At 69.4% G+C, this 54,348-nt stretch carries 58 protein-coding genes, 1 tRNA gene and 2 pseudogenes (1 of these 61 cut by a window edge); 26 read left to right on the plus strand and 35 right to left on the minus strand.

The genetic code is table 11. The features are described 5' to 3' along the window. A protein-coding gene (locus ACGFNU_RS46770; protein WP_392603189.1) for an SDR family oxidoreductase crosses the window boundary here: on the plus strand, positions 1-236 show its final stretch. 508 nt of this gene lie to the left of the window's left edge; only the last 236 of its 744 coding nucleotides appear in the window; its start codon lies beyond the left edge, outside the window; it ends in the stop codon at positions 234-236. Between the two features lie 73 nt (positions 237-309). On the opposite strand, the gene ACGFNU_RS46775 is transcribed toward ACGFNU_RS46770, so the two are convergent. Continuing rightward, complete coding sequence (locus tag ACGFNU_RS46775) at positions 310-678, minus strand: winged helix-turn-helix transcriptional regulator (protein ID WP_392603190.1); 369 nt, start codon at positions 676-678, stop codon at positions 310-312. A 133-nt stretch (positions 679-811) separates the two neighbouring features. On the opposite strand from ACGFNU_RS46775, the gene ACGFNU_RS46780 reads away from it, so the two are divergent. After that, complete coding sequence (locus ACGFNU_RS46780; RefSeq protein WP_392603191.1) at positions 812-1,549, plus strand: SDR family NAD(P)-dependent oxidoreductase; 738 nt, start codon at positions 812-814, stop codon at positions 1,547-1,549. 31 nt (positions 1,550-1,580) lie between these two features. Here the strand turns inward: ACGFNU_RS46780 and ACGFNU_RS46785 are convergent, their stop codons facing one another. Further along, entirely contained in the window at positions 1,581-3,863 is a 2,283-nt protein-coding gene (locus ACGFNU_RS46785; protein WP_392603192.1) for an ATP-binding cassette domain-containing protein, read from the minus strand. Positions 3,864-4,026: 163 nt separating this feature from the next. Here ACGFNU_RS46785 and ACGFNU_RS46790 point away from each other — a divergent pair, with 163 nt between their 5' ends. Together ACGFNU_RS46790 and ACGFNU_RS46795 are read left to right on the plus strand one after the other, a co-directional pair. Further along, the gene (locus ACGFNU_RS46790) at positions 4,027-4,665 is read left to right on the plus strand and encodes a TetR/AcrR family transcriptional regulator (protein WP_392603193.1); all 639 of its coding nucleotides are present in this window, start codon (positions 4,027-4,029) and stop codon (positions 4,663-4,665) included. Then, positions 4,655-5,779 carry a winged helix DNA-binding domain-containing protein gene (locus tag ACGFNU_RS46795; RefSeq protein WP_392603194.1) on the plus strand — a complete coding sequence of 375 codons (1,125 nt, stop codon included), beginning with the start codon at positions 4,655-4,657 and terminating at the stop codon, positions 5,777-5,779. Before ACGFNU_RS46790 ends, ACGFNU_RS46795 begins: the two co-directional genes overlap by 11 nt. Positions 5,780-5,792: 13 nt before the next feature. Here the strand turns inward: ACGFNU_RS46795 and ACGFNU_RS46800 are convergent, their stop codons facing one another. Continuing rightward, a complete protein-coding gene (locus ACGFNU_RS46800) occupies positions 5,793-6,266 on the minus strand; it encodes a MarR family winged helix-turn-helix transcriptional regulator (protein WP_392603195.1) in 474 nt (157 codons plus the stop codon). A gap of 97 nt (positions 6,267-6,363) precedes the next feature. Here ACGFNU_RS46800 and ACGFNU_RS46805 point away from each other — a divergent pair, with 97 nt between their 5' ends. Next, a complete protein-coding gene (locus ACGFNU_RS46805; RefSeq protein WP_392603196.1) occupies positions 6,364-7,116 on the plus strand; it encodes a dioxygenase in 753 nt (250 codons plus the stop codon). 106 nt (positions 7,117-7,222) lie between these two features. Then, positions 7,223-7,549: a nuclear transport factor 2 family protein gene (locus ACGFNU_RS46810; protein ID WP_392603197.1), complete on the plus strand. Its 327-nt coding sequence runs from the start codon at positions 7,223-7,225 to the stop codon at positions 7,547-7,549. Here ACGFNU_RS46810 and ACGFNU_RS46815 read toward each other — a convergent pair. From ACGFNU_RS46815 to ACGFNU_RS46825, 3 genes are all read right to left on the minus strand, one after another. Then, on the minus strand, positions 7,540-8,394 hold the full coding sequence (locus tag ACGFNU_RS46815; RefSeq protein WP_392603198.1) for an NAD-dependent epimerase/dehydratase family protein: 855 nt from the start codon (positions 8,392-8,394) through the stop codon (positions 7,540-7,542). The two genes, ACGFNU_RS46810 and ACGFNU_RS46815, sit on opposite strands and share 10 nt — an antisense overlap. Before the next feature lie 119 nt (positions 8,395-8,513). Further along, positions 8,514-9,923, minus strand: coding sequence for a sensor histidine kinase (locus ACGFNU_RS46820; RefSeq protein ID WP_392603199.1), 1,410 nt, complete (start codon positions 9,921-9,923; stop codon positions 8,514-8,516). A 1-nt stretch (position 9,924) separates the two neighbouring features. Then, a complete protein-coding gene (locus tag ACGFNU_RS46825; RefSeq protein WP_392603200.1) occupies positions 9,925-10,602 on the minus strand; it encodes a response regulator transcription factor in 678 nt (225 codons plus the stop codon). 114 nt (positions 10,603-10,716) lie between these two features. Here ACGFNU_RS46825 and ACGFNU_RS46830 point away from each other — a divergent pair, with 114 nt between their 5' ends. From ACGFNU_RS46830 to ACGFNU_RS46840, 3 genes are all read left to right on the plus strand, one after another. Next, entirely contained in the window at positions 10,717-11,091 is a 375-nt protein-coding gene (locus tag ACGFNU_RS46830; protein WP_392603201.1) for a PepSY domain-containing protein, read from the plus strand. A gap of 208 nt (positions 11,092-11,299) precedes the next feature. Further along, positions 11,300-12,952, plus strand: coding sequence for a ribosomal protection-like ABC-F family protein (abc-f, locus tag ACGFNU_RS46835; RefSeq protein WP_392603202.1), 1,653 nt, complete (start codon positions 11,300-11,302; stop codon positions 12,950-12,952). A 31-nt stretch (positions 12,953-12,983) separates the two neighbouring features. Continuing rightward, the gene (locus tag ACGFNU_RS46840) at positions 12,984-13,493 is read left to right on the plus strand and encodes an O-acetyl-ADP-ribose deacetylase (RefSeq protein ID WP_392603204.1); all 510 of its coding nucleotides are present in this window, start codon (positions 12,984-12,986) and stop codon (positions 13,491-13,493) included. Between the two features lie 15 nt (positions 13,494-13,508). Here ACGFNU_RS46840 and ACGFNU_RS46845 read toward each other — a convergent pair whose 3' ends face one another. The 3 genes from ACGFNU_RS46845 to ACGFNU_RS46855 all read right to left on the minus strand — a co-directional run bounded on the left by ACGFNU_RS46845 (position 13,509) and on the right by ACGFNU_RS46855 (position 16,583). Next, positions 13,509-13,979 carry a universal stress protein gene (locus tag ACGFNU_RS46845; protein WP_392603312.1) on the minus strand — a complete coding sequence of 157 codons (471 nt, stop codon included), beginning with the start codon at positions 13,977-13,979 and terminating at the stop codon, positions 13,509-13,511. Between the two features lie 126 nt (positions 13,980-14,105). Further along, positions 14,106-14,900 carry a TIGR03084 family metal-binding protein gene (locus tag ACGFNU_RS46850; protein ID WP_392603205.1) on the minus strand — a complete coding sequence of 265 codons (795 nt, stop codon included), beginning with the start codon at positions 14,898-14,900 and terminating at the stop codon, positions 14,106-14,108. Between the two features lie 51 nt (positions 14,901-14,951). Beyond that, the gene (locus ACGFNU_RS46855; protein WP_392603206.1) at positions 14,952-16,583 is read right to left on the minus strand and encodes an AMP-binding protein; all 1,632 of its coding nucleotides are present in this window, start codon (positions 16,581-16,583) and stop codon (positions 14,952-14,954) included. Positions 16,584-16,675: 92 nt separating this feature from the next. Here ACGFNU_RS46855 and ACGFNU_RS46860 point away from each other — a divergent pair, with 92 nt between their 5' ends. Beyond that, positions 16,676-17,491, plus strand: coding sequence for a class I SAM-dependent methyltransferase (locus ACGFNU_RS46860; RefSeq protein ID WP_392603207.1), 816 nt, complete (start codon positions 16,676-16,678; stop codon positions 17,489-17,491). 20 nt (positions 17,492-17,511) lie between these two features. Here ACGFNU_RS46860 and ACGFNU_RS46865 read toward each other — a convergent pair whose 3' ends face one another. Then, a complete protein-coding gene (locus ACGFNU_RS46865) occupies positions 17,512-18,270 on the minus strand; it encodes an SDR family NAD(P)-dependent oxidoreductase (protein WP_392603209.1) in 759 nt (252 codons plus the stop codon). Between the two features lie 214 nt (positions 18,271-18,484). On the opposite strand from ACGFNU_RS46865, the gene mshA reads away from it, so the two are divergent. From mshA to ACGFNU_RS46880, 3 genes are read left to right on the plus strand one after another with little or no spacing between them, the layout of a single operon-like run. Next, positions 18,485-19,840: a D-inositol-3-phosphate glycosyltransferase gene (gene mshA / locus ACGFNU_RS46870; RefSeq protein ID WP_392603210.1), complete on the plus strand. Its 1,356-nt coding sequence runs from the start codon at positions 18,485-18,487 to the stop codon at positions 19,838-19,840. Positions 19,841-19,870: 30 nt separating this feature from the next. Further along, entirely contained in the window at positions 19,871-20,368 is a 498-nt protein-coding gene (locus ACGFNU_RS46875) for a YbjN domain-containing protein (protein WP_392603211.1), read from the plus strand. A 36-nt stretch (positions 20,369-20,404) separates the two neighbouring features. After that, on the plus strand, positions 20,405-21,241 hold the full coding sequence (locus tag ACGFNU_RS46880) for a phosphoglyceromutase (protein WP_392603212.1): 837 nt from the start codon (positions 20,405-20,407) through the stop codon (positions 21,239-21,241). Positions 21,242-21,404: 163 nt separating this feature from the next. On the opposite strand, the gene phoU is transcribed toward ACGFNU_RS46880, so the two are convergent. Continuing rightward, positions 21,405-22,079, minus strand: a complete 675-nt coding sequence (phoU, locus tag ACGFNU_RS46885) for a phosphate signaling complex protein PhoU (protein WP_392603213.1) — start codon at positions 22,077-22,079, stop codon at positions 21,405-21,407. Between the two features lie 192 nt (positions 22,080-22,271). On the opposite strand from phoU, the gene ACGFNU_RS46890 reads away from it, so the two are divergent. Together ACGFNU_RS46890 and ACGFNU_RS46895 are read left to right on the plus strand one after the other, a co-directional pair. Further along, a complete protein-coding gene (locus ACGFNU_RS46890; RefSeq protein ID WP_392603214.1) occupies positions 22,272-23,510 on the plus strand; it encodes a sensor histidine kinase in 1,239 nt (412 codons plus the stop codon). A gap of 64 nt (positions 23,511-23,574) precedes the next feature. Then, positions 23,575-24,255 carry a response regulator gene (locus ACGFNU_RS46895; protein ID WP_392603215.1) on the plus strand — a complete coding sequence of 227 codons (681 nt, stop codon included), beginning with the start codon at positions 23,575-23,577 and terminating at the stop codon, positions 24,253-24,255. A gap of 103 nt (positions 24,256-24,358) precedes the next feature. Here ACGFNU_RS46895 and ACGFNU_RS46900 read toward each other — a convergent pair whose 3' ends face one another. Both ACGFNU_RS46900 and ACGFNU_RS46905 read right to left on the minus strand, forming a co-directional pair. Further along, on the minus strand, positions 24,359-25,345 hold the full coding sequence (locus ACGFNU_RS46900; RefSeq protein ID WP_392603216.1) for a hypothetical protein: 987 nt from the start codon (positions 25,343-25,345) through the stop codon (positions 24,359-24,361). A 133-nt stretch (positions 25,346-25,478) separates the two neighbouring features. After that, positions 25,479-26,303: a hypothetical protein gene (locus ACGFNU_RS46905; protein WP_392603217.1), complete on the minus strand. Its 825-nt coding sequence runs from the start codon at positions 26,301-26,303 to the stop codon at positions 25,479-25,481. Between the two features lie 367 nt (positions 26,304-26,670). On the opposite strand from ACGFNU_RS46905, the gene ACGFNU_RS46910 reads away from it, so the two are divergent. After that, positions 26,671-27,153 carry a CarD family transcriptional regulator gene (locus ACGFNU_RS46910; protein ID WP_151561586.1) on the plus strand — a complete coding sequence of 161 codons (483 nt, stop codon included), beginning with the start codon at positions 26,671-26,673 and terminating at the stop codon, positions 27,151-27,153. Positions 27,154-27,176: 23 nt separating this feature from the next. Further along, positions 27,177-27,650, plus strand: coding sequence for a 2-C-methyl-D-erythritol 2,4-cyclodiphosphate synthase (gene ispF, locus ACGFNU_RS46915; protein WP_392603218.1), 474 nt, complete (start codon positions 27,177-27,179; stop codon positions 27,648-27,650). Positions 27,651-27,669: 19 nt separating this feature from the next. On the opposite strand, the gene fahA is transcribed toward ispF, so the two are convergent. Both fahA and ACGFNU_RS46925 read right to left on the minus strand, forming a co-directional pair. After that, positions 27,670-28,887, minus strand: a complete 1,218-nt coding sequence (fahA, locus tag ACGFNU_RS46920) for a fumarylacetoacetase (RefSeq protein WP_392603219.1) — start codon at positions 28,885-28,887, stop codon at positions 27,670-27,672. 66 nt (positions 28,888-28,953) lie between these two features. Beyond that, positions 28,954-30,303 (minus strand): DUF2637 domain-containing protein, encoded by a 1,350-nt coding sequence (locus ACGFNU_RS46925; protein ID WP_392603220.1) that lies wholly within the window; start codon positions 30,301-30,303, stop codon positions 28,954-28,956. Positions 30,304-30,597: 294 nt separating this feature from the next. On the opposite strand from ACGFNU_RS46925, the gene ACGFNU_RS46930 reads away from it, so the two are divergent. From ACGFNU_RS46930 to ACGFNU_RS46950, 5 genes are all read left to right on the plus strand, one after another. Continuing rightward, positions 30,598-31,506, plus strand: a complete 909-nt coding sequence (locus ACGFNU_RS46930; RefSeq protein ID WP_392603221.1) for a DUF6585 family protein — start codon at positions 30,598-30,600, stop codon at positions 31,504-31,506. Between the two features lie 71 nt (positions 31,507-31,577). Beyond that, a complete protein-coding gene (locus tag ACGFNU_RS46935) occupies positions 31,578-31,958 on the plus strand; it encodes a PPOX class F420-dependent oxidoreductase (protein ID WP_392603222.1) in 381 nt (126 codons plus the stop codon). 62 nt (positions 31,959-32,020) lie between these two features. Beyond that, positions 32,021-33,418 carry a cysteine--tRNA ligase gene (gene cysS / locus ACGFNU_RS46940; protein WP_392603223.1) on the plus strand — a complete coding sequence of 466 codons (1,398 nt, stop codon included), beginning with the start codon at positions 32,021-32,023 and terminating at the stop codon, positions 33,416-33,418. An 87-nt stretch (positions 33,419-33,505) separates the two neighbouring features. Then, positions 33,506-34,405 (plus strand): 23S rRNA (guanosine(2251)-2'-O)-methyltransferase RlmB, encoded by a 900-nt coding sequence (rlmB, locus tag ACGFNU_RS46945; RefSeq protein ID WP_392603224.1) that lies wholly within the window; start codon positions 33,506-33,508, stop codon positions 34,403-34,405. 50 nt (positions 34,406-34,455) lie between these two features. After that, positions 34,456-34,531: transfer RNA gene (locus tag ACGFNU_RS46950), tRNA-Thr, on the plus strand. Here ACGFNU_RS46950 and ACGFNU_RS46955 read toward each other — a convergent pair. Then, on the minus strand, positions 34,510-34,842 hold the full coding sequence (locus ACGFNU_RS46955) for a tyrosine-type recombinase/integrase (protein WP_392603313.1): 333 nt from the start codon (positions 34,840-34,842) through the stop codon (positions 34,510-34,512). The two genes, ACGFNU_RS46950 and ACGFNU_RS46955, sit on opposite strands and share 22 nt — an antisense overlap. A gap of 175 nt (positions 34,843-35,017) precedes the next feature. Here ACGFNU_RS46955 and ACGFNU_RS46960 point away from each other — a divergent pair. Then, positions 35,018-35,107: pseudogene (locus ACGFNU_RS46960) on the plus strand (hypothetical protein); the annotation flags it as partial. A 179-nt stretch (positions 35,108-35,286) separates the two neighbouring features. Here ACGFNU_RS46960 and ACGFNU_RS46965 read toward each other — a convergent pair. Together ACGFNU_RS46965 and ACGFNU_RS46970 are read right to left on the minus strand one after the other, a co-directional pair. Continuing rightward, positions 35,287-35,580: a hypothetical protein gene (locus ACGFNU_RS46965; RefSeq protein ID WP_392603225.1), complete on the minus strand. Its 294-nt coding sequence runs from the start codon at positions 35,578-35,580 to the stop codon at positions 35,287-35,289. A 932-nt stretch (positions 35,581-36,512) separates the two neighbouring features. Next, positions 36,513-36,782 carry a hypothetical protein gene (locus ACGFNU_RS46970; protein ID WP_392603226.1) on the minus strand — a complete coding sequence of 90 codons (270 nt, stop codon included), beginning with the start codon at positions 36,780-36,782 and terminating at the stop codon, positions 36,513-36,515. A 1,242-nt stretch (positions 36,783-38,024) separates the two neighbouring features. On the opposite strand from ACGFNU_RS46970, the gene ACGFNU_RS46975 reads away from it, so the two are divergent. Beyond that, entirely contained in the window at positions 38,025-38,219 is a 195-nt protein-coding gene (locus ACGFNU_RS46975; protein ID WP_392603227.1) for a CsbD family protein, read from the plus strand. Between the two features lie 97 nt (positions 38,220-38,316). Here the strand turns inward: ACGFNU_RS46975 and ACGFNU_RS46980 are convergent, their stop codons facing one another. Together ACGFNU_RS46980 and ACGFNU_RS46985 are read right to left on the minus strand one after the other, a co-directional pair. Continuing rightward, positions 38,317-39,231 (minus strand): LysR family transcriptional regulator, encoded by a 915-nt coding sequence (locus ACGFNU_RS46980; protein WP_392603228.1) that lies wholly within the window; start codon positions 39,229-39,231, stop codon positions 38,317-38,319. Positions 39,232-39,428: 197 nt separating this feature from the next. Further along, complete coding sequence (locus ACGFNU_RS46985; protein ID WP_392603229.1) at positions 39,429-40,502, minus strand: YihY/virulence factor BrkB family protein; 1,074 nt, start codon at positions 40,500-40,502, stop codon at positions 39,429-39,431. Between the two features lie 771 nt (positions 40,503-41,273). Here ACGFNU_RS46985 and ACGFNU_RS46990 point away from each other — a divergent pair. Further along, entirely contained in the window at positions 41,274-41,711 is a 438-nt protein-coding gene (locus tag ACGFNU_RS46990) for a hypothetical protein (protein ID WP_392603230.1), read from the plus strand. A 188-nt stretch (positions 41,712-41,899) separates the two neighbouring features. Here ACGFNU_RS46990 and ACGFNU_RS46995 read toward each other — a convergent pair whose 3' ends face one another. From ACGFNU_RS46995 to ACGFNU_RS47055, 13 genes and pseudogenes are all read right to left on the minus strand, one after another. Beyond that, a complete protein-coding gene (locus ACGFNU_RS46995; RefSeq protein ID WP_392603231.1) occupies positions 41,900-43,000 on the minus strand; it encodes a fatty acid desaturase family protein in 1,101 nt (366 codons plus the stop codon). Between the two features lie 343 nt (positions 43,001-43,343). After that, complete coding sequence (locus ACGFNU_RS47000) at positions 43,344-43,832, minus strand: DUF6328 family protein (protein WP_392603232.1); 489 nt, start codon at positions 43,830-43,832, stop codon at positions 43,344-43,346. Further along, positions 43,822-44,895 (minus strand): YbhN family protein, encoded by a 1,074-nt coding sequence (locus tag ACGFNU_RS47005; protein WP_392603233.1) that lies wholly within the window; start codon positions 44,893-44,895, stop codon positions 43,822-43,824. Before ACGFNU_RS47005 ends, ACGFNU_RS47000 begins: the two co-directional genes overlap by 11 nt. A gap of 192 nt (positions 44,896-45,087) precedes the next feature. Continuing rightward, on the minus strand, positions 45,088-45,672 hold the full coding sequence (locus ACGFNU_RS47010) for a hypothetical protein (RefSeq protein ID WP_392603234.1): 585 nt from the start codon (positions 45,670-45,672) through the stop codon (positions 45,088-45,090). Between the two features lie 76 nt (positions 45,673-45,748). Then, complete coding sequence (locus ACGFNU_RS47015; protein WP_392603235.1) at positions 45,749-46,513, minus strand: acyl-CoA desaturase; 765 nt, start codon at positions 46,511-46,513, stop codon at positions 45,749-45,751. Positions 46,514-47,122: 609 nt separating this feature from the next. Then, on the minus strand, positions 47,123-47,449 hold the full coding sequence (locus tag ACGFNU_RS47020) for a UBP-type zinc finger domain-containing protein (RefSeq protein ID WP_392603236.1): 327 nt from the start codon (positions 47,447-47,449) through the stop codon (positions 47,123-47,125). 771 nt (positions 47,450-48,220) lie between these two features. Further along, positions 48,221-48,370, minus strand: a complete 150-nt coding sequence (locus tag ACGFNU_RS47025; protein ID WP_392603237.1) for a hypothetical protein — start codon at positions 48,368-48,370, stop codon at positions 48,221-48,223. Between the two features lie 22 nt (positions 48,371-48,392). Then, positions 48,393-48,476: pseudogene (locus tag ACGFNU_RS47030) on the minus strand (hypothetical protein); the annotation flags it as partial. After that, positions 48,466-48,780, minus strand: coding sequence for a hypothetical protein (locus tag ACGFNU_RS47035; RefSeq protein WP_392603238.1), 315 nt, complete (start codon positions 48,778-48,780; stop codon positions 48,466-48,468). The pseudogene ACGFNU_RS47030 and the gene ACGFNU_RS47035, both read right to left, overlap by 11 nt. 348 nt (positions 48,781-49,128) lie before the next feature. Beyond that, complete coding sequence (locus tag ACGFNU_RS47040; RefSeq protein ID WP_392603239.1) at positions 49,129-49,581, minus strand: STAS domain-containing protein; 453 nt, start codon at positions 49,579-49,581, stop codon at positions 49,129-49,131. Between the two features lie 193 nt (positions 49,582-49,774). Then, complete coding sequence (locus tag ACGFNU_RS47045) at positions 49,775-50,542, minus strand: GAF and ANTAR domain-containing protein (RefSeq protein WP_392603240.1); 768 nt, start codon at positions 50,540-50,542, stop codon at positions 49,775-49,777. Positions 50,543-50,662: 120 nt separating this feature from the next. Then, positions 50,663-51,502, minus strand: coding sequence for a GAF and ANTAR domain-containing protein (locus ACGFNU_RS47050; protein ID WP_392603241.1), 840 nt, complete (start codon positions 51,500-51,502; stop codon positions 50,663-50,665). 55 nt (positions 51,503-51,557) lie between these two features. Then, positions 51,558-52,415 carry an ATP-binding protein gene (locus ACGFNU_RS47055; RefSeq protein ID WP_392603242.1) on the minus strand — a complete coding sequence of 286 codons (858 nt, stop codon included), beginning with the start codon at positions 52,413-52,415 and terminating at the stop codon, positions 51,558-51,560. A gap of 316 nt (positions 52,416-52,731) precedes the next feature. On the opposite strand from ACGFNU_RS47055, the gene ACGFNU_RS47060 reads away from it, so the two are divergent. Beyond that, on the plus strand, positions 52,732-53,514 hold the full coding sequence (locus ACGFNU_RS47060; protein ID WP_392603243.1) for a TetR/AcrR family transcriptional regulator: 783 nt from the start codon (positions 52,732-52,734) through the stop codon (positions 53,512-53,514). Between the two features lie 119 nt (positions 53,515-53,633). Here the strand turns inward: ACGFNU_RS47060 and ACGFNU_RS47065 are convergent, their stop codons facing one another. Beyond that, the gene (locus ACGFNU_RS47065) at positions 53,634-53,804 is read right to left on the minus strand and encodes a hypothetical protein (RefSeq protein ID WP_392603244.1); all 171 of its coding nucleotides are present in this window, start codon (positions 53,802-53,804) and stop codon (positions 53,634-53,636) included. 346 nt (positions 53,805-54,150) lie between these two features. Beyond that, on the minus strand, positions 54,151-54,327 hold the full coding sequence (locus ACGFNU_RS47070) for a hypothetical protein (RefSeq protein ID WP_392603245.1): 177 nt from the start codon (positions 54,325-54,327) through the stop codon (positions 54,151-54,153). Positions 54,328-54,348 lie beyond the last annotated feature (21 nt).

Raw genomic sequence — 54,348 nt, forward strand, 5'->3', positions numbered from 1 at the left:
CCAAAGCGGCCCTCAACATGGTGACCGTCCAGTACGCGAAAGAGCTGCACCCGCTCGGGATCCTCGTCAACGCGGCCGCTCCGGGCGCCTGCGCGACCGACTTCACCCGCGACGTCCCCATGAAGATCGACCGCACGGCCGCCGACGGCGCGGCGATCGCCGTCAAACTGGCAACGCTGGGCCCCGACGGGCCGACCGGCGGATTCTTCGACGACGACGGCCCCGTCCGCTGGTGACCGCCCGAGCGAGTGCGGTCCCGTTCGACGGCGAGCGGTCTGTGCGGGCTCGGCGGTGTCCCCGCCGTGCGCGTCAACGGCGTATCGGCTGCGTGTCCTGCCGGTAGGCCGCCCGTGCGGTCTGGACCTGGTCCGCGTGCTCGCCGATCCAGCTCATCAGTCCGTGCAGTTGCCGGGCGAGGCCGTCGCCGAGTTCGGTGAGCCGGTAGCTGACCGCTGGAGGTGTCGAGGGGTGCACCGTACGCGCGACCAGGCCGTCCTCCGCCAGCGTGCGCAGTGTCTGGGACAACATCTTCTCGCTGATGCCCTCGATCTTGTCGCGCAGCTCTGAGAACCGCAGTGGCCCGTCACGCAGGCCGGTCAGGATCAACGTGGCCCATCGGCTGGTGACGTGTTCAAGGACGGCACGGGCCGGGCAGTCGACGTGAAATGCGTCACTCATCCTCCTGGCCGCCCTCTTCTCATCTGGAAACCGCCCTGGAGGTCACCAGCTTACCTTGGGGTATGTCCTTTCCAATAGTTAGCTGCATTCCCTACGTTCGGGGGAGACCAAGCCCCGACACGGAGGTGTGCACATGAACCGGACCGCTCTGATCACCGGCGCGAGCCGCGGGATCGGCGCCGCGACCGCGGCCCGCCTGGGCGAACGGGGATATCACGTGATCGTCAACTACCACCGCAGCGAGATGGCGGCGCGGGCGGTGGTCAAGGACATCGAGTCGGCGGGCGGCACGGCCCAGGCCGTGCGGGCCGATGTCCGGGACCCGGCCGAGGCCGCTCGCCTCGTCGCGGCCGGTGCCCGGCTCGACCTGCTGGTCTGCAACGCCAACATCGCACCTACCTTCGCGCCGCCCAGCGCGATGAGCTGGGCGGACTTCTCCGCGAAGGTCATGGGCGAACTGGCGGCCGTCTTCCACGTCACCCAGCGGGCACTCGAGCTGATGCGCGAGCAGCGGTCCGGCCAGATCGTGTACGTCTCCAGCGTGCTCGCCGACGTGACCATGCCGAGCGCGCTCTCACAGTCCACCGCGAAGGCCGCTCTCAACACCTTCGCCCGCCAGGTCGCGGCCGAGGCGGGGCGCCACGGCATCGCCGTCAACACCATCGCCCCCGGCCTGGTCAACACCGACGCGTCCCGGGCCGCCCGGACCCCGGAACACGACGAGCTCCTCGCCGAAAACTCCGTCCTCGGCCGCATCACCGAACCCGACGACGTCGCGGCCCTCATCACCACGATCACCGACGTCGGATTCCGCGCCGTCTCCGGTGCTCATATCCTCGCCGACGGCGGCCACCAGCTACTGAAGACATAGCGTTGCCGACCCGCGTCAACGAACCTGTGGGTCACTCCATCTGGCTGCTGACGTACTTGCCCAGGTGCTGGGCGGTGAGGGTCTCGCCCTTGGCCACCAGGTCGGCGGGGGTGCCCTCGAAGACGATCTGGCCGCCGTCGTGGCCCGCGCCGGGGCCGAGGTCGATGATCCAGTCGGCGTGGGCCATCACGGCCTGGTGGTGCTCGATCACGATGACCGTGTTGCCGTCGTCGACGAGCCGGTCGAGGAGGGCGAGGAGCTGGTCGACGTCGGCCAGGTGCAGGCCGGTGGTCGGCTCGTCCAGGATGTAGGTCGCCGCCTTCTCGGCCATGCGGATCGCCAGCTTGAGCCGCTGGCGTTCGCCGCCGGAGAGGGTGTTGAGCGGCTGGCCGAGGCTGAGGTAGCCCAGGCCGACATCGACCAGGCGGTCGAGGATCGCGCGAGCCTGGCGTTCGGTGAAGAAGTCGCGGGCCTCGGTCACCGGCATGCCGAGGACGTCGCTGATGTTCTTGCCGCGCAGCTCGTAGGTGAGCACCTCGGGGGTGAAGCGCTTGCCCTCGCACTCCTCGCAGGTCGACGCCACGCCGGCCATCATCGCCAGGTCGGTGTAGACGAGGCCGATGCCCTTGCAGTTGGGGCAGGCGCCTTCGGAGTTGGCGCTGAAGAGTGCCGGCTTGACGCCGTTGGCCTTGGCGAACGCCGTGCGGATCGGGTCGAGGAGGCCGGTGTAGGTGGCCGGGTTGCTGCGGCGGGAGCCGCGGATCGCCGACTGGTCGACCACGTTCACGCCGTCCCGCTTGGCGAGCGAGCCATGGATCAGTGAGCTCTTGCCGGACCCGGCGACGCCGGTGACCACGGTCAGCACGCCGGTCGGGATGTCGACGCTCACGTCCTGGAGGTTGTGGAGCCTGGCGCCCTCGATCGAGATCTGGCCGGTCGGCTGACGTACCTCGTCGCGCAGGCGGGCCCGGTGGTCGAGGTGGCGGCCGGTGAGGGTGCCGGACGCGCGGAGCCCCGGCACGTCGCCGGTGAAGCAGATCTGCCCGCCGCCCGTGCCCGCGCCGGGGCCGATGTCGACCACGTGATCGGCGATCTCGATGGTCTCCGGCTTGTGCTCGACGACCAGGACGGTGTTGCCCTTGTCGCGCAGGCGGAGCAGCAGATCGTTCATGCGCTGGATGTCGTGCGGGTGCAGGCCGACGGTCGGCTCGTCGAAGACGTAGGTGATGTCGGTCAGCGGGGAGCCGAGGTGGCGGACCATCTTGACCCGCTGCGCCTCACCGCCGGACAGCGTGCCGGACTCGCGGTCGAGGCTCAGGTAGCCGAGGCCGATCTCGACCAGGGAGTCGAGCGTCTCGCTGAGCGCGCCGAGCACCGGCGCGACCGACGGGTCGTCGATGTCGCGGATGAACCCGGCCAGGTCGTTGATCTGCATCGCCGCGCAGTCGGCGATGTTGCGACCCTTGATCTTGGCGGCCAGCGCGGCCGGGTTGAGCCGCCCGCCGCCGCAGGCGCGGCAGGTCGTGAACGTCACGGCCCGGTCGACGAACGCGCGGATGTGCGGCTGCATCGCCTCGCGGTCTTTGGCGAGGTAGATGCGCTGCACCTTGACCACGAGGCCCTCGTAGGTGGTGTTGATGCCGCCGATCTTCATCTTGGTGGCGGGCTTGTGGAGGAAGTCCGCCCACTGCTGCTCGGTGTAGTCCTTCAGCTTGACGTCGGGGTCGAAGAACCCCGACTCGGCCATGTTCTTCCAGTACCAGGAGTCGACGGTGAAGTTGGGCACGGTGATCGCGCCCTCATTCAGCGACAGCTCGCGGTCGACCAGCTCGCCGACGTCGATGTCGGACTTGCGGCCGAGGCCCTCGCACTCGGGGCACATGCCCGCCGCGGTGTTGAAGCTGAACGCGTAGGAGGGACCGACGTGCGGCTCGCCGAGCCGGCTGAAGACGATCCGCAGCAGCGTGAACGCGTCGGTCGCGGTGCCCAGCGTGGATCGCGCGTTGGCGCCCATCCGCTCCTGGTCGACGACGATCGCGGCGCTCAGGTTGTGCAGGGCGTCGACGTCCGGCCGCCCGACGTTCGGCATGAACGACTGGAGGAACGCCGAGTAGGTCTCGTTGATCAGGCGCTGTGACTCGGCCGCGATGGTGCCGAACACGAGGGACGACTTGCCCGAGCCGGACACCCCGGTGAAGACCGTCAGGTGACGCTTGGGGATGTCGACCGACACGTTGGCGAGGTTGTTCTCCCGGGCGCCGCGTACCTTGATCACATCGTGGCTGTCGGCCGGACGCCGCCGGTCGTCGTTCATGGAGTGCAACCTTCCCCCTGGGACGTGGCGGCCGTCCGCCAGTCCATGGTTTACCGCCCGCCACCGACAGAACTCCGCCGGGGCATGAATATCGTACAGCGTACAGAGAAAAATCCGGCGAGTCAATATAGAACGGAATTGTTCGTTCCCCTACTATGGGGACATGGAGACCACGACGCAAGCTCCGATGAGCGGCCGGAAGGCACAGGCGGCCAGGAACGACGAACTGATCAGGGACGCCGCGCGGGCGGTGTTCACGGCCGATCCGGGCGCTCCCATCTCGGCGGTGGCCGAGCACGCCGGGGTGGGCATCAGCGCCCTCTACCGCCGTTACAAGAGCAAGGAGGAACTGCTCCAGCGGCTGGCCGACGACGGGATGGACCGCTATCTCGCGCAGGTCCAGTCGGCCCTGGACGATGACCGGGAGCCGTGGGTCGCGTTCGCCGAGTTCATGCGCCGGTGCCTGGACATCGGAGCGGGCTCGCTGACGATGCGGCTGGCCGGCAGCTTTCCCGTCACCGACGAGATGGCGCAGAAGGGGCGGGACATCCACATGGCCACCCAACGCCTCCTGGACCGCACCAAGGAGGCGGGCGCGCTCCGGCGCGACATCGAGGTGGGCGACATCTCGGTGCTCCTCGAACACCTGCACACCATCCGCATCGGGGACGATGAACGGATGAACCGGCTGCAACACCGCTATCTGGAGCTGTTCCTGGACTCGCTCCACCTGGCGGAAGCGGAGGAGCTCCCCGGCCCCCCTCCGAACTGGCAGGAGCTGAGAGGACGCTATGACGACTGACTCCCCGACCCCCGCGGCCGCCGGCCGGGTCCTCGACCGGCGGTCGCTCAACCGGGCCCTGCTGGCCCGCCAGCTGCTGCTCGACCGGCACGAGCTTCCTGCCCTCGACGCCATCGAGCACCTGGTCGGCATGCAGGCCCAGGCACCGACCCCGCCGTACATCGGCCTGTGGAGCCGCATCACCGGCTTCCGCTTCGACGAGCTCGCGACCCTGCTCACCGAACGGGCGGCGGTGCGCATGGTCCTCATGCGCGGCACCCTCCACCTGGTGAGCGCCCGCGACGCGCTGGCCCTGCGGCCGCTCACGCAGGCCGTCATGGACCGGGCGATCAGGACCGGTGGCGGCGGCCGGGACCTCACCGGCATCGACGTGCCCGCCGTGGAGGCGGCCGGCCGCGAGCTCCTCAAGGAGCCCCGTACCGACAAGGAGATGCGCGCCCTTCTCGCCGACCGTTTCCCCGGCAAGGATCCCGAGCTGCTCAACTGGGCCGCCCGGACCGTGATCCCGCTCGTCCAGATCCCGCCGCGCGGCCTGTGGGGTAAGAGCGGGCTGGCCACCCACACCACCCTGGAGACGTGGCTGGGCCGGTCACCCGACCCCGAGCCGTCCCTCGAACGCATGGTGCTGCGCTACCTCGCCGCGTTCGGCCCGGCGACCGTGCAGGACGCGCAGCACTGGTCCGGCCTCACCGGTCTCGGCGAGGTCGTCGGACGGCTCGCGCCCCAGCTCGTCACGTTCACCGACGAGAACGGCAAGGTGCTTTACGACCTGCCCGACGCGCCCCGCCCCGATCCCGGCACACCTGCTCCGGTGCGCTTCGTTCCCGACTTCGACAACTTGACCCTGTCCCACTCCGACCGCGCTCGCATTGTCTCCGAGGAGCACCGCAAGCGCCTCTTCACCATCAACGGGATCATCCGCGCCGCCGTCCTCGTCGACGGCTTCGTCCACGGCATGTGGAAACACGAGAAGAAGCGCGGTGTCGCGACCGTCCGCATCGAGCTCTTCGAACCCGCCTCCCCATCCGACCGCACGGCGATGGTGGAGGAGGCCCAGCGGCTCCTCGCCGCGGCCTACCCCGAGGCCAAGTCGTACGACGTGGAGTTCATCTGAGCCGACACACGACCTAGTCCTGCGGGCGGCATTCCCCTTCTGTGTCGAGGGATGACAGCAGTATGTGGAGGGTCTCGCGGAACTGCGCGACCTGCTCGCGGGTCAGGGGATCGAAGAGGTGCCGCCTGACGGCCTCCACATGGCCGGGAGCGGCGGCCTTGAGCACCTCGAAGCCCTCGTCGGTCAGCTCGGCGAGGGTCGTGCGGCGGTCGGCAGGGTGCTTCGCGCGGGTGACCCAGCCGTTCTCCTCCAGGCGGTTGACCGCGTGGGAGAGGCGGCTGGGGGAGGATCGCACGATCTTGGCCAGCTCGCTCATGGTGAGCGTGCGGCCGGGTGACTCGGAGAGCATGGCCAAGATCATGTAGTAGGTGCGCGGCATCCCGGAGTCGCGCTGGAGCTGGCTCTCCAGCGCGTCGTTGAGGAGGCGGGAGGTCCACAGGAACGCCCGCCAGGTCTCTTGCTCGTCCTCGTCCAGCCACCTGGTCATGATCCCCATTCTACTTGAGCCCTCAAGGTTTGAAACATCAACTATTTGGCGTACAGTCATGATTGAAGGCTCAAGTGTTTGTTCCGGGGAGGTCACGATGACGCGGATGCCGGTGCTCTATCTCAGCCACGGCGCACCGCCGCTGGCCGACGACGACGTCTGGACCGGCCAGCTCGCGGAGTGGTCGGCGGACCTCCCGCGGCCCACGTCGATCCTCATGGTGTCGGCGCACTGGGAGGAGGCGCCGCTGAGCATCGGCGCCACCGAGACGGTGCCGCTGGTCTATGACTTCTGGGGTTTCCCGCAGCACTACTACGACGTCCGGTACGAGGCGCCCGGGGCGCCGGAGCTCGCCGCCGACGTGCGCAAACTGCTGCCCGGAGTGGCTCAGGACGCCGAGCGGGGGCTCGACCACGGCGCCTACGTGCCGCTCGTGGAGATGTATCCCGAAGGTGACATTCCGGTGTTGCAGCTGTCCATGCCCACGCTCGAACCCGAGTACCTCTTCGGGCTCGGGCAGCGGCTCGCGCCGCTCCGGGATCAGGGTGTGCTCATCGTGGGCAGCGGCTTCACCACGCACAACCTGCGGGGGATGAACCCCGACCCGCACGGTGCGCCCCAGGCCTGGTCGGCCGAGTTCGACGAATGGGCCGGACGGGCCGTGTCGGCGGGCGACGTGGACGAGGTGCTGGACTTCGCGGGCAAGGCCCCGGCGGCGCGGATCGCCCATCCGCGGACCGAGCACTTCGCGCCGCTCTTCGTCGCGCTGGGCGCGGCCGGCACCGGCGGCCGATCGGTGATCGACGGGTTCTGGCACGGCCTGGCGAAGCGGTCCTTCCAGTTCGGATAAGGCATCCAACCGCATCCGACCGTATCCGACCGCATCCGGCGCGAAGCGGCGTTTTCTTGACCGGCGGCAGGGGCGGCTCTGACCGGTGACGACGTTCACTGGTGCCATGACGACGAAGACGACTCGCCTGCCGGCCCATCCGGTCGTACGCAGGTTCGCCGAGGCCATCAACCGCGGAGACCGGGCGTCCTTCCAGGGCCTGCTCACCCCGAACGCCACCATGACCGACGATGGCCGCGCCGTGGACCTGGCGGCCTGGGCCGACCGGGAGATCTTCGGCGCCAACGGGCACTTCGACGTGCGCCGCGAGGACCCCGGCGGCCTCGGCATGATCGTCGCCTATCGCAACGACATCCAGGGCGCGCTGAGCACCCGCTGGGACTTCACGGTGAAGGGCGACAGGATCAGCCGGTTCGAGACCGGTCAGGTCTGATCGGTGGTCTCCATCGCGCGAAAGCCCAGCCGCCAGGACGGGATCTGCGGCTTCCACCCGAGATCGAGCGCCTTGGCGTTGGACGCCGGCCGGCCCGTCTCGGCGGCGTGCCGTCCGGTGCCCCGGTCCGGGAGCGGGACGCCGAGCGCCGCGCAGTAGACCGGCAGCCAGTCGGCGGTGGTCGCGGGCTCGTCGTCGACGATGTTGACGGGGCCGGCGGGCCAGTCGAGCGCGGCCAGGACGGCCGCGGCCGCGTCGTCGGCGTGCACGAACGAGGTCCACGCGGGCGACGGACGCAGGCTGCCCGCCCGGACCCGGTCGGCGATCGCGCCGTCCGGCGCGTACCAGGTGCCGGGCCCGTAGAGCGCGCCGTACCGCAGGATGACGCCGCGCGGCAGCTCGGCGACGGCCTCCTCCAGCGCCGCGACGCCCTCGTAGGGCGGCAGCGTCGGGTCGAGGGCGTCCTCTTCCACCGCGGGTGCGTCACCCGGCACGTACAGCCAGCTGATGCTCTGCGCGATCATCACCTCGACGTTGGCCGCCTTCGCGGCCGACACCAGGTTGCGGGTGCCCTGGACGCGCAGCCGCGAGTTGGCGTCGAAGTCCTCACCGCTGAGGTCGGTGAGCTGGTGGACGATGACGTCCGGCCGCACCGCGAGCACGGCGTCGTGCACGGCCGGGGAGTCGAAGGCGTCCAGGACGAGGGGCTTGGCCTGCTGCGCGGCGATGGCGTCGGCGCGTGCGGCGGACCGGGTCGTCCCGGTCACCTCATGGCCCGCCTGCACGAGCAGGGGGACCAGCCGACTGCCGATGACGCCGGTCGCGCCGGCGACGAGAATCTTCAAGGGGGGTACCTCCACGACTGCACGCCTTTGTGGCCGCCTTCCAGGAAGGATAGGCAGAGACTCTCTCCAGGTCACGCCCGGCGCGGCGATGCGCCGGTCACTCGCGGTATTCGACTCGTCTACGCTCGGCCATGATCTCCCACTCGCACGGTGTGGAGGGGCAACCGAATCCGGAAGATCGCTCCTCCCCGCGGTGCGGCCTCCACCGTGAGCGTACCGCCCTCAACCCCCAGCAGCTCACGGGCTATGGCCAGTCCGAGCCCCGCGCCGCCGTCGTCCCGGCTGCGCGCGTCGTCGAGCCGGACGAACCGTTCGAAGATCCGCTCCCGATCGTCCGGCGGGACCCCCGGACCGTCGTCGGTGATATCCATCACTGCCCACCGATCGTTCTCTTCCCGCAACGTGATGTTCACCTCTGAGGAAGCATGCCGTTGCGCGTTGTCCAGAAGGTTGCCCAGCGCCCTCGCGAGCCGGTCGCGCGAGCCCAGCACCAGCGGGCCGGCCTCGACCTCGATCCCGATCGGGAACCGGTCGGCGGCGCGGCGGCGCCCGGCCTCCTCGCGGAGCAGGCCGGCGAGCACGATGGGCTTCGGCGTGACGCCCCGTTCGCCCGCGTCGAGCCGCGCGAGCAGCAGCAGGTCGGCGGCGAGGCGCTGGAGCCGGACGACCTCCTCGGTCAGCCCGTCCAGATCGAGCAGCTCGGGATGGGCGGCGGCGACCTCCAGCTCGGTCCGGAGCGCGGCGATCGGGTTGCGCAGCTCGTGCGACGCGTCCGCGACGAAGCCGCGCTGCCGTTCGACCGAACGCTCCAGCGCGGCGAGGGTCTCGTTGGTCGTCCTGGCCAGGCCCGCCACCTCGTCCCGCGAGGACGGCACCGGGACGCGGCGCGTCAGGTCGCTGGAGGCCGTGATCTCGGCGAGCTCGGTCCGGATCGCCGCCACCGGACGCAGCGCGCGCCGCGTGACCAGCCATGTCACGCCCGCCACGACGGCCAGCAGCAGGGGCAGCCCGGCGAGCATGGCCTTGGTGACCGTGCCCACGGCCTCGCGCGCGGTGGCCAGATCGGTACCGGCGTTCACGGTGAGCGTCTCGCCGCGAGGCGTGGTCACTTGCAGTGACGCGAACCGGTAGCCGGCGGTCTCACCGTCCACGGTCGCGCTGCCGGTGCTGTGGCCGACGTCGTCGGAGACCATGCCGCGCTTTGGAGCGTCGTCGTCCTGCTCGGCCGCCGCAGACCCGCTGATCGCGCTCAGGTCCTCGCCGGCCGCCACCACGCGGCCGGAGGAGTCCACGACCTGGACGGGATGCTCCTCGCTGTCCGGCAGGTCGAGCCGCGTGGCCGGAACGCCCGCGGCCAGCTGCGACGCGACCTCGCGCGCCGACACCTCCGACTGGAGGTCGCTCTGCCGGTCGAGGCTGGCGCGCAGGAGCAGCACGACGGCGAGCCCCGCGACCACCAGCGCGACGGCGACGACGGCCGTGGCGGCCACCGTGGTGCGCGCCCGCACCGAGCCGATCCGTACGGGCATGTCAGCCCCCGTCGGTGGCGAGCCGGTAGCCGGACCCGCGCACCGTGACGATCGACCTGCGGCCGAACGGCGCGTCGAGCTTGCGGCGCAGCGCGCTCACGTACACCTCGACGATGTTGGGGTCGCCGTCGTACGCATAGCCCCAGACGTGTTCGAGGATCTGGCCCTTCGACACGACGAGGCCCGCGTTCACGGCCAGATGCTCCAGCACGGCGAACTCCTTGGCCGTCACCTCCACCTCGGTGTCGCCGCGCAGCACCGCCTTGGCCGCCGGATCCACGGTCATGTCGCCGAGGACGATCGCGGGGGAGCCGCCACGCGTACGGCGGCGCAGCAGGGCGCGGATCCGGGCCTGGAGCACCACGTACGAGAACGGCTTGGTGAGGTAGTCGTCGGCGCCGGTGTCCAGCCCCTCGGCCTCGTCGTACTCGCCGTCCTTCGCGGTGAGCATCAGGATGGGCGTCTCGTCGCCCGCCGCGCGCAGGGCCGAGCAGACCCGGTAGCCGTTCATGCCGGGCAGCATGATGTCCAGCACGATCAGGTCGTAGTCATGGTCGGTCGCGCGCCGCAGTCCGGCCCCGCCGTCGTGCACCACGTCCACCGCGAAGCCCTCGGCCGTCAGCCCCTTGGCCAGGGACGCGGCCAGGCGTCGTTCGTCCTCGACGATCAGCAGGCGCATGGTCTCCAGGCTGCCAGACGCACCTGAAGCGGCCTTCAGGTTGCTTCAGCCGCGCCTCAGGTCCGTTCGCCAGGTTGGCCCCTGAACGTTCCGCACCGATCTGGAGGAATCTTGATGAAGCTCGTGACGGGCCGCAGGCTGCTGGTGACCGTGCTCGCCGGGGGAGTGATCGTCGCCGGCGGGGCGGCCACCGCCTTCGCCGCGAACGACGGCGACGACGACCGCGCCGAGCAGACGGCCGAGGTCACGGCGGTGCGGGCGGCGAAGATCAGCGCCTCCGGCGCGGCGGGCATCGCGCTGCGCGCCGTGCCGGGTCACGTGGCCGCGGTGGACCTCGACGACGACCAGGGCAAGGCCGCCTGGGACGTCGAGGTGATCGGCAAGGACGGCAAGGAGCGCGCGCTGTCCGTCGACGCCGCCACCGGCAAGGTCCTGTCGAACACGCCGGACGACGAAGGCGCCGACAGCCCTGGGAGCGACGACGACTGACCCGCATGCGCGAACCGCCCGGCCGTCGGAACATCCGGTGGCCGGGCGGTCGCTCGATGTCCATTGACGAGACGAGACGGTTCGTCTAGTCTCACGCTCATGAGTTTCCTGTTCCTCTGATCGCGCGTGGCACCGCCCGCGATCCACAGCCCCTCCATCGGCTCGAATTCGGCCTGCCCTCGCGCGGGCCGGGAACAGGAGTGCTCCTTTGCGTACCCCATCCGCTGATTCCGTCGCCCAGCTCTCGCTGCACGAGGTGACGAAGCGCTATGACGATCGCGTCGTGCTCGACCGGGTGTCCTTCACGATCAAGCCCGGCGAGAAGGTCGGGATCATCGGCGAGAACGGCTCCGGCAAGACGACCCTCCTCAAGCTCCTGGCGGGCCGTGAACGGCCCGACAACGGAGATCTCACGGTCGTCGCTCCCGGCGGGAGCGCGTATCTGCCGCAGAGCTTGGAGGGTCTGGTCGACGGCGCCGCCACTGTCGCCGACGTCATCGACCTGGCGCTCGCCGAGCTTCGCGAGATCGAGGCGGCGCTTAGGTCCGCCGAGGCAGAGCTGGGGTCGGCGGACGAGGACGGCCTCGCCAGGTACGGCGACCTGCTCTCCGAGTTCGAACGGCGCGGAGGCTACGAGGCCGACGCGAGGGTGGACATCGCCCTGCATGGCCTCGGCCTTCCCTCGCTCGACCGTGCGCGGGCGATCGCGACGCTGTCCGGCGGCCGGCTCTCCAGGCTGGTGCTGGCGGCGACGCTCGCGGCGGCGCCGGAACTGCTGCTCCTCGACGAGCCGACCAACGATCTCGACGACGACGCCCTGTCCTGGCTGGAGGACTACATTCGCGCCCACCAGGGCACGGTCGTCGCGATCACCCACGATCGCGCGTTCCTGGAGCGGATCACCACGACCGTTCTCGAAGTCGATCACGAGACCCGTGGCGTCCGGCGGTACGGCGACGGCTACGCCGGTTACCTGACCGCCAAGGCCGCCGCGCGTGCCAGGCGGGAGCGGGATCACGAGGAGTGGAAGGCCGAGGTCGAACGGCAGTCGCGGCTGGCGCGCACGGGCGGCGCGTGGCTCGCGACGCTCGGGCGCAAGGCGTTGCTCGCCAATACCGGCAACGGCGCTCATCGGGCCCGGTCGTCCTCCCACGGGACGGCCAACCGGGTCCGGATCGCCAACGAGCGGCTGGCGACGCTGCGCGGGAACGCGGTCCCGCCGCCGCCCGCGCCGCTCCGCTTCACCGCGCGGATCTCCGGAGGGACGCGAGACGAGGATCCCCTGGAGCTCTCCGGGGTGACGGTGGGCGACCGGCTTCGTTTGGACGGGTTCCGGCTCGCACCGGGCGAGCGTCTGCTGGTCACCGGTCCGAACGGGGCCGGCAAGACCACGCTGTTGCGGGTGCTGGCAGGGGAACTCGTCCCGGACATGGGATCGGTACAGCGTCCAGAGCGGGTCGGTTACCTCCGCCAGGAGGGCATCGCGGGGCCGCCAAGGCAGACCGTTCTGGGTGCGTACGCGGCGGGCCGCCCGGGCCCTCCGGACGACTACGCCGATGAGTTGCTCCGGCTCGGGCTCTTCCGTCCGGACGACCTGCGGTTGCCGTTGGGAGTCCTCTCGACCGGGCAGCGGCGCCGGGTCGAGCTGGCCCGGCTGGTGAGCCGTCCGGTCGACCTGCTCCTGCTGGACGAGCCGACCAACCACCTGTCTCCACTGCTGGTGGAGGAACTCGACGAGGCGCTCGCGAGCTACGCGGGGACGCTCGTCGTGGTCACCCACGACCGCCTGCTGCGCCGCCGCTTCACGGGTTCCCGCCTGGAGCTCCGCGACGGCAGGGTCCTGGAGACGGCGGCCCGCTGAGATGAAAGGGTTTGCCAAGGAGGTGGGATCGATGGAGATCGTGCTGGTGCGGGGCGATATCACCGAGCAGGAGGTGGACGCCGTGGTGAACGCGGCGAACTCCTCCCTGCTCGGTGGCGGCGGCGTGGACGGGGCCATTCACCGCCGGGGCGGCCCGGCGATCCTGGACGAGTGCCGCAAGCTGCGGGCCTCCCACTACGGGGGCGGGCTGCCCACCGGACAGGCGGTGGCGACCACGGCCGGGCGGCTGCCCGCCCGCTGGGTGATCCATACGGTCGGGCCGGTCTACTCCTCGTCCGACGACCGATCGGACCAGCTGGTCTCCTGCTACCGGGAGACCCTGCGGGTGGCCGACGACCTGGACGTGCGGTCGGTCGCGTTCCCCGCCGTCTCGGCCGGGATCTACGGGTGGCCGCTCGACGACGCCGCGCGGATCGCGCTCGGCACGGTGCGCTCGACGGCCACCAAGGTCACGGACGCGCGTTTCGTGCTGTTCACCGAGGACGCGTACGCGGCGTTCGAGCGGGCTCTGAACGCCTGACCGGCGGGTCGCTGATCAGTCGTCGGCGTCCTCGGACACGTGCGGCACGATCAGCACCGGGCGCTTGACGTGGTGCAGAACGCGGTCGGACACGCTGCCGAGCAGCACGGACCTGGCCCGCGCCAGGCCACGCGACCCGGTGACGACCAGGGACGCGTCGAGCTGGTCGGCGACGTCCACGATGGTCGCCCAGACCGCGCCCGCGCTGGCCTCGGCGCGCGGGGTGACGTCGGTCAGCCCCGCCCGCCGGGCGAGTTCGGCGCCCTCGGCCGCGAACCGCTCGGCTTCCTGCCGCTGCTGCCGTTCCACGTCGGCGTCGTTGCCGGCGAACGCGGCGGGCGGCGCGAGCGCGGACCTGGTGAGCTGGACGAGCAGCGGCTCCCAGACGGCGAGCACCACGGCCGGCGCCGGGCTCACATGCCTGCCCGCGAACTCGATCGCGGCCTTCGCGTCGTCGGAGCCGTCGTAGGCGATGAGGATGGTCATGGTCACGTCATGTCCCGAAGAGGGAAACCGAACACCCTCAAAGCCGCAAGGGTAAGGAACCTCTGAGGCTCGCGTTGACCTGCGCCGACGCCGTTCAGGCCTGCGCCGACTCCGTCCAGGCTCGGCTCAGGTGCGCGCCGGCTCCGCCGGGCGGCCGGGGCCGGGCGGTCCGGCGAAGGCCTGCGCCACGTCCAGCCACCGGCCCGCGTCCGGCCCGTCGGCGGTCACGGCGAGGTCGGCGCGGTTGCGCCGCTGCGTCACCAGCAGGCAGAAGTCCAGCGCCGGGCCGGTCACCGACTGCTCGGCGTCCGCCGGGCCCCAGGTCCATTCCTCGCCGTCGGGCGAGGTGAGGGCGACGCGGAACTCCGTGTCCGGCGGGGTGAGCCCCCGGATGTTGAACGCGAAGTCCCGCGTCCGGACGCCGATGTGGGCGACGTGGCGGAGCCGCCGGGTCGGCTCACGCCGGACGCCCAGCGCGTCGGCGACGTCCTGGCCGTGCGCCCAGGTCTCCATCAGGCGGGCCGTGGCCATCGAGGCCGCGCCCATCGGCGGCCCGAACCAGGGCAGCCGGGTCCCCGCGGGCACCGCCGCCAGCACTTCGGCGAGCCGGCGCCTGCCCGTCCGCCAGCGTTCGAGGAGCCGGTCCGGCGCGGCCCCGGCGCCTTCGGCCGCCCCCGCCTCCACGAACCCGTCAGCGTCGGCGAGCGCCGCGGCCATGATCCGGTTGAACGCCTCCGCGTCCGTGGCCGCCGCGATCGACTGGTCGTCGGTCCAGGCGAGATGGGCGATCTGGTGGGCGATCGTCCATCCTTCGGCGGGTGTCGGCCTGGTCCAGGCCTCGGCGGGGAGCGGCGCCACCAGCGCGTCGAGGGCGTCGCCCTCGGCCGTGAGGTCGGCGAGGAGTGAGATCAGATCCGGCATCCCGCCAGCATTCCCCCTCGCACCCCGCCGCGTACAGCCCTGGACCGAATCTCATTCTGGAGCGGCGAGGGCGCGCGCGGCCGCGTAGTCGGCCTTGCCGTTGGGCAGGCGCAGGCTCTCCTCCGCCCGCAGGAACGCCTTGGGGATCTTGTATCGGGCGAGCCGGGCGGCGCAGCCCGCCCGGAGATCCGCGTCGGTCGGGGCCGCGTCCGGGCCGGTGCGGAGCACCGCGACGATCTCGGTGCCCCAGCGCTCGCTCGGCCGGCCGACCACCAGCGCGTCGGTGACCCCCGGGAGATCGCGCAGTACGGTCTCGACCTCCTCGGCGAAGACCTTCTCGCCGCCGGTGTTGATCGTGGTCGCCTCGCGGCCGTGCACCTCGACGGTGCCGTCCGCGAGGAGCCGGGCCCGGTCGCCGGCCACCACGAGCCGTTCGCCGTCGAGGACGATGAACGTCGCGGCGGTCTTGACCGGGTCGTTCAGGTACCCGAGCGGCAACCGGCCGCCCTTCGCCAGCCAGCCCATCTCGTCCTCGCCGGGCGCGAGCCGACGGGTGCGGTCGGCGCTCAGCACCGCCGTATCGGCCGCCGGGACGAACGGACGGTCCGCGGCACCGAGCCGGGTCACCGCGAAGCCGCTTTCGGAGGAGCCGAGGACGTCGTGGACGCGAGCGTCCGGAAGGTGTTCGTGCAGACGGCGCTTGACCTCCGGGCTGATGCCGGCGGCCGAGTTGAGCATCGTGCGCAGCGACGACAGGTCGTACGAGCCGCGGTCCAGCTCCTCGACGATCGGACGGGCGAACGCGTCGCCGACGAGGGGCATCCGCGTCACCCGCTCGCGTTCCGCGGTGGCGAGCAGATCCGCGGCGTCCAGCCCGTCCACGCGCTCGGGGAAGATCACGCAGGCGCCGCCGCACCAGCCGCCGAGCGCCGACCACGTGCCGACTCCGTGCATGAGCGGCGGGCCGATCAGCACCCGGTGGCGGCCGTTGACGGCGCGTTCGACGGCCTCGTCCAGGTCGGTGATGGGAGCGCCGTCACGCCGTGACAGCCCCAGCGAGCCGGTCATGAGGTCGCCGATCCGCCACAGCACGCCCTTGGGGAGGCCGGTCGTCCCGCCGGTGTAGACGATGTGGAGGTCGCCCGCGTCCGGCCGCACGTCGAGCGGGCCGGGGGAGGCCGCTGCCAGCGCCGTCTCGTAGTCGAGAGCCCCGGGGAGGAGCTCTTCGCCGGAGTCGCCGGCGACCTGGAGGAGGAGCGGCGCGGCGTCGAGGCGCTTGACCACGCGGCCGATGGTGGCGGCGAAGCGCGCGTGGAAGAGGATCGCGGCCGGGCGGGCGTCGGTGAAGAGCTGGGCCAGTTCGTCGTCCACGTACCGGTAGTTGACGTTGAACGGGGCCACCCGGGCCTTGTGGGCGCCGAGCAGGCCCTCCAGATACTCGGGTCCGTTGTGCAGGTAGAGCGCCAGATGATCGTGCGGCGACTCCCACGGCTCGGTGGCGCGGCGGTGCCGGCCCAGCCCGGCCTCGTGCAGGACGTGAGCCAGCCGCCTGCTGCGCTCGGCGACCTCGCGCCAGGTCATCCTCGCCTCCCGCGCGGTGCCGCCTCGCCACACCAGGCACTCGCGGTCGGGGATCGCGGCCGCGACGGCCTCGTGCAGGGTGGCCAGGTCGAGCTGGGGCATCGGCTCTCCTCCACGAACGGCTGCCTCGAGATCACCGTAAACGATTGCTTACCGAATCTCATTCAGCGGGTCGTCTTGGGCAGAATCGCGGGGTGGCCCGAACGCACAAGCCCGAGGGCGAGATCACTCGTGGCACCACCGCGCCGAACCGCCTGCGCCGCGTCGACCGCTGGATCGCCGCGACGCAGCCCGGCCCGCTGCGCTCGGCAGAGCGTCCGCTCGCCGTCGACCTCGGGTACGGCGCGTCCCCGGTGACCACGGTCGAGCTGTACACGCGCTTGCGTGCGGTGTCTCCTGCGCTGGAGGTCGTGGGAATCGAGATCGAACCCGACCGGGTGGCCGCGGGTCTCGCCTATCTGGCGGAGCATCCCCTGCCAGGCCTGTCGTTCCGGCGAGGCGGCTTCGAACTGCCCGTCGCCCGCCCGCCCGTGCTGATCCGGGCGCTGAACGTCCTCCGGCAGTACGACGAGGACGCCGCCTGGCAGGCCTGGGACGGATTGTGCGCGAAGCTCGCCCCCGACGGGATCCTCGTCGAGGGAACGTGCAACGAGATCGGCCGGCGCGCGGTCTGGGTGACGCTGACGCGCTCGGGGCCGCGGACGATCACGTTCGCGGCGCGTCTCGGCTCGCTGGAGCAGCCGTCCGAACTGGCCGAACGGCTGCCGAAAACGCTGATCCACCGCAACGTCCCCGGCGAACGGGTGCACGCTCTGCTCAGGGACTTCGACCGCTGCTGGGCGGTCGCGGCGCCGCATTCGGCATTCGGCGCCCGAGCCCGCTGGATCGAGGCGGTCTCGCTACTGGCGCGCACCCACCCGGTGCTCACACGCCCTCCATACGGTGGACGGGCACGCTGGCGCCTGGGCGAAGTGACCCTCCCATGGTCCGCCGTAGCGCCCCTCCGCTGAAGGGCGCTCTCGGCCGGGGCTTAGATGCGGTGGAGTTTGTGGGGGGCCGCTTGGACGCGTGGCTGCACGTCGATCCGGTCGATGTTGACGTGTGCCGGACGCGTGACCGCCCAGGCGACACAGTCGGCGACGTCGTCGGCCACCAGCGGCTCCGGCACGCCCTCGTACGGCTTCTCGGCCTTGGACGTGTCGCCGCGGAACCTCACCAGGCTGAACTCGTCCGTCTTGACGAGCCCCGGCGCGATCTCGGTGATCCGGACGGGCTCGGCCACCAGCTCCAGCCGCATGACCTCGTTCACCGCGTACGCGGCGTGCTTGGCCGCGTTGTATCCGGCGCCGCCCTCGTAGTTGGCGTGGGCGGCGAGGGAGGTGATGTTCACGACATGCCCGGCGCCGCTCGCGATGAGCTTGGGAAGCAGCGCCTTGGAGACGCGGAGCAGGCCGAGCACGTTGGTGTCGTACATCGCCTGCCAGTCGGCCGGGTCGGCGTCGGCGACCCGCTCCAGGCCGATCGCGCCGCCGGCGTTGTTGACCAGCACATGGCACTCGGCGAGCCCGGCGGCCAGGGCGTCCACCGACTCCTGGTCGGTCACGTCCAGCGTGACGACGGCGACCTTCCCGGCGCCGGGCACCTCGTCGGTGATCTCCTTGGCCAGGGACTCCATCCGGTCCCGCCGCCGCGCCGCCAGCACGACGTTGAACCCCTCGGCCGCGAGCCTTCTGGCCGTGGCCGCGCCGATTCCACTGCTTGCTCCGGTGACAACCGCCGTCTTCCGCATGGGCTTAGGGTGCCAAACCCGGGGGCGCGGCCCCGCACCGGGGCGAAGCCGCATGGAGCAGGAGCACGGAATAGGTAAGAATTACTGACTGGTTAGTAGTAAAAGTTGTGACAGGTGCCACATTGGCCTTGTCGGTCACTGCCGTTCCGCATGGATGCCGCGTGGGGGGAACACCAATCGCGACCGGTAGGTTGCACAACCGGAGGTGGTGTCCGTGTCGCGTCGTATCGAGCGGGTCGCGACGATCAGCGTGCACACCTCGCCCCTTGACCAGCCGGGCACCGGCGACGCGGGCGGGATGAACGTCTACATCGTCGAGGTGGCCAGACGCCTGGCCGCCCGGGGCATCGAAGTCGACATCTTCACCCGCGCCACGTGCCGGGCGCTTCCGCCGATCGTCGAACTGGCCCCCGGAGTGCTGGTGCGCAACGTCGTCGCCGGGCCCTTCGAAGAGCTCGACAAGACCGAACTGCCCGCCGAGCTGTGCGGCTTCACCTCCGGGGTGCTGCGCGCCGAGGCGTCCTACGACCCCGGCCACTATGACCTTCTGCACACCCACTACTGGCTCTCCGGCCAGGCCGGCTGGGCCGCCAAGCGACGCTGGGGCGTGCCGCTCGTCCACTCGATGCACACCATGGCCAAGGTCAAGAACGCCGCGCTGGCCGTGGACGACACCCCCGAGCCGCAGGCGCGCGTGCTGGGCGAGGAGCAGGTCGTCGAGTCCGCCGACCAGCTCGTCGCCAACACCGCCAAAGAGGCCCGCGAGCTGATCGAGCTGTACGGCGCCGACCCCGAGCGCGTCGCCACCGTCAACCCCGGTGTCGATCTCTCCCGCTTCCGGCCCGAGTCGGCGCTGCTCTCGCGCAGTACCGGGCTGCTGCCCCACCGCACCGGGCCCGCCCGGCGCCGCCTCGGCCTGCCGCGCGACGCGTACGTGCTGCTCTTCGTGGGCCGCATCCAGCCCCTCAAGGCGCCGGACGTGCTGCTGCGCGCGGCGGCCCGGATGCTGGAGGACGAGCCGTCGCTGCGTTCCAAGCTCGTCGTGGCCGTCGTCGGCGGCCCCAGCGGCAGCGGGCGTTCACGTCCCGAAGGACTGCAGCGGCTGGCCGCCGAGCTGGGCATCTCCGACGTCGTCCGGTTCGAGCCGCCGTGCCCGCAGGAGGAGCTCGCCGACTGGTACCGCGCGGCCGACGTCACCGTCGTCCCCTCCCACAACGAGTCGTTCGGGCTCGTCGCCGTCGAGTCGCAGGCCTGCGGCACCCCGGTGGTCGCCGCCGCCGTCGGCGGGCTGTGCACCGCGGTCAAGGACGGCGAGTCCGGCATGCTGATCAGTGGGCACGAACCGGCCGACTACGCCCGCGTCCTGCGGCGCCTGCACGCCCAGCCGGGCCTGCACGCCCGCCTCGCGCGCGGCGCGGTACGACACGCGCAGTCCTTCGGCTGGGACACCACCGTCGACCGGCTCCTCGAGGTGTATACAGGCGCCTTGACCATGTTCCCCGCCGGCCGCCACCGCCTCGCGCCGGAGCCGGTGCTGTCCGCCGTCCCCTCCACCGAGGTGTCCGCATGACCGAGACGTCCGTATGACCGAGGTGTCCGCATGACCACGACCGATCCCGTCGCCGTGATCGATGAGACCCTGCGGGCGGCCGAGCTGGAGTACGAGGTGCCGCGGCCCGGCGCCTTCTTCGTCAAGCTCCCCGGCCAGCACAAGCTCGCCACCATGACCTGGCTGATCGTCGGCGACCACAGCCTGCACGTCGAGGCGTTCTTCTGCCGCCGGCCGGACGAGAACCACGCCGACTTCTACCGCTTCCTGCTGGAGAAGAACGGCCGGATGTACGGGATGAGCTTCGCCCTCGACGACGTCGGCGACGTGCACATCGTGGGCAAGCTCCCGCTGAGCTCGATCGGCCCTGAAGAGATCGACCGCGTCCTGGGGTGCGTCCTCACGTACTCCGACGAGAACTTCGACAAGGCCCTCGAACGCGGCTTCAAGACGTCCATCCAGCGGGAGTGGGACTGGCGGGTCAAGCGCGGCGAGAGCCTGGCCAACCTGCAGGCGTTCGCCTCGTTCGCCGACCCCGACCGCCGCTGACGGCGCGTTCACGCACCCCCTATAAGCTCTGGTGCCATGGCGACCCTGGTATTGCTGCGGCATGGCGAAAGTGTGTGGAACGCGGAGGGCTTGTTCACCGGCTGGGTGGACGTCGACCTGTCCGCCAAGGGGGAGGGTGAGGCCACCAAGGGCGGCGACCTCCTTCTCGACAACGACCTCACCCCCGATGTGGTCCACACCTCGCTGCTGAAGCGCGCGATCCGTACCGCCAACATCGCGCTGGACGTCGCCGACCTGCTGTGGATTCCGGTACGCCGCTCCTGGCGGCTCAACGAGCGGCACTACGGCGCGCTCCAGGGCAAGAACAAGGCGCAGACGCGCGAGGAGTTCGGCGAGGACCAGTTCAAGATCTGGCGCCGCTCGTACGACACCCCGCCGCCGCCGATCAAGGACAACGACCCGCTGTCCCAGGTCAACGACCTGCGGTACGCGGGCCTGCCCTCTGAGCTGATCCCGCGCACCGAGTGCCTCGCCGACGTCGTCGACCGGCTTCTCCCGTACTGGTACGACGCGATCGTGCCCGACCTCGCCGCCGGCAAGACCGTCATGGTCGCCGCGCACGGCAACTCCCTGCGCGCCATGGTCAAGCACCTGGACGACGTCTCGGACGACGAGATCACCGAGCTCAACATCCCCACCGGAATCCCGCTGGTGTACGAGCTGGACGACGACTTCGCCCCGCTCAAGCGCGGCGGCGAGTACCTCGACCCGGTGGCCGCCAAGGCCGCCATCGAGGCCGTCAAGAACCAGGGCGCCGGGGGAGGCGCCAAGGCCCCCGCCCCGCCCGCGCCGCCGGTCCCGCCCGCGCCGCCCGCCCCCTCCGGCGGCCGCAGGGGCAAGCGGAAGAAGTAGACCCGGTAGCTCTCGGGAACCACGAGGGGCGCCTTCCCTGGAGAGGGAAGGCGCCCCTTTTGTGATGTGGGCCCGCGTGCGCCGTGCGGTGTGGGCCGCTTGCGGTGTGCGCCGAACTGAGCCGGGCCCGGTGTGGCTGACGGTCAGGAGGGTTGGGTGCCGTTCAGGAGCGGGATTCGGGGGAGTCGATGATCTCTTGCGGGCGCTGGCCGGTGACCATGTAGACCACGTCCTCGGCGACGTGCACCGCGTGGTCGGCGAAGCGCTCGAAATAGCGGCCCGCGAGGGTGATGTCGACGGCGGGCTCGACCCCGTACTTCCACTTCGGGGACAGCAGGATGTCGAAGAGCTTGCGGTGCAGCCGGTCCATGCGGTCGTCGTCGGCGTCCAGCTCCAGGCCCATCTCGACGTCCTGGGACGCGATGACGCTGCCCGTCTTGGCGATCATCCGTTCGGCGATCTGGCCCATCTCCAGCACGGTGGCCTGCAGCACCGGCGGGACCGCCGTCTCGGGGTGCCGCCGCCGGGCCGTCTTGGCGATGTGCACGGCCAGGTCGCCCATGCGCTCCAGGTCACCGCTCATCCGCAGCGCGGTGATCAGGGTCCGCAGGTCGCCCGCCACCGGCTGCTGGCGCGCCATCAGGTCGAAGACCGTCTCCTCGATCTCCGTGTCGATCTTGTTGACGTGCTCGTCCCCGCTGATGACCTCCTCGGAGAGCCGCAGGTCGGCGTCCAGGAGGGCGGTCACCGCGCGGGCCATGGCCGACCTGACCAGCCGGGTCATCTCCACCAGCTTGTCGGAGAGGGAGTCGAGTTCCTCGTGATAGGCGTCGCGCAATTGAACATCCTTGGGGCGTCTGTGGTCGGTGGCCGGCTCCGGGCCTGTGCCGCCGGGCGTACTCGTCCACGCCACAGCCTGCCTGACCTGGCTGAACGGACCCACATGACGAGGTGAACTTTGGGCTAACGACACCGTGTCGAGTGGCCCCATGGTGCAGGAACGGCCTGAATGGCACTTACGATCCGAAGTGTGGAGGTCGAGATAATCGCAGGCCTGACGGGGCTTGCCGGGCTCGCGATCGGGCTCGCTACGGGATTGGCGGTGCGCGTGAGCGAGCGAGCCCAGCAGGTCACGGCCCCGGCCGCGCCCCAGAGTGGGCTGCCGCCGGGCGTCGCGTCGGTGCTGAGCGTTCTACGGTCCTCGGCCGTCGTGGTCGACGGCGAGGATCGGGTCCTGCGCGCCAGTTCGGCGGCGCGCGCCTTCGGGCTGGTCAGCGGCGATCGGCTGGTGGTCGACGAGCTGCTGGCGATGGCACGGCTGGCGCGCCGGGACGGTGAGATCCGCGAGACGGAGGTCCAGGTGGCCCCGTCCAAGGGCCACAACCGGGCCGAGGGCCGGTGGTTCGCGGTCAGGGTGGCGCCGCTCGGCTCCCACGGGCAGGTGCTCGTGCTCGCCGAGGACCTCACCGAGATGCGCCGCGTCGAGGCCATCCGCCGCGACTTCGTCGCCAACGTCAGCCACGAGCTCAAGACTCCCGTCGGCGCGCTGTCGTTGCTGGCCGAGACCGTGGAGAGCGCCGCCGACGACCCCGAGGCCGTCCGCCGCTTCGCCGGCCGCATGCAGCACGAGTCCGTCCGGCTGACCAATCTCGTCCAGGACCTCATGACGCTGTCGCGGATCCAGGGCGACGAGCCGCTGCCCGAGCTGCACCCGGTCGCGCTCGACGAGGTGATCGTCGAGGCGCTGGACCGGTGCCAGATCAAGGCGGGCGCCAAGAGCATCGAGCTGACCAGCGGCGGCCAGGACGGCCTGAAGGTGCGCGGCGACGACGAGCTCCTGACCACCGCGATCCGCAACCTGATCGACAACGCCGTCGCCTACAGCCCGGACCACACCCGCGTGGTGGTCGCCGTCCGGCAGTGCGACGAGCAGCACGTCGAGATCAACGTGACCGACCAGGGCATCGGCATTCCCGACGGCGACCTGGAACGGATCTTCGAGCGCTTCTACCGGGTCGATCCGGCCCGGTCCCGGCAGACCGGCGGCACCGGCCTCGGCCTGGCCATCGTCAAGCACGTCACGACCAAGCACGGCGGCGAGGTCGTGGTCTGGAGCAAGGAGGGCTCCGGCTCGACCTTCACCATCCGGTTGCCGCTGCTCAACCCGTCCCCCCGCGAGCCGGCCGAGCCGACCGGGGAGGCCGCCCCGCACACCAGGCACACCGGCGGCGACGCCTCGATCGTTTACCCGACCCCACCGACCCCCTGAACGGGCCGCGCCAGACGGCCGGCCCGATGGCACCGAATTGGAAAACCGCCCGGGAGGCAACACCGTGACCCGTGTGCTCGTCGTCGAGGACGAAGAGTCGTTCAGCGACGCACTTTCGTACAACCTGCGCAAGGAGGGCTTCGAGGTCGCCGTGGCGGCGACGGGCCCCGACGCGCTGGACATCTTCGACCGCAACGGTGCCGATCTCGTGCTGCTCGACCTGATGCTGCCCGGCCTGCCCGGCACCGAGGTGTGCCGCGAGCTCCGCGCCAAGTCGAACGTCCCCGTGATCATGCTGACCGCCAAGGACAGCGAGGTCGACAAGGTCGTGGGCCTCGAACTGGGCGCCGACGACTACGTGACCAAGCCGTTCTCCACGCGTGAGCTGATCGCCCGCATGCGCGCCGTCCTGCGCCGGCAGGGCGAGGTCGAGGAACTGGCCCCCGCCACTCTGGAGGCCGGGCCGGTGCGCATGGACGTCGAACGCCATGTGGTCAGCGTGAACGGCGAGGGCGTGCAGCTGCCCCTCAAGGAGTTCGAGCTCCTGGAGGTCCTGCTCCGCAACGCCGGCCGCGTGCTCACCCGCATGCAGCTGATCGACCGCGTCTGGGGCGCGGACTATGTCGGCGACACCAAGACCTTGGACGTCCACATCAAGCGCCTCCGTGCCAAGATCGAGACCGCCCCCTCCACCCCCCGCTACATCGTCACGGTCCGCGGCCTCGGCTACAAGTTCGAGCCGTAAACCCCTCCGCACCGACCACAACGGCCCGCCTCCGAATGAGGCGGGCCGTTGTGGTCGTGCTAGGTCGTTTTCGCGGCCGTGCCAGGCCGGGTTTGGGAGCGGGTCAGCCGTGACCCGCAGGGCTCTCGCTGGCGGTCGGCGCGGGCGAGCCGGACGGGGCGGTCGTCTCGTGGCCGCCGCCCTGCGTGGGCGTGCCGTGCTCCGTGCCGGCGCTCGGCGAGGTCGCCGGGGTGCCGGCCGAACCGGGCACCGGAACGCCGGTGGAGATCGGGGCGTAGGTGGCGAACTCGCCCTGCTGCGGGATCACCGGCATCGAGATGTCGACGGAACCGGCGCGCTCGAACTGAAGCTTGACGCGGATGGTCTCGCCGCCGCGCACCTCGCGGGTGAGGCCCGACAGGACGACCAGGGGGGCCTTTCCGCTCGGCGAGGTGGCCGCGCCCGTGGCCGGGGCGGACGGCGTGCCCGCGGCGGGGGCGGACGGCGTCGCGGAGGACGCCTGGCTGGGGCTGCTGGAGGCTCCCGGGCCACCGGTGGCGCCGGGCGCGCCGGAGGGCGACTGGCTGCCGGCCGGGCTCGGTGAGCCGCTGGTCTCGCCGCTGGCCGAGGTCGTCGGCTTGGTGTCGCCGGAGGGCTTGCCGCTCGGCTTGCCGGACGGTTTGGCGCTCGGGGACGCGGAGCCGGTGGCGGAGGCCTGGCCGAAGAGCGACACGGCGGAGCCGATGCCGTCGGGGCGCGCGGCCGGCAGCGTCACGGCACCGGCGTCGATCTTCGCCTGACCGAAGTCGGGGGCGGTGACGCTGACCAGCCGGTCCTGCTCCTTGACCTGGTTGATCAGGATCCCGTAGAGGGGCAGCGAGCTGCCCTGGGGAAGCGTCTTGTCGGGCTCGGGGCCCAGCAGGAACATGTTGCGGATGTCGATCTTGGCTGCCCCGCCGCCCTGCGGCACCGAGGCGTTGACGGCCTCGGTCAGCTGGGTGGGCGCGGCGGTCTGAGGGGTGTCGCCGGCGCCGCAGCCGGAAATCACCGGCGCGATGGCGACGGCGCCCGCGATGGCGAACGCGACCACTCGGCGGCTGTTACGGATCACGGCGTCGATCTCCTCGCGAAAGGGTTCAGTCGAAGGAAAGGGAAAGGGCGGCGCGTAGCGCCAGAGGAAGCCTAGCGAGGGTGACCCGGGGATCCGGCTTCGGGGGTGGTCTTGGTATGCGTGGCGCCGGATCTCAGGAACGGCCGGCGGTGGCGGGGGCGGTGACCGTGGCGGGGTCGGTGGCGGGGTCGGTGGCGGGGGCGGTGGGAGCGGGCCACTGGAGCCGTCTCACCTTCTCGGTCAGCTCGTTTCCCGGCCGCGGGTCGTTCACGATGTCGCTCACCAGCCCGTCGGGCCCCACCAGGACGGCGGTCGGCTTGCCGCCGGGCTGCGCGTACGTCCCGGCCATGTGGCTCTGGTCGTCCTCGATGAGGGTGACCGGCCCGCCGTGGGCGGCGCCTTGCAGGGCGCGCAGCTTCTTGAGGGAGCTCTCGCGCGAGGCGGAATCGCCCCTGCGGTCGAACATGAGCCAGAAGTTGAGCCTGTACTCCTTGGTCTTGGCGGAGAGCTCGTCCACCAGGTCCGCGCAGCGGCACGCAGGCGGCACGATCGCGAAGACGCCGGGGCGCAGCTCCTGGAGCCGCTGACGCCTGCGCTGGGCGGTCACGATGGCGACCTCGGCGTCGGGCAGGGTGCCGCCGATCCGGCCGACGGGCGCGGTGGGATGAGGAGTGATCATCGACGTGGTGGGGCGGGGCGCCGGACGCGGGCCGAAGGCCGTCATGAGGGCCCCGCTCAGGAGGGCGATCAGCAGGGCGCCGGCGATGATCGGGACGGCGACGCCGAAGCGGGTGAAGGGGCGGAACAGCCGGCGGGCGCGCTCGCGGCGGCGGCGCTGGCGTGCCTCGCGGCGATAGGCGACGACGTCGCGTTCGAGCTCTCGTGCGTCATCCGGCACCACCACGTCGACACGTGGCAGGCCGTAGTCGTCTGGCTCGGGGTCGCCGTCTGGCCTCACACCGCACCTCACCGTGTTGAGTTCTGCCGAGCCCCTGTCGGTCACCCTTTCGCGCGCCCTTTTCGCCCCTTACGGGCGCTTCGTACCCGGGGAGCCCGGCATGTGCACCTCCCAGTATGGGCCGCTTCACGCATACTGGGAGGGGGATGTTCGGAGGCGTTCCGAGTGCCGCCGGGTGCCGTCGCGCGGGCCCGCCCGGGGCCTCGTTCCCCACGCGTTTTTGGGACGGAACATGGGCGGTATGCACCGTTCAGGGGCTTTGTCAAGACCCCAATTAGGGGGTTGACCTGCGGATTTGTCGTTAAGGCCGGTGCAGGCATCGTCGGGTCCGTGCTACCCTGGTTGTAGCGGAAGGGGTACTTGTCACATGACTTTCCAGGTCGGCGACACCGTCGTCTACCCCCACCATGGGGCTGCTCGGATCGAGGCCATCGAGACTCGCACCATCAAGGGTGAGGAAAGGACCTATCTGGTCCTGAAGGTCGACAAGGGCGACCTGACAGTTCAGGTTCCGGTCGAAAACGTCGAGGACGTGGGCGTCCGTGACGTCGTCGGCCAGGAAGGCCTGGAAAAGGTGTTCGAGGTGCTTCGCGCACCCTACACCGAAGAGCCGACCAACTGGTCGCGTCGCTACAAGGCCAATCTCGAGAAGCTGGCCTCCGGCGACGTCAACAAGGTGGCCGAGGTCGTTCGTGACCTCTGGCGGCGCGACAAGGAGCGCGGCCTGTCGGCCGGCGAGAAGCGCATGCTCGCCAAGGCGAGGCAGATCCTTGTCAGCGAGCTCGCATTGGCCGAGAAGACCAACGAGGACAAGGCCGAGGCCCTCCTCGACGAGGTCCTCGCGACCTGAGCGTGAGCACACAGCTTCCACGGGTGGGCGTCGGTACCGACGTCCACCCGTTCGCTTCTGCCGACGCCGAGCCGCGCCCCCTCTGGGTGGCCGGTCTCCAATGGCCCGGCCAAGGCCTCGACGGCCACTCGGACGGCGACGTGGCGGCCCACGCCGCCTGCGACGCCCTCCTGTCGGCCACCGGCCTCGGCGATCTCGGCGCCGTCTTCGGCACGGCCGACCCGCGCTGGGCCGGCGCCTCGGGCGTCACCCTCCTGCGCGAGGTGGCCCGCCGCGTCCACGAGGCCGGCTTCGCCATCGGCAACGTCGCCGTCCAAGTGATCGGCAACCGCCCCCGCATCGGCAAGCGCCGGGCCGAGGCCGAAAAGACCCTCAGTGAGGCCCTGGACGGCGTCCCGGTCTCCATCTCCGGCACCACCACCGACGGCCTGGGCCTCACCGGCCGAGGCGAAGGCCTGGCCGCCATAGCCACCGCCATAGTCTTCCCCCGCCCCTAAGCCCCGCTGCGGGCTGGGGTTATGGGACGGCGGGGTAGATGGTTCCGGTGACCTGGCCGAGGCTGATCCGGGAGTCGGAGGCGCCGGGAGCGGTGGCGCGGAGGGTGACGGTGTCGCCGTCTTCCAGGTAGAGCCGCTTGGTGCCGTCGGGCAGCTCGATGTGGTCGTCGCCGTTCCAGGTCAGCTCCAGGAGGCAGCCGCGCTGGTCGCGTTCGGGGCCGGAGACCGTTCCGGAGGCGAAGAGGTCGCCGGTGCGCAGGGGCGCGCCGTTCACGGTCGCGTGCGCCAGTTGCTGGGGCGAGCTCCAGTACATCGTGGCGAACGGCGGCCGGGAGATCACCTGGTCGTTGATCAGGATTTCGAGGGCGAGGTCAAGGCCCCACGGCTCGTCCGCCTGGAGATAGGGGAGCGGCGCCGGGTCCTGAGCGGGCTGGGCCACCCGTGCGGCGTCCAGGGCGGCGAGCGGCGTGACCCAATGCGAGATGGACGTCGCGAACGATTTTCCGAGGAACGGGCCCAGCGGCTGCGACTCCCAGAACTGGATGTCCCGCGCGCTCCAGTCGTTCACCAGGACGAAGCCGAAGATGTGATCGGCGAAAGCGGCCGTCGGAACGCGGGTGCCCGGCGTCGACGGGATGCCCACGACGAAGCCCACCTCGGCCTCGAAGTCGAGCTTGAGGCAGGGGCCGTACGTGGGCTCCTGGTCGGGGGCGACACGGCGCTGGCCGCAGGGGCGGACGATGGGCATGCCCGACGGGAAGACCGTGCCGGAACGGCCGTGATAGGCGACCGGGAGGTGCTTCCAGTTGGGCGGCAGCGGGTCGCCGGCCGGCCGGAACATCTTCCCCGCGTTGGTCGCGTGGTCCAGGGACGAGTAGAAGTCGACGTAGTCGGCCACCTCGATCGGCCGCAGCAGCTCGACGCCCTCGACCGGGATCAGGTGCGGCGCGACGGCGTCGCGGTGGGCCTCGTCGGTGAGGAGCTCGGTGAGGCGGGCCCGGCTGGCCTCCCAGACGGCGCGTCCCGCGACCATGAAGCCGTTGAGCGAGCCGGAGGCGAACCAGTGCCGGTCGTCGATCAGCCCCGCGGCGGACAGGGCCGCCAGGTCCAGCACGTATTCCCCGATGGCCACGCCCACCCGGGGTAGTTCGCCGCGCCTGGAGAAGACTCCGTACGGCAGATGATCGACGCCGAAGCCGCTGTCCGCACTGACCTCAACCCACGAAACCGTCGTCATGGGGTCCTATGTTCCCCATATCGCCCGATTGGACCAGTCCTAGCCCGGTCAGATCCGCGCGCGGCGTCAGTCGGCGGGCGGGGTCGGTGAGCTGCGGAACGTGCTCGACGGCGGATGCCAATCCCAGATGCGCGCGTCGTCATCCTCGTCGTCGTCATCTGACGAGGCGGCTCGAGCGGTGTCGGATTCGGGGAGTGGGATCGGGGCGGGCTCGGGGATGGAAGGCGGCTCGGCAGGCCCGGTGGGCTCGGCAGAAGAGCGGCCGGACCAGGGCTTACGGCGGCGGGGCTTGCGGTCCGGGGCGGACGGCGTCTCGTCGGCGTCCCTCGCGTCGGCGTCCCCCGCGTCGGCGTCCCCCGCGTCGGGGTCTTCGGCACGGTCGACGACGGGGACCTCGGTCTCGTCCTCGGCGGTGTCGAGCGCGGCGGGCATGACGATGTCGGGACGGGTCGTCCTCGCCAGTGCGCCGCGGCCGGGCTGCTCGGGCGGCCGCGTCCGCACGAGCTCGACGTCCGTGGGGAGGAGGGGCGGCGGTGTGGGCGCGGGTGCGGGAGTGGCCGTGGGCGCGGGAAGACTCGGGATCGGTATCGGAGCGGTGTCCTCGGGCTCGTCGTCTTCGTAGGCGTCGGGCCGCGTGACGGGCTCGGGTTCGGCTTCCGGGGCGCGCTCGGGGGCGTGGGGCCGGTACGACGGCTCGGGCTCGCGTCCGGGCCCAGGCCCGAATCCCCGCTCGGGCTCGTGTTCGGGATCAAGCCTGGACGCCCGTTCGGGCTCGCGTTCGGGGTCAGGTACGGACGTCCGCTCGGGCTCGCGTTCGGGCTCTGTTTCCTGAGCGAGTTCGGGGAACGGGATCAGGTCTGGGCTGGAGTGAGGCGTCTTGGGGGCGGGCTCGTCCTCCGTGTGCGCGATGGGTTCCGTGCGTTCGATGTGGTCTGTGTGTTCGCGGCGTTCGGCGCGCTTGGTTCGTTTCGTACGTGAGGCGGGCGTCGTCGAGCGGACCTGCTTGAACATCGTCAGCCACAGCCATACGGCGATGATGAGCATGGCGTGCGGGGCTATGGCGATCCCTACCTTGACCGGCTCGTCCGGCAGAGATTCGTAACCCCGGAGTGAGCGTTGTACGCCGATCGCGGCGGCACCGCTGAGCAGGACGAGCAGGAGCATCCACCGAATGCTCCGGGACCACCACCTGGCCTGCCGCGTGACGACCAGAGACAAGATCGTCATCACCACGAGCGCGTCCGCCATCACCGGATAGACGGGCGCCCACCGCTTGCCGGCACGGCCCGCTATGGCGAACTCCCGCAGCACGTCGTACGTCAGGACGAACGCGCCGCCCAGGAGCACGGCGACGACGAGGCCCGCGAACACGGTGAGAAGCCGGCGCTGCGCGGTGGTGTAACGATCGGAGGGCATCTTCTCAACTCGTCTCGGGGGAGAACGGAGGGCGTGCCAACGGCCCGTACGGGGGTCTTCGTGGTCGTGGTCAGAGGGGGCTTTCACCGGGAGATTAACCAGCCCGGGGGACGGTTACTCCTATCTTCACCTTGATCATCCCGGAGCGCGTGCGACACGCGGAGGGGCGACCGGTATGGGCGAAGGAACGAGTCCCGCGGGGTGGAAGAAGGCCGCAGGGCGTGTTGGGGTGGGATGGAGACCGTGACCGGATCAGGTGATTTTTTCTCTCGTTAGTGGGGTAGTCGCTTATTTATGTCCTTCCCGCGGGACGTCCTCGAGGAGGCGGAGGCACGGCGGCTCGGCGACCCGGTTCGCGCCTTCGACGCCCGTGCCGGTCGTCGGCGTGCCCTGGCCTGGATGGCTCTGCTCGGCCTGGCCGGAGTGTGGCTCGTACCGGCGGCAGTGGTTTATCTCGCCGACGGGGAGTTGTGGCTGGGCGTCCCAGCGGCCGTCCTGGCGTTGGCGTACTTGGGTGTGGTGGCTTGGATCCTGTGGCGGGCGGTGTCGCGCGGGGCCCTGCGTAGTGATCGGCTGATGGGCGTCCATCTCTTCTCGTACGGGCTGGTGGTGGCCGGCGCCCGGAGGAAGGGTGACGGGGGCGGCGGCGCGTACGTCGCGTATCGCTGGGACGATCTCGCGGCCGTCACCACGTCCGGTGTACAGCGGGTCGCCCACGGGCCGACCCGATGGCAGTTCACCGTCACCGTGGCGGACGGCCGCCAGATCATCTTGGGAGACGAGCTGCCAGGCGTACGTGAGCTGGGCGAGGCCATTGTCGCGGAGGTCACCGCGCGCGTCGTTCCGCGGGCTCTCGGCATGGTTCAGGCAGGCGACACCGTGCGGCTCGGGCCGTTCGCCGTGAGTTCTGAGGGGATCGAGAAGGAGGGCGAACGCGTCGCCTGGCCAGCCGTACGTGAAGTGGGCATCGACAACGGAATGGTGTTCGTCCGTACGCTCGACGACCTCGGCCAACTGGCGTCCGTGGCGGCCCTCACGCCCAACGCCGTCGCGTTCGTCGAGCTCTGCCACCACCTCCAGGCCCTCCAGGCGGCGGCCGACGAGGTCGGCGATACCAGCGATGTCGGTGCCGGCGGTGTCGGGGCCTCCGGGAGCCCACCGGAACACAGGGACGAGAAGCGGGTCCCGCCGACACGGCGCTGATCACCCTCGTGCGAAGATCGGAGCGGACGCGACGCCGTCCCACCGTCCGACCGATCGACCGGGGAGAGGCCATGGCATTGGACGAGAAGGCCCGCGCGCTCTTCGACGCGACCAACTTCGTCACGCTCGCGACGATCAATCCGGACGGGGCGCCGCAGGCGAGCGTCGTCTGGGCCAAGGCCGACGGGGACGACATCCTCGTCTCGACCGCCAAGGGCCGGCGCAAGCACACCAACATCCTGCGCGACCCGCGGGTGAACCTGGTCACGTTCGACCTGGCCGACCCGTACGTGTACGCCGAGGTCAGGGGCACCGCGACCCTCCAGGACGACCCGGACGGCACGCTCATCGAGGAGTTGTCGCAGCGCTACACCGGTCAGTCGTGGCAAGAGCACGGCCCGGTCGAGCGCGTGATCATCCGCGTGACCCCGAATCACGTCCACACCCGCTGAACACAGGGTTCTCTAGGTCAACACGGCCACGCGCGCGGGTGGGAATCCAATAACCTGAGCGGGTGAGCTTGCGCCTTTACGACACCAGCACCCGTACCGTCCGCACGTTCGAGCCCTTGAAAGAGGGCCGCGTGGGGATGTACGTGTGCGGTGCCACTCCGCAGGCCGCCCCGCACATCGGCCATCTCCGTTCGGGCGTCATCTACGACGTGCTGCTGCGCTGGCTGCGCCGTTCGGGGTACGAGGTGACGTTCGCCCGCAACGTCACCGACATCGACGACAAGATCCTCGCCGTCGCCGCCGAGGCGGGCGTGCCGTGGTTCGCGGTGGCCGAGGGCAACCAGCGCGTCTTCAACGACGGCTACGACCTGCTCGGCTGCCTGCCGCCCACCATCGAGCCGCGGGCGACCGGCCACGTGCCCGAGATGATCGTGCTGATGCGCCGCCTGATCGAGCAGGGCCACGCGTACGCCTCGGGCGGCGACGTCTACTTCGACGTGAGTTCCTGGGCCGACCGCTACGGCGCGCTGTCGAACCAGAAGATCGAGAACATGCGCTCCGCCGCGGACACCACGACCGAGGACTGCAAGCGCGACCCCCGTGACTTCGCGCTCTGGAAGGGCGCCAAGCCGGGCGAGCCGTCCTGGGAGACGCCGTGGGGCGAGGGGCGTCCCGGCTGGCACCTGGAGTGCTCGGCGATGGCGACGAAGTACCTCGGCGCCACGTTCGACATCCACGGCGGCGGCGTCGACCTGATCTTCCCGCACCACGAGAACGAGATCGCGCAGTCCCAGGCCGCCGGTGACGGGTTCGCCCGCTACTGGCTGCACAACGGGCTGCTCACGGTCAACGGCGAGAAGATGAGCAAGTCGGTCGGCAACGTCGTCCTCCTCCCGGACCTCCTGGGCAAGGCACGGCCGGCCGAGATCCGCTACTACCTCACCGCTGCGCACTACCGGTCGCTGATGGACTACACCGACGCGGCCCTCGGCGAGGCGGTCTCCGCGTACCAGCGGATCGAGGGCTTCGCCATCCGCGCCGCCGAGGTAGTGGGCCAGGTGGCTCCCGCCACCGACCTGCCCGAGGCGTTCACGGCCGCCCTGAACGACGACCTCGGCGTCCCGCAGGCCCTGGCGGTGGTCCACGAGACCGTTCGCGAGGGCAACAACGCGCTGGCAGCCGGAGACGAAGCCGCAACTCGCGGCCACTTGGCGAGCGTCCGGGCGATGACGGACGTCCTGGGCCTGGACCCGCTGGCACCTCAGTGGTCCAAGGAAAGCGAAGACGACCTGCGCCCCGTCGTGGACGCCCTGGTCAAAGTGGCCTTGGAACAGCGCCAAGCCGCCCGTGCCCGCAAGGACTACTCCGCTGCCGACGCCATCCGCGACGGCCTGACCGAGGCGGGCATCGTGGTGGAAGACACCCCCCACGGCCCCCGCTGGGAGCTGAAGCGCCACTGAGCACTTCAGCTCCCAGCACCACGTAAAATTGGCTGTTTGCAGATCTAAGCCGCCTCCGGGCGAGCAACCCAAGGGGCGTAACGAACCATGGCAAAGCGCAAGGGAAAGGGGCCGACCCCCAAAGCCGAGGACCGGCACTGGCACGGCAAGCGCCAGAAGGCACGGGCGGTCAAGAACGCCAAGCGCACCGGCACCACGACCACCGGCCCCGGTGGCCGCGGCAAGCCCACCGAGACCCGCCCCACCCGTCCCCGCCGAGCCGACGGTGACAGCCCCGAACTGGTCACCGGCCGCAACCCGGTGGTGGAGGCCCTCCGCGCGGGCGTCCCCGGCACCGCCCTCTACGTGATGTCGGGCACCGACGAACGCATCCGCGAGTCGATCCAACTGGCCGCCGACCGCCGCATCCCCCTCCTGGAGACCGGCAAGAACGAGCTGGACCGCCTCACCGACAACGCGGTCCACCAGGGCATCGCACTCCAGGTACGCCCCTACCGCTACGCCCACCCCGACGACCTCCTCAAGGGCACCGCGCCCCTGATCGTCGCCCTCGACGGCATCACCGACCCGCGCAACCTCGGAGCCATCGTCCGCTCCGCCGCCGCGTTCGGCGCCACCGGCCTGGTCATCCCCGAACGCCGGGCCGCCGGCGTGACCGCGGGCGCCTGGAAGACCTCCGCGGGCACCCTGGCCTCCATCCCCGTGGCCCAGGCGACGAACCTCACCCGCCAGCTGAAGGCATACCAGCAGGCGGGCTGCTTCGTGGCGGGCCTGGACGCCCAAGGCAGCACCCCGGTCGCCGACCTGGAAGTGGCCTCCGGCCCGTTCGTCCTGGTAGTGGGCTCGGAGGGCAAGGGCCTGGGCCGCCTGGTGGCCGACACCTGCGACATGCTGGTGACGATCCCGATGCCGGGCAAGACCGAGTCCCTCAACGCCGGAGTGGCCGCGGGCATCGCCCTCTACGAGATCTCCCGCCTCCGCTCCTGATACCCAGAAGCGCCCGACCCGCAGCTTCGACTACGATGCGGGACGAGCAAGCCGGCGTAGCTCAATTGGCAGAGCATCTGTCTTGTAAACAGAAGGTTAGGGGTTCAAGTCCCCTCGCCGGCTCCAACGATCAAGCCGTGACCTGGGCGTTCTCCCCTTCCGGGAGAGCGCCCGTGCTGTTTTCCGGGCCGCGTGTGCCAGAGGTGTGCCCGAGCGTCCCGGTGTGGTTCTGTCTCTGTTGGTGTTCGGCGGTGCTGGTTGATGACGTCGGCTGCCGCGGTGATGGCTTCGGCGGCCAGTTCGGGCAGGACGCTGGTGTAGGTGTCGGAGGTGATGGCGCGGTCGGAGTGTCCGAGGATCTCCTGGACGATTTTGATGTCGATGCCGGCGGCGAGCATGACGGTGGCGGCGCCGTGGCGCAGGTCATGGAGCCGGATCGGGGGAGCGCAGCCTGGTCGGTGAGGGTTTTGAAGTGTTCGGAGACCGACTGGGGATGCACCGGCTCACCGTTGGGCTTGGTGAAGACCAGTCCGTGGTCGCACCAGGCCCCCGGCCCGGCCAGGTCCTCCAGGGCCTGACGTTCGGCCTGTATCGAAGCCCGCCGCTAAGGCGCACTATGCCGAGACCGGCCACCCGCTCGCCGCCGATATGGAGCCGGGATCACGCTGGAGATGGTGCTACTCCCACCAGCGCCTGGTCTGACCACGCGGCGGAGCCCCACAGAGCAAGGCGTTGCGAGCGACGCAAACGAGCATGGGCGCAGTGGTGACACGCCAATGGCCTGCATCACGGACGGGTAATTGAATCCACCGTGATGCAGGCCGGTCTAAATTGAGGTGCAGACAATGACTTGCTGCTTGGTTGGGACTGGTTCTACCGGATTAGTTCTTGTCGCGGATGACGTCGTAGTCGCCGAACTTCACCGGGCCATCACAAAGCTTGGCCATCCTCGCGCTGAAACGCTCGGTCTCCGCCAACTTGCTGTTGCGCTGGGCGTCCTCCCAAGAGGGGAAATCAATGATCGCTACGTAGTGGTTCGGCCTGGTGTGGTCCCTTGCCACAACCTCGTGCCGCACCGTGCTCTTGTCGGAAGCCTCAGTTCGCCACTCACTCATGAGTGACTCAATTTCGCTGACCTGCTCGGTGTCAAACTCCAGGATCTGAACGAAGCCCATGTGGGCCTCCTTTTCTTGTTGGTTACATTTCTTATTAAATACTCTCGCCATGCATATAGCAAGGAAATATGAGAACGATCGGATAATTCTCCTGTGGGCGTAAAGGGGATAAATTCAAGGCAGGATATACCGGACGCCCGATGATCCTCCTCGTGGCCGGTCATCGGCCGCGGTGATGACTCCCTTCGGGGATCGCCTGTTTCCCCGTCGGCGCGAACGAGGTCTTCTTGAGGGTGAACGAGTACGACACGTCGGCGCACGCGTCCCGCGGGATGAGCCGGCCGGCCCCCCCGCGTCGACCGGTCCGGAAGACCGGTCCCTGACAGACACCGATTCACTGCTCTAGGAGTTCGGTCATGGGCATCATCGCCGGGATCATCGCCAAAATGCTGGTCCCCGGCAGGGACCCCAAGGACTGATCATCACCCTGATCGGCATCGCTGGAGCACTGCTGGGCGGCTTCGTCGCCACCAAGGTGTTCAACGTCGACGGCACCGGCTCGCGCCCGCGCTTCTACAAGGGAGATGGGTCATGCCGATAGCGGGCGGTCTCGCCCTCCTGGTCGTCGGAGCGATCCTCACCTTCGCCCTGACCAGCCAGGCCGTCCACGGTCTCGACTTGTCGGTGGTGGGCTCATCCTGATGCTGGCCGGCCTCGCAGCACTCCTGCTGACGCGCACCAAGCCACACCCCAGCCAGCCGGTCGTCCGCACCCGCCAGGACGCCATCGACGATGGGGACTTGGTGGAACTCCCCGCCACCGACCTTGCCCTCCAACGCCAATGCCGAGCCCAGGACCGTCGCAGGCTCTGGGTAGGGCGGGGACGACGCTAGATCGAGGCGACACCCACCGACCCCCGCTCCGTCAGGGCGGTGCGTGGACCTGTGCGGTCCTGCCCTCACAGAGGGTCAATAGGTACGTGGCGCATTCGGTCACGCGGGCTGATGACCGCCGCCGAAGACGATGGCATGGTTTGTCGCCCACTGCCGGAACGTGCGGGGTGGGGTTCGGGTGAGCTGTTCCACTGTGGAGGTGACCGGTTCCGGGTTCGTCACCATGGCGGCGTGGGCTGTGAGGATGCCGCCAACGGCCTCGACATCGTCGGGCAGGTCGGCCGATCGGGGATTTCGAGTCATCGCGCGAACAGGTTGGGATACAACATTGCCGCCGACATTGCCGGTAGCCCCGGTGACAAGGATCACGACGAGCTCCTCGCTTTGGCGATTGTTGGTCCTGACAGCACGGCAAACGGCAGCCTGCCGATCACAGGCAGTCAACGTGAGCCCTCACCGGCCGGAAGCAGGCAGCTCGCGCAAGATCCATCAGGCCAGCTGATAAGCCACCTCCAACGCGGTGATCGATTGTCGTGATGACCCCTGCTGGGCTCGCCTGTTCCCCGGGTTGTACGAGGTGGATTTGGCTCAGGGGTGAACGCACACCGGTCATGAGCCTCATCGCCCTGGATCGCTCAACCTCTTCCATCTGGGTCACCGCCATCGCGGGCGGCGGTTCCGCGCCGAGCCGTCCAGCACCGAGAGGGCCCGATGAAATCGACGCGGTCACCGAGCACGAACCGGTTGCTGGCCGTCTTGCTGGTCGGACCGTTCATGGCCCAGGTCGACGCCACGATCGCCAACGTCGCGACGCCGTCGATCCATACCGACCTCGGCGCCTCGGGCACTGCGTTGCAACTGGTCATCGAGGGCTACCTGATCGCGTTCGCCGGGCTGCTCATCACCGGTGCCCGGCTCCGGCCAGACCTACGGCTACCGACGCGTCCTCCTGCTCGGGACCGGCGTGTTCGGCCTGGCATCACTGCTGTGCGGCCTGGTTCCCAACCCGATCGTGCTGGCCCTCGCTCGCGTCCTGCGGGGCCTGGGCGCAGCGCTGATGTTCCCAGACACTCACCGGCATCCAGCTGAACTTTGTCGGTGACCAGCGCAAGTGCACCATCGGCCTGTACGCCGTCGCGCTGTCGCCGGTGACGTCGCGGGGCAGATCTCAGCACCACCACCATGCAGATCGGCGGAGCGATCAGCATGGCCGCGTTCGGCGCCCTCGACCTCAGCCTCGCCTCACCCGCAGGCGCCGAACACCACCCACGCGTTCGCGGTCACCACGGCCGCATTCGGCGCCGCCACGCTCCTGGCCACCGCTCTCGCCAACCGGGCAACCAGACGGCCACCACCGCCGGCACAAAGCTCGAACACGGCGGAGCCCACGATCGTGATGGAGAGTCCGGAAGTTCGCGGGTGAGGCCGGTGATGACTCCTGGGCACCGGTGATCGGCCCAGGAGATTGACTCTTCCTCCATCGGCTGTTTCCCAGCCGGTACAGGAGAACTTGGCTGAAGGCGAACGAGGACGACAGCTCCGCGCGTGCTCCTTCGCCGACCTCAGCGTCGCTCGTTGTCGCTCGAACAGCTCCAACTCGAAGGAAGAGCCATGGGTTTCTTGGACAAGTTCCGAAACAAGACCCAACGCACAAGGGGCCGCGGCAACGAACGCATGGGACGGCAGACCCGCAACCGATCCCTTGAAGGCAAGGGCAAGGCCGGCCGATACAAGGGTGGCGCCAAGCAGGTCGGCCAGCAGGCCAAAGACGCCGCGAGGGAAGTCCGCAAGACCTTCAGACGGTGACCGTCGCATGGTGGAGGTCATCTCATCACGACGCGGTCGGCCGAAGGTCATGCTCCGTCGCCGCCGAGACCACGGCCATCGGCACGACAGGTGGACGTCAGATGAGCGCGTCGTCGGAGACGGTCAGCCAGCCGAGCCGTTCGGACATGGCCCGTGCGCAGTCGACGATCGCGCGTACGTGGTCGGATCTCTCCTCGGCGCGCCACAGGATCGACCACGGGTAGGCGGATGCCGGTTCGGTGAGGGGCCGCCAGGTGGTCCCGGGAAGCGCGGCGATGCAGGATGACGGCACGCAGTACAGGCAGTGGCCCTGAACGACGAGGTCCGCGGCGGCGCGGATGCTCTCCACCGTTCCGGGGTGGACGGTGGGGGTGAACCCCGCGGTCCGGCACATCTCGATCGTGAACTGGTTGAACTCGGGCGCTTGGGCCTCTTCGGCGAGCAGCAGCGGTTCGCGTGCGAGGTCGGCGACGGGCACGGCGGCCATGGCGGCGAACCGGTGTCCGCTGGGGACCAGGACTCCCAGCGGGTCCCGGCGGAACAGGAAAGAGGTCACCTGTGGTGGGGCGGCCGCCGCACGGCCGATGCCGACGTCGAGGCGGCCGTCGGTGAGCTGCTGGTATTGCTCGGGGACGCTGGCCTCGACCTGGTGGATGGTCAGACGGGGGTGGCGGGCCTGGACCTCGTGCAGGATCTGCGGCATCGAGTCGTAGCTGGAGTCGATGATGCCGACTCGCAGGGTGGGAGAGGCGCCGGTCGCGCTGCGGGCTACCACGGTGGCGCGCTCCACCTGCGCGAGGATCTTTCGTGCCTCGATGAGGAACCGCGCGCCCGCCGCGGTCAGCGCGACATGGTGGGTGCTGCGTTCCATGAGGGTGACGCCCAGTTCCCGCTCCAGTCGCTGGATCTGCTGACTGAGCGCCGATTGCACGATGTGCTCGCGCGCGGCGGCCCGCCCGAAGTGCAACTCCTCGGACAAGCTCACGAAGTAGCGAAGCTGGCGTAGCTCCATACCGGTCACCCCAAGGCCGAGAACCGCCACCACCGATCATGGCGCCGGAGGTCGCCGAGGTCCCGGGCGATTGATCCACCGCAACCATGCCGGAAGCAAGGGACTTCATCCACATTCTATGGCAGCTGGCGTCCCATCCTGCGGACAGAGCCCAGGCGCGGTTGCGCGGACCATGCCCCTTGGGGCCTGACTGCCGGCTATTCGGTGTCGTCGGCCGGGGGCGGCTGCTGTTGGGTGGGTGCGCGATGGAGGAAGTCGACGTCGATTCGTTCGAAGCCTTTGTGGCGTTCGGTCTCGGCGTAGGAGGTGTAGGCGCGCTTGTCGGCGGGGGTGAGGTCGACCCTGTCGGTGAAGGGCGTGAGGAGACTGCGCGGCCACAGGTGCTGGAGGCGGACGGAGTTGATCTCGGCGCACGTCACGAAGGTGAGCGCGGCGAGGTAGATCCAGGCGAGCAGGCCGAGGACGACGCCGAACAGCCCATAGGTGGCGGTGGCGCCGCGGAGCGTGTGTCCCGCCAGGACGGCGCCCGCCCATTGCAGCGTCTGCCATACCAGGGCGCCGGTGACGGCTGCGGCGCCGACCTGGCGGGTGGTGAGGGGGCGGGCGGTCAGGATCCGGAAGGCGATGGCGAACAGGGCGACGTTGAGCCCGACGGCGATGACGATCGCCGTCACGCGCAGTCCGTTTCCGTACGGGCCGTCGATGGCGGTCACCGCGGACAGAGCCGTGGTGGCGATGATTCCGGCGCCGAAGGCCGAGAGGAGCGCGAGACTGCGGAGTCTGGCTCTGATCGGGTTGGGGCGGGAGTTGCGTGGTACGCCCCACACCTTGTTGAGCGCGTTCTGGGCGGCTTGAACGACGCCCAGGCCGCCGTAGAGGCCTCCGATGAGGCCGATGACGAGGCCGGGAAGGCTGCCGTGCAGGGAGTGGATGTTGGCGCCGATCTGGTCACCGATGACGGGGAACTGGGCTAGGGCAGAGTCCAGCACCTGCTGTTGCAGGGTGGGATTGTCCTGCAGGGCGAAGCCGAGGACCGTGACGAGTAGGAGCAGCAGAGGGAACAGGGATACGAAGCCGTAATAGGTGATCAGCGCGGTGAGGTAGCCGGCCTGGTCGTCGACGAATTTGTAGATCACGGCGAGCGGCAGACCGGCCCAGCGATGCCGTTGCTGGAAGCCGTCCATACGACCGATCACGTTCATGGAGCAGGCCTGCTCGTTCGTGGTGCGGTGGCCGTGCGCGGCCTCGCTCCGCTCACCGGATCCACCCACCAGCCGCCGATCGGTGTCCTTGCGTCGGCTGGCCCCGACGGGTCGTCTGGACGGCTCACCAGGGCTGCCCGCCTCTGCCGGACGGTCCGGGCCTGGGGAGTGGCGCTCGTGGTCATCCGTGCCCTCCCTCCGTCTAGCGTGGCCGTGAGTGCTCGGCCCGGACGGCGAGATCTGGGCAGTGGACCTCTGCTGTCTCATGCTCCCAGCCGACTCTTATCCGCCCAGTTGGGAAAGGAGCGATCTCATGAGCGGTCATCATCACAACAGATCAGCGATGTCGCCTCTCGGTGGTGGTCCGACGGCAGTGTTTCTTGCAGTCCGCGCGAACCGACGACGTCCCCCGGTCCGCTGACGCCCGCATGCCCGCTGGATGTGGCCGGACTGATCGGGCTTCGGGCAGCGCAATCTCCTTACCATTAACCAACCCCATGCGGCCGAGCGGGTTGATGGCCATTCGGAGAATGCCTCATCTCTCTCACTGATTATCAAACACAGAGAGTGGACGATCAAGAATCGTATGGAAAACAGCCTTAGCGTGCGTTTCGAGTCATTCATCGCGGGCAATCTGGAGGTATGGTCTTTTACTTGATTTTAGTCTCCATCCTCGCTGTCGTGATCATTGTGAGTGCAGTGCTGATCATGCGGAACGTGCGACAAAGCAAAGTACTGCGCTTGCAATTCGGATCGGAATACGGCCGCGCCGTAGAGAACCATGGAACCCGACGTAAAGCAGAGCGAGAACTGCATCGCCGGCAGAACCGTGTCGCGGAGATGAACATCCGCCCTCTGACCCCGGCGGCACGCGAGGTCTACCGCGCCGAGTGGACCCGCGTCCAGGAACACTTCGTCGACGCCCCCGAGGACGCCCTGTCCGGCGCTGACCGGCTCGTGTGGCGCGTGATGACCGACCGCGGCTACGAGACGCGCAGGTACCAGCAGCGGGTCGCCGACCTGTCGGTCGAGCACGCCCCCACCCTCGACCACTACCGCAAGGCCCACGGCATCAGCGTCCGCGCGGCACGCAAGGAGGCCTCCACCGAGGAACTCCGGCAAGCCATGGTCCACTACCGGATCTTGTTCGAGGACCTGCTCGCCGACAGCACCAGCGACCAGGCACAGGCCGACGGTCACGTTGGCCACGTCGCGCAGAACGGCGCCCGGCCAAGCAGGACGGCCCTCGATCTGCCTCACACCCCCAGGAACGACTGACACGGACATGGCCGACTACGACTCGACACCGATTCGGAACGCCGGGCCACGGCCCGGCCGATCACCCCTCAGTCAGGCCCGTTGTCGTCCACCTGGAAACAGGCGACCTGAGCAGGGCCCATCTGCTGGGCCGATCATCCGCTGACCCGCCATGGCGACCAGGGACCGGGGCGCGCTCGGGGGCCTTGTCAGTACTCGAGTTCGGGACGCAGGGGTCCGCCGACCCGGTGGAGGTGCCTGAGCACTTGGGCGTAGGAACTCAGGATTCCGGTCTCGTAGTAGGCGACGTCATGCTGGGCACAGTGGGCACGTATGAGCTTTTGCGCGCGGCGCAGGTTGGGCCGTGGCATGGACGGGAACAGGTGGTGTTCTATCTGGTAGTTCAGACCACCGAAGACGAAGTCGGTGATGCGGCCGCCACGGATGTTGCGAGCTGTCAAGACCTGCCGGCGCAGATAGTCGATCTGATGGTTGGTCGTGAAGATCGGCATGCCCTTGTGGTTGGGGGCGAAGGAACAGCCCATGTACAGCCCGAACAGTCCTTGTTGAACCAGAAGAAAGCACACTGCCTGCGCGGGGGAGAGCACCCACCACAGGGCGGTGCCATAGCCGCCCAGGTGGGCGGTCAGCAGGCTCGCCTCCATCAGCCTGGGCGTGCGGGGCCCTGTTGTCCGGACCAGCAACGCCCGCGCCCCGGCCAGATGCAGGTTGAACGCCTCCAGTAGCAGCATCGGAAAGAACAGCCAGGCCTGGTGGCGGGCCACCCAGGCTGCCGGTCCACAGCGGGCGCGGGCAACGGCCGGAGTGAGGGCCAGCGCGCCGTCGGCGATGTCAGGATCCCGGTCGACCTGGTTGGGGTGGGCGTGATGCCGGTTGTGCTTGGAGACCCACCAGCTCAGGCTGAGCCCGACCAGCAGGTCCCCGTGGAGCCGGCCGAGCAGCACGTTGACGCGCTTGGACTTGGAGATCTGCTGGTGTCCGGCGTCGTGGCCCAGGAACGCCGTCTGGGTGAACACCCCCGCGAGGAACACGGCGACCAGCAGCTGCCACCATGACCGTCCGATCAGCGCGAACGCGGTCCATCCGGCGGCCAGAAGCAGCAGATTCGATCCGATCTTGCCCAGGTAGTAGCCGGGCCGCCGGTCCAGCAGCCCCGCTCGCCTCACCTTCCTGGACAGCACCGCGTAGTCGCTGCCTCGGCCTGCGCCCGAGGGCCCGCTCTGGGGGCACGCCTCGACACCCGGGTCCTCGGCATCGGTGGGCTCTGTCTGGGGCCGGGCTGTGGTCACCGCTCTGTCCTCCGCTGGATTGCGGCCTGTTCCCCTGAGCAGCACCGCGTTCGACACCCGACCGGCTGTGGGGTCGTGGCCGGCGTGAGGCCTACTCCCACGACGACGCCTCAAGCACAACGATCACCGCTCCAGATCCGATCGGATCTCTCCCAGCAAAGACCACCCGTGGAACCGGGGAAACCGGCAATACGAGCAAGACCTATCTCCGGCCCTGATCACCCAGCTGGCCTCAGCCGCATGGGCGCTCTCACCAGAGCCGTTCAGAGGGGTGAGTCTCGCCGGAAGCCGATCGGTGCTGGTGATGGCTGGTGTCCGGAGAACGGGGGAGGCTCACTGAAGGTCAGGCGTTTTTGGCGCGGAGGACGATGGGTTCGATGAACCACAGCCAGGTGGCGAGGCCGGTGGTGGCGACTGCGGTGATGATGGGCAATGGTCCGGCGAACAGGTAGTCGATGACCATGAGGGTGGCGGCGTTCATCGAGATGGCCAGTGCGAGGGTGCCGATCATGCCGTACAGGTTCGCCCGTTGGACGAGGGGTTCCTTGAGTCCCTGGCGGAACAGGATGCGGTGCTGGGCGACGGGTGCGATGAAGAACATGGAGGCGAACGCGGCGGAGGTCAACGCGACATAGAACAGGGTGCGGTCGGCTGCCGCGACCTTGGCGAATCCGGGTGCGAACGGGACGGTGAGCAGGAAGGCGAACAGCACTTGGACGCCGGTGACGGCGACCCGGAACCCCTGAAGGAGTTCGACGAAGTTGCGGTCGGCGCGTTCGGCCGGGGTCTCGCCGGGCGAGGCGCTGCGGGCGGGGCCTTGATCAACACTCATCGCGAGACTCCATGGTGGTGCGCATGGCCGCCGGGCCGGTCCCGTCGGCGTCGGGCAGATCAGGCGTGGGCCGCGGCCTCTGCTCGGTGCCGTTACGGGCCTGGCTGCGCCAGGTGAGGTAGGCGGCGGCGCCCAGCGGGATCGGCAGCAGGTAGGTGATGGCTCGGAACAGCAGTACGGCGGCGGTGACCTTGGTGATGGTGGGGCCGTCCAGGCCGATGGCCAGGAAGCCGGTGAGGCTGAGTTCGACGACGCCCAGGCCGCCGGGGGTGATGGGCAGGGCTGACAGCAGTCGCGCGAAGGCGAAGGCGGCCAGTGCGGTCGGCCAGGGCACTTGGGCTTGGGTGACGCCGCTGGCGTACAGGCAAGTGAGCAAGACCAGCGCCATGGACAGGTGTGCAGTGGCGGTGGCCAGCAGGATCCGTACACCGCGTGCGGCCAGCAGCGCGCGGGTCTGCTGATGGAAATCGGCGAGCACCGGACCCAGCTGCCAGGAGGCGGGCCGGTGCATCCGGCGCAGCGCGATGGTCAGTAGCCGCTGCAGGTGGTGTTGCGCGCGGCTGGTGTCGGTGTGCAAGGCTGTGAAGAGCGCTGTTGCGCCGAGGAAGAGCAGGGCCAGGCCGGTGACGGCGGCGACGGTGAGGCCGGTATTGGACTCGCCGGCCAGGGCGAGGACGGCCAGCGCCACGATCGGCAGGCTGAGTTTGGCACCGGTGTTGAAGGCTCCTGACAGCAGCGTGTAGAGCACGTACTGCTTGGTGCTGATGCCCCAGCTGGACAGCATCGCCCAGCTGATGCCCAGGGCGACGGCCTCTCCGGCAGGCAGGGTGTTGGCCGCCGCTGTGGGGCCGAGGTTGAGCACCGCCGCCTGACGCAGCCGCAGCGACGGCAGGAGGGTCACGATCATGACCCAGGAGGCGACCAGGTTCGCCACTCCGGCGCAGGCCACCAGGATGGTCCGCGGCCAGGGCATGGTTCCCAGATCCACCCACACGGCTTGATACGAGGCGAGCTGCGGCAACCCGAACCCGAGGAGCGCCGCCACGACCACGATCGACAACACCGACCACAGACGCTTACGGCCCCGCCCTCCTACCGGGAGCGGATGGCATCCGCTCCGGAACTCGGCCTGGGGTTGGGCCCGGGGTCCGGTGCTGCTTCCTTGCGTTGGTAGCACTGTTCAGGTCCGGGGTGTGGGCACGGGCCACCGCCTCTGATGGTCCTCATGGATGTCACTGGCCACAACGCCGGGGGGTCACCATGGCTGCCATGCCTCGTCCTCAGGCTCGTCCCACGTTGCGGGCTGACTGGTTGTAGCGGGCGGGCAGCGGGGTGGTCGTTGCGACGAGTCTCGCTTGTGGATTGCGATTCTGGGCCGGTGCCGTGGCGGGCCGAAGCGGGGTGGGTTGATGTCGGCGGCGGGTTCGTCCAGGCGTGGCTTGAGTCGCCGGTGGCGTTCCTCGGCTTGTTCGGCGCTCAGGTCCAGGATGGCGGCGATCTGTTGCCAGTCCAGGCCGGAGGACTGCGCGGTGTTCAGCAGCCTCGCCTCGGTTTGGTCCAGCTCCAGCCGGACCGCTCTCAGGACCACCAGGGCGGCGGCCACCGCCATCGGCTCGGGATGCTCGCCGGTGCCTGCCTGCGCGCGCGCCGTCGCGGTGTTGACCGCGTCGATGGCGTCCAGGTCGGGCAGCGGATGAGCGATGATCTCCCACAGCACCGCATCGATGCCGCTGGCGTACTGCGGCGTCAGATAGTCCCTGGCAGCGTGCACCATTTCCGGTGGCGGGGCAGGCAGGCACAAGTCCTCGCCCGTGAACTCATCGCTTGTGAACTCCCTCATGAACTCACTCCTGGCCTGCTCCGAGAACGGCTGAAGCCGGTCGACTCCGACCGCTGCTGTCTGGCCGCCGCGCTGGTCACGGTGACTGGTCATGGTGTCTGCTGCGGTGGTGAAGCCGTTGTCGGCGGGTGGAGTCAGGCCAGTGCACGTCGGTGGCCCAGCCCAGGCGTTCGAACAGCCCGATGAGGTCGGCGGACAGGTCGATCTGGCCGGGTTCGCGGCCGTGCCGGGCGCAGGTCGGGTCGGCGTGGTGGCCGTTGTGCCAGCTTTCGCCCAGCGAGGGGAGCGCCAGTGGCCACAGGTCGGTTGATCGGTCGTGGCGGCGTGTGGGGTGGTGGCGGTGGCCGATCATGTGGCATAGCGAGTTGATGCTCCAGGTGACGTGCTGGAGCAGGGCGACGCGGATCAGCCCGGCCCACACGAACGTGGTGAACGCTCCCGTCCAGGTGCCGGTGAATGCCCAGCCGGCCACGAACGGCACCGCCAACGACACCACGCACAGTGCGGGGAAGGCGCGTGCGACCCTGACCATGGCGGGATCGGCGAGCAGGTCGGGCGCGTAGCGCGCTGCCGGGGTGGGGTCGTTTCTGAACATCCAGCCCAGGTGCGCGTGCGCGAGGCCACGCAGTTGGCCCCTCAGACCGGTGCCATATCGGTAGGGAGAATGCGGGTCGCCTGGGCGGTCGGTGAACGCGTGGTGGCGACGGTGGACCGCGACCCACTCGATCACGTTGCCCTGAAAGCTCATCGACCCGGCGATCGCCAGCGTGATCTGAAGCCAGCGGCGAGCGGTGAAGCTGCGATGGGTGAGCAACCGGTGGAATCCCACCGTGACACCCACCGCGGTCACCATGTAGCAAGACCAGGGCCAACACGATGTCAGTGAGGATGACCGTGTGGCCCCAGCCCAGCCACACACCGGCCACCAGCACGGCAAACGGCACCACCACGATGGCTCCGGTCAACACCACCTGCAGCCGGTGAATCCTGGGTGGGGACGTCGGCCCACCGATCGGGACCGGGAAGGGAGAGACCCCGTCATAGGGGGGACCGGGCGTTCTGGCCCTGGAGGCCGAACGAGGGGCGGTTTCCTGAGTGGTGCTCATGCATGGTCCTTCATCGTCCTTCATCGCGCCCGGGACCGCCCCGCGATCAAGAACCGCACAGCGGCCCCGGAACTATCGGCACAGCCCCCCAGCAGTGGGCTGGCTACCCTTCAGTCAAGGTCACCGGCCAGATCGGGGAAACCGGGAATCCGCGCAAGGCCCATCTCCGGAACCGATCACCTCACCCCGCAGCGTTGCCAGCGCCGCCGCCGTGGCATGCCAGCTACCCGCCGAGGAAATGAGCCTTTCACTGGGGAGGCGTCTCCTGGCGCTCAGACGCGGGGCCTCAGCCGAGCAGGGCCGGCAGAACGCTGGACAGCCATGCGCCGGCGAGAGCGGCGTAGTCATACCTGCCGCTGGTGGGCGTAGCACCATCTCCAGCGTGATCCAGGCTCCATGCTGCCGGCGATCGGGTGGTCGGTCTCGGCGTAGTGCGCCTTGGCGTGCTGGTTGGGTGAATCATCGGAACAGGCCACCCAGCCGCAGGTCAGGCAGAGCCGAAGGGCCTTCCATCCGTCCGTCTGGGCCAGGCACTCCCGGCAGTCGTCCGATCGCGGTGCCACCGGAACGAGCCCGTCGAGATGCTCACAGCGTGGCGCCGACCCGTTCACACTCATCGAGGACGGACTCAGAGTCACCTTTCCGCCGAGCATGCTCGGGTCGGGAATCATGGCAACCCCCTCTCGTGGTGGAAGCGCCGAACTCCGGATTGGGGACGGCGCGGCCGAACAGTTTCAGTCAAGGCCAGAGCCGTCGCAGGGGAAACGAGCAACCTGCGCATGACCTATCACTCCACCTGATCGACCAGCGACCACTCAGAGTGTCGTTCGTCCGGCCGGGCGAGATGCGGCCTTTGCCAGGCAGCCTCTCGCGGTCCAAACTGGACATAGACGCTGATGGATCGTCCTGCCTGGACTAGGTCGGATACCTTCACCGGTCGCAATCCCGGCGGAGCCATTCCATTCGGGATAGAAGGAACGCGTTTGTTCCTGGTCGAAGCACGCCAGATCCTGGCGCACGTGGACCGGGCCGCCACCATCGCCCGCAGAGCCGCCGAGACCACCGGGGCACTGCGCGTAGGGATCATCGATGCCGGCTACGCGCGGCCGCCCCCGGCATACGGTGCGGTTCCACTTCCACAACACCCGCAACACCGGCTACGCCAATGCCTCACGGCCGCGGACGAGGGCGCCGACATACTGGACGCCAGCACCGGCGGGTTCGGTGGATGCCCCATCGCACCTACCGCCACCGGCAACATCGCCACCGAAGACCTGCTGTACGCACTGCACCGCAGCGGCGTCAGTACCGGTGTCAGGGAGCAGGTGGCAGGCCGAGGGCCCAGATGGAGGATGTCCAAAGTGTCAAGGAGGCGCCGGACGCCTCGACACCGCCGCGCATCCTCTGGTCGGTGAGGTCGACAACCTGCTGGACCTGGTCGGTCAGGCCGCCTCGGTGCTGATCCGGCCGTCCAAGCGGGTCAGGGCCGTCCGGCTGCTGAACGACCTGCCGTCCTCGACCGGGCCGAGCGTGCGTGTGACGTCCAGGCGGCCGGGGTCGGTGAAACGGCGGGGGGTCGTGGTTGGCGGCACCCAGCAGGGTGACGACCATGTGGCCAGGGGGCAGATGCACGCCGTGAAGGGTGACCGGTTCCAGGACGGTCCGCGCGTCGATCTGGACGGGGCCGTCATAGCGCAGGAGTTCCTCGACGGCCGTCGGGGATGAGGGAGGGGTCGGCGCGCAGGCCGGCGAGCTGGTCGGGATGGCGCAGGAGAGCGTTCAGGCCGTTGCCCGGCAGGTTGGTGGTGGTCTCGAATCCGGCACCGAACAACAGGATCGCCGTGGAGATCATTTCGTCCCGAGTGAGGGCGTCGTCGGCGCGGGAGCCGGCGAGCCTGCTGAGCAGGTCGCCGCCGGGGTGGCGTTTGTGCAGGACCGACTCCCGGTCGGATTCGGGGATGCCGAGCAGGTCGGCTATCACGGCGGTCGACCATTGAGTCATGCCGATCGGCGACGACTCCCACCCCGACGGCCATTCCCTTCTAGAGGCCATCAAAGGTCGCCGAATATGAAGGCATTGCCATCGCGTGTGCCGCCCGCCGACATCGTCGCTGAGCGGTTGGGGGCCGCCGGCGAACAGGACCGGTGCCGCATCCTCGCTGAACGCCGTGTTCAGATCGCCGTTCGCCTCCGCCGCGCCCTTTGCCAAGGTCACGGTTGCTGCGCGCGGACAGCGAGACGGAGTGTGACAAGGGAGCACACGAACGAGTGCTCCGGCGTCGGCCGGGGCCGGGAAGCCTTCGTTTCGGGCGAGAATTCGAGCTCTTTGGATGGGCGGGCGTCGCCTGTGTCAGGAGGTGGGCGGTGGGCGGTTCGCAGGTGGGCTGGTGAGGTGCTCGTGCAGGCCGGTGATGGTCAAGATCCGGTGCAGGTGGGCCGGGATGCGGGTGAAGGCGAGGGCGACGCCCCGGTCGTGGGCGTTGGTGTGGATGGCTATCAGGGCGCCGAGTCCGCTGGCGTCGACGAATGAGAGGCCATCGAGATCGACGTGCACGTGACAGTCGTAGCGGGGGACATCGTGTCTGATGCGGGCTGTCTGGACTATTCGGCGGATGTGTTCGCGCAGCTGGTCGATGGTGCTGATGTCGAGTTCTCCGGACACGGCGATGGTGATCGTGTGCCCGCGTTCGGTGGTGGTCAGGTGCAGTGCTTCCATGGCGGTGGTCCCGGAGGAGTGGATCGCTGGGCCGCCGGGCGTGCGGCCCGGTGGCTGATCGCAGATGTCGCGGGGGCTGGACGACATGGAAGATCGCGATGCTGCTCAAGCACCCTGGGGTGCTACTGACTGTGCACGTATGACTGTGAAACGTAGTCTACGGCTTGTGCTGTCGGGGAGGATGGGATCGGTGAACCTGCACCTGATGCAATGGCTTTGTGTACTGACCGTGATACACGGACCTGGCCGAAAGTTCGGTGGCTTGATCAGATGAGATCGGTCAGTGGTCTGACGGGTTGCCAGGCGTATCGGGGCTCAGGGCGGCGGTGTCGATGGTGCGGGAGACCACGGAGTGTGCCAGGTCGCTCAGCCGGTGATTGTGGTCGCGGGCGTATCTGCGGAGAGCGGTGAAGGCTTGTTCCATGGAGTAGTCGTGGCGTTCGGCCAGCACACCCTTGGCCTGTTCGATGATGACCCGGCTGGTCAGCGCGGCCTGTAGTTGTTCGGACAGGGCCTGTCCTTCGCGGATGGTGCGTTCTTGCAGGAGGGCGATGGTGGCGATGTCGGCCATCGCCTGGGCCAGAGCGATGGTGTCGGGCGGTAGCGCACCCGGGGTGGTGCGGAACACGTTCATCGCGCCGATGGTGTCCTGTCGCAGCCGCATCGGCAGCGCGCTCACGGCGGCGAACCCGCAGGTGCGGGCCTGGTCGGCGAACTGCGGCCAGCGCGCGGCCTGGGGCCCGGCCAGGTCGGCGCAGTGGACCGGTTGGCCGGACCGGAAACAATCCAGGCAGGGGCCTTGCTCGTTCTGCAGTTGGAACAGCTCAACGAGCCGGGACTGCTCGCTGGAAGCGGCCACGAGCCGCAGCCTGTTCTGCTGGTCGGTGACCAGCAGACCGGCCGCGTTCACCTGGAGCAGGCGCACGCATCCTTCGGCCAGCTCCTGCATGAATTCGATGATGTCGAATCCGGTCACCAGCGTGTCGGCCAGCGCGACGAACGCCTGGGCGACCCGCCGTTCCGATGCCCGGGACGGGTCGGTCTCCATGCCCAGACCATACGCCGTGTGCGCTGACGGCGGAACTGCCCCTGACCGGGTAATGGCTCGCCACAACACGACGCAATCAGCTGATCATGCTAGGGCCGGTTTCCGCGCATTTACCCAGCGCTATGGGCGCGCCGCCTCAGGACGTGGGGGAGGGTCCGTGGTGAAGCGCAGGATTCTTGCCACGACTTGGCGAGCGACTTGCGTCAAGGGCTCATCGTGTGCGAACGCATGGGCCCGCAGGACGGTCAGAGCGTCGCTGGGTGAACAGTCCATTTGAACCGACACCATTCCGGCGGCCTGGTGGACCTGCGGGCCCAGTGCGAGCACGCCGGCGGGCAGCGTGAAGTCCAGGGCAGCGGCTCCGTACGTCGCGGTGACGTCCTGTTCGGGTACAAGAGGCTGGGAGGCGGGATGCTGGATGAGGTCAAAGCTGGCGTCCAGCAACAGCGCCATCGCCGCCTCGGCGAACAGCAGTCCTTGCGTGTGCTGGTGAGCTGTCAGTGTGGCCGGTCGGTCCCGGCACAGTACAAGGACCCCGATCGGTGCCGTCTGGGGTGTCAGCGGGAAGGCGAAGACCGCCTGCACGTCATCGGCTTGGCTCATGGCGGTGAACATCGGCCATCGCCGCTGGCAGTCGTGGTCTGACAGGTCCTCGGCCAAGACCGGTTCATCCGTGCGCACGGCTTCCAGGCATGGTCCGTCTCCGCTGGTCAGCTCGGCCTCCAGCAGCCGCAGTCCCATTTCACCCACCGCGTGCAGCGGCTCCAGGCGACCGGGCTTGCCAGCCAGCCGCTCCCCATCGTCCGCATGCCGGTCAAGCACCAGCGACAATCCGGCCCCGGACATCCGCAGAGCACCCACGCAGGCCAAGCAGGCGTCCTGTGGCGACATCGGCTGTCCACGGCCGCGAGCGAGGGCGCTGATGTGCGCCCACACCGCCGTTCTGTCGTCGCCGATCACCGGTCATTGACCGCCTGCCTGTTTCACCGAGCCCGCTGGCCAGCGGACTCGTCGTTCACCGTATGCCGCCGCGAGCGCACCAGTCGCCCAGCATGTCGCCGAGCACAGGATGCGGACTGCCGCACCCCGCCGGGAACACCGCGGCAGCCGCGCCTGCTGTCGCACGCTTTGCAACGGCCAGGCTCTGCCCGGCCATCCTGGCCGGACGCTGAGAGAACCACACCATTTTCCCGGGTGACAGCCGGTACCACCCGCAGGAATGCGACAGCGCCGCTACCAACGCCAGACCGCGTTTGCCTTCCTCATCAACAGCCGCCCGCGCGGGCCGAGGCCCCACCGGACTTCCGTCAGCGACACCGCACACCCCCTCTCCACCGTCCGCAGCCCTGCCCAGGCACAGCACCACAGAAGTACCGCCACCATGCAGCACCGCATTGGCAACCAACTCACTGGCCATCACCACGCCATCATCGGCCAGCCCATCCAGCCCCCAGTCCGACCAGGCCCAGCGCACCAACTTGCGCGCCTGCGCCGCCGCGGCCGTGCCCGACAGCCACCACCGGCCCAGCCGCGCCATACCCGCAGGCACCCCGGCCCGCGCCCCTCCCGCCGCGCTCGCCGCCCAGGACGCCTCCATCGCGATCCGGTCGCGCTCAGCGCGCTCGATCACCGCTCGCCGCACATACCCGGCCACGCTCATCCCCGCCAGGTCCGCGGCCTTCGACAGCAGCCACAACTGCTCAGCGTCGAGCGCCAGCCGCCACCCGCCGCCCGAATCCTCCACTACCGTCAAGCCAGCATCTGCCGAGCCGGCACGCAAAGCGGCATCGATACCCGCCCCGGGCACGGTCCCCTCGGCCATATCAGCAAGCTCCGATTGCGACGGCAACCGGCTCAGCTCATCGTGATCCATCACGGCCCCAGCGGCGCTGGACACTTCCACAGACCAAACGGGAGCCAGGGACCGGAGCCACCATCCAGCAAACCCCGCAACGCACAACATCGCCATCGGGGCACTGGACGTCCAAGTCCCTACCCTTCGCAAGCATCCCCCAACCAAAGCCCAGGTCCCATCAACAATCGGCAGATCTGGAGTGCTGGAACTGCGGACCCAGCGCCGTCCGCACCGATGGAGCTATACTGAAGCGCTACGCTGTAGCAGCCTCGAAATAGGTCCGCGGGTGGGGGAGCCCCCGGCAGGCACACCCTGAGGAAACGAGGGGGCCCAGATGCACGACCGCGCCACCGCCAACCGACGGTCTGCGTCGGCGGCTTCCACGACGCTCCCCGCCCCCGCGCCCAAGGGCGAACCGCTCAGGCGCACCGCCGTGCTCACCATGGCGCTGGCGATCATCGATGCCGAAGGCGTCGAAGCACTGTCGATGCGGCGGCTCGGACGGGCCCTGAACCGCGATCCGATGCGCCTGTACCGCCACGCCGCCACCAAGGCGCAACTATTGGACGCGGTCACCGAACGCCTGCTCGCCGACCTGCCCATTCCCGCCCTCAACGGCGACGCCTGGCAACAGGCCCTGCGCCACACCGCCGAACGCTACTGCGAGATCGCACGGGCCCACCCCCACATGGTGCCGCTGATGGTCACCAGGCCCCTGGCCACTCCGCTGGGGCTGCGCCCGCTGGGTACCGTCCGCCCGCTGGAAGGCATCCTGGCTCTGCTCATAGCGGCCGGGTTCTCCCCGGCGGCCGCACTGCACGCCTATCGGCTCTTCTTCGGCTTCCTGCAGGGCCACATCCTCAACCAGGCCCAGGAATTGATCGTCAATCCCGATGAGACCGACGATGTGCTCCGCCTGGGCCTGCACCACCTGCCACTCAGAGAATTCCCCCACACCCGCGCCCTAGCCTCCACGCTGGCCAACTACGACGGCACCCTCGAACTCCAGAAAGGCCTGGACATCCTCCTGACAAGCCTGTCGAAACAACTCCTCGACAGCTGCTCGACAGCAGAAGGTCTCGGTTGGCGTCATGCGCAAGACCCTCGCCGACGATGATCGCTCGCCAGCCGCGGCGGAGTGGGGCAGGCCCGCCGCCGTCGCCGCGCCACCGGCTGACCAGGACTGTCGGCATCCGATACTTCGCCCCCTCACCTCGCGCGCCGATGGATGCCACGTCATCGCCAGGGGCCGAGGAACGGATCGGCCATGCGTCGGTGAAGGAGGCCGTGCAGGAACTGGGCGACCTCGCGGGCGCCGTCACCGGTAGCGGGGGCGTAGATTGACAGCGGCGCGGTGCGTTCGGTGTTGGCGCCCAGTTGCCAGTCGGCGTCCGGACGGATCCACACCCCTGGGCCGGTGGCGTGGAATCGGGGGCCACGCCGTGCCGTTCGGCTACCTCCTGCAACTCGATCAGCACCTGGACGGCCTCGGCGATGACGCTGGGCACATACAGGGCCTCCTGCCCCGGTGCCGCGCGAGATGTTTGCGGACCCGTTCCAGCGCAGGCATGGCGGGAGAGGTCATCAAGGCGCTCCGTACTCCTGGTGGCCGACGGCGAGCTTTTCAGCGTCGGGCTCGTGAGCGTCGGATTTGACCGGCAACCCGATCGGCCGGCGACGGGAACCCCAACTCCACTGGCCGTTCGCATGAGATACCAGATCATTCTCGGTGCCACGACTGTCCGCAGGTTCCTCAACTATGGTCGTCATGGGTGAGCGCCGTCGCGGTATCCTCGCTGATTTCGGTGTCGACGAGTTCGGTCACGAGGGCGATCATTTCTTCGAGGGTGAACGCGTGCTCGTTGTCGGTGATCGGACCGCGCGCATTGGTAAATGCCCGGTACCTTGCGGAGGCCTTGAGCAATTTCACCTTGAGCGCCTACTTGAAGAA

The sequence above is a fragment of the Spirillospora sp. NPDC048911 genome (assembly GCF_043198015.1).
In the GTDB taxonomy this organism is placed as follows: Bacteria; Actinomycetota; Actinomycetes; order Streptosporangiales; family Streptosporangiaceae; genus Spirillospora.

What these genes read in the sequence shown, in the direction of transcription:
- ACGFNU_RS46775 (WP_392603190.1), bottom strand. Translation starts at nt 678, where the DNA reads ATGAGTGACGCATTTCACGTCGACTGCCCGGCCCGTGCCGTCCTTGAA.
- ACGFNU_RS46780 (WP_392603191.1), top strand. Translation starts at nt 812, where the DNA reads ATGAACCGGACCGCTCTGATCACCGGCGCGAGCCGCGGGATCGGCGCC.
- ACGFNU_RS46785 (WP_392603192.1), bottom strand. Translation starts at nt 3,863, where the DNA reads ATGAACGACGACCGGCGGCGTCCGGCCGACAGCCACGATGTGATCAAG.
- ACGFNU_RS46790 (WP_392603193.1), top strand. Translation starts at nt 4,027, where the DNA reads ATGGAGACCACGACGCAAGCTCCGATGAGCGGCCGGAAGGCACAGGCG.
- ACGFNU_RS46795 (WP_392603194.1), top strand. Translation starts at nt 4,655, where the DNA reads ATGACGACTGACTCCCCGACCCCCGCGGCCGCCGGCCGGGTCCTCGAC.
- ACGFNU_RS46800 (WP_392603195.1), bottom strand. Translation starts at nt 6,266, where the DNA reads ATGACCAGGTGGCTGGACGAGGACGAGCAAGAGACCTGGCGGGCGTTC.
- ACGFNU_RS46805 (WP_392603196.1), top strand. Translation starts at nt 6,364, where the DNA reads ATGACGCGGATGCCGGTGCTCTATCTCAGCCACGGCGCACCGCCGCTG.
- ACGFNU_RS46810 (WP_392603197.1), top strand. Translation starts at nt 7,223, where the DNA reads ATGACGACGAAGACGACTCGCCTGCCGGCCCATCCGGTCGTACGCAGG.
- ACGFNU_RS46820 (WP_392603199.1), bottom strand. Translation starts at nt 9,923, where the DNA reads ATGCCCGTACGGATCGGCTCGGTGCGGGCGCGCACCACGGTGGCCGCC.
- ACGFNU_RS46825 (WP_392603200.1), bottom strand. Translation starts at nt 10,602, where the DNA reads ATGCGCCTGCTGATCGTCGAGGACGAACGACGCCTGGCCGCGTCCCTG.
- ACGFNU_RS46830 (WP_392603201.1), top strand. Translation starts at nt 10,717, where the DNA reads ATGAAGCTCGTGACGGGCCGCAGGCTGCTGGTGACCGTGCTCGCCGGG.
- ACGFNU_RS46840 (WP_392603204.1), top strand. Translation starts at nt 12,984, where the DNA reads ATGGAGATCGTGCTGGTGCGGGGCGATATCACCGAGCAGGAGGTGGAC.
- ACGFNU_RS46845 (WP_392603312.1), bottom strand. Translation starts at nt 13,979, where the DNA reads ATGACCATCCTCATCGCCTACGACGGCTCCGACGACGCGAAGGCCGCG.
- ACGFNU_RS46850 (WP_392603205.1), bottom strand. Translation starts at nt 14,900, where the DNA reads ATGCCGGATCTGATCTCACTCCTCGCCGACCTCACGGCCGAGGGCGAC.
- ACGFNU_RS46855 (WP_392603206.1), bottom strand. Translation starts at nt 16,583, where the DNA reads ATGCCCCAGCTCGACCTGGCCACCCTGCACGAGGCCGTCGCGGCCGCG.
- ACGFNU_RS46865 (WP_392603209.1), bottom strand. Translation starts at nt 18,270, where the DNA reads ATGCGGAAGACGGCGGTTGTCACCGGAGCAAGCAGTGGAATCGGCGCG.
- ACGFNU_RS46875 (WP_392603211.1), top strand. Translation starts at nt 19,871, where the DNA reads ATGACCACGACCGATCCCGTCGCCGTGATCGATGAGACCCTGCGGGCG.
- ACGFNU_RS46880 (WP_392603212.1), top strand. Translation starts at nt 20,405, where the DNA reads ATGGCGACCCTGGTATTGCTGCGGCATGGCGAAAGTGTGTGGAACGCG.
- ACGFNU_RS46910 (WP_151561586.1), top strand. Translation starts at nt 26,671, where the DNA reads ATGACTTTCCAGGTCGGCGACACCGTCGTCTACCCCCACCATGGGGCT.
- fahA (WP_392603219.1), bottom strand. Translation starts at nt 28,887, where the DNA reads ATGACGACGGTTTCGTGGGTTGAGGTCAGTGCGGACAGCGGCTTCGGC.
- ACGFNU_RS46925 (WP_392603220.1), bottom strand. Translation starts at nt 30,303, where the DNA reads ATGCCCTCCGATCGTTACACCACCGCGCAGCGCCGGCTTCTCACCGTG.
- ACGFNU_RS46930 (WP_392603221.1), top strand. Translation starts at nt 30,598, where the DNA reads ATGTCCTTCCCGCGGGACGTCCTCGAGGAGGCGGAGGCACGGCGGCTC.
- ACGFNU_RS46935 (WP_392603222.1), top strand. Translation starts at nt 31,578, where the DNA reads ATGGCATTGGACGAGAAGGCCCGCGCGCTCTTCGACGCGACCAACTTC.
- rlmB (WP_392603224.1), top strand. Translation starts at nt 33,506, where the DNA reads ATGGCAAAGCGCAAGGGAAAGGGGCCGACCCCCAAAGCCGAGGACCGG.
- ACGFNU_RS46965 (WP_392603225.1), bottom strand. Translation starts at nt 35,580, where the DNA reads ATGGGCTTCGTTCAGATCCTGGAGTTTGACACCGAGCAGGTCAGCGAA.
- ACGFNU_RS46975 (WP_392603227.1), top strand. Translation starts at nt 38,025, where the DNA reads ATGGGTTTCTTGGACAAGTTCCGAAACAAGACCCAACGCACAAGGGGC.
- ACGFNU_RS46980 (WP_392603228.1), bottom strand. Translation starts at nt 39,231, where the DNA reads ATGGAGCTACGCCAGCTTCGCTACTTCGTGAGCTTGTCCGAGGAGTTG.
- ACGFNU_RS46990 (WP_392603230.1), top strand. Translation starts at nt 41,274, where the DNA reads ATGAACATCCGCCCTCTGACCCCGGCGGCACGCGAGGTCTACCGCGCC.
- ACGFNU_RS47000 (WP_392603232.1), bottom strand. Translation starts at nt 43,832, where the DNA reads ATGAGTGTTGATCAAGGCCCCGCCCGCAGCGCCTCGCCCGGCGAGACC.
- ACGFNU_RS47010 (WP_392603234.1), bottom strand. Translation starts at nt 45,672, where the DNA reads ATGAGGGAGTTCACAAGCGATGAGTTCACGGGCGAGGACTTGTGCCTG.
- ACGFNU_RS47020 (WP_392603236.1), bottom strand. Translation starts at nt 47,449, where the DNA reads ATGATTCCCGACCCGAGCATGCTCGGCGGAAAGGTGACTCTGAGTCCG.
- ACGFNU_RS47035 (WP_392603238.1), bottom strand. Translation starts at nt 48,780, where the DNA reads ATGACTCAATGGTCGACCGCCGTGATAGCCGACCTGCTCGGCATCCCC.
- ACGFNU_RS47040 (WP_392603239.1), bottom strand. Translation starts at nt 49,581, where the DNA reads ATGTCGTCCAGCCCCCGCGACATCTGCGATCAGCCACCGGGCCGCACG.
- ACGFNU_RS47045 (WP_392603240.1), bottom strand. Translation starts at nt 50,542, where the DNA reads ATGGAGACCGACCCGTCCCGGGCATCGGAACGGCGGGTCGCCCAGGCG.
- ACGFNU_RS47055 (WP_392603242.1), bottom strand. Translation starts at nt 52,415, where the DNA reads ATGGATCACGATGAGCTGAGCCGGTTGCCGTCGCAATCGGAGCTTGCT.
- ACGFNU_RS47060 (WP_392603243.1), top strand. Translation starts at nt 52,732, where the DNA reads ATGCACGACCGCGCCACCGCCAACCGACGGTCTGCGTCGGCGGCTTCC.